Raw genomic sequence first — 57671 nt, 5'->3', positions numbered from 1 at the left:
CCAAAATGGCCCCCTATTCTAAACTTGATTTCGCGTGAAACCTAGCGACTATGCCGGTTGACCGCGCCGGGCACCGAATAGCCGTCTGCGGCCCAGATCCACGCCGCCAGCCCCTTGCTGCACCGGCAAGGAGAGCAGCATCTTGAGGGTGCTGCTCACCAGTGAGCGCCCCTCCCCGGCCCCAAGATGGGGATCGAGCGGCGACATCAGGGAGCAGGCCAGCAACTGACCACTTTCGGGCAATTCACCCACCATAAAGGTCATGTTGCCGCAGGGGAGCTGCAGGGCGAGTCGATCGCTGTTGCTGCGCACCGGCCAAAGCTGCTCCGGCCCCGGCAGCACCACCACGCTCAACATCCAGGGGGTGAGCACGCAGCCAAGCCACTGACCTTCAAACAACGTGCACTCCGCCACGATGGGCATGGTGGCGTGATAGAAGGGCAACGCCTGCATCTCTTCGCGAGCGATCCGCTCATACTGGGCTACCAGCAGAGGAGCGGGATTGGTGGCAAGACCGGCAAACTCCTGCGCCATCTCCGGTACTCTCTCCAGCACTCTCTCAACCTCGCTTAAATGGGACTGCACCATAGGCCCTCCCGTGCTTGTTCAGCTTTTTCTTGCTCAGAGAGCGGGATGGCGGGCGCGCCAACGGCGGCCAGCAGGGTCAAAATCCGATCCGTCGCCTCCCCCATGGCAGCCGCCACCACGGAGGTGAGGCCGATGCGGGGCTCGAGGGATTCGGGCTCGACCCCGATCAGGGTGAGCCGCTTGGGCGACTCCCCCGTCATGTGAAGCGCCGAGAGCACATCCGCCAGCCCCAGCTGATGGGGGGATATCTTGCGACCAAACAGGGTCGGGACCTCCTCATCCTTCAGGGTCACCACTGTGCCCGGCGGATTACCGCTGCGCACCGCATCCGCCAGAATGATGTGATCGCGACTGGCCATCGCTTCGAGCAGCTCCATACCAGCGGTACCGCCGTCGAGCAGCTCGATGCCGGGGGCGAAACGGTAGTTGCGTCCCAGCGCCTCGATGATGCGAACCCCCACCGCCTCATCGCTCAAGAGCAGGTTGCCGACGCCCAGGATCAGGATGTTCATCACAACACCTTCACCTGAGTCGTTTCGCCATTCTGGGTATCCACCACGTGCACCGCGCAGGACATGCAGGGGTCGAACGAGTGGACGGTGCGCACCACTTCCAGCGGCTTGGCGGGATCCGCTACCGGGGTGCCCACCAGCGCCTGCTCGTAGGGGCCAGGTTCGTCGTTGAAGTTGCGCGGGCCCGAGTTCCAGGTCGATGGCACCACCGCCTGATAGTTCTCGATCTTGCCGCCCTTGATGACGATCCAGTGGGAGAGCATGCCACGCGGCGCCTCTTCAAAGCCCACCCCGCGAAACTCTTTGTCCGCCGGGATCTCCGCCTTGATATAGGCGGTGGTATCCCCCTTGCCGATGTTGTCCACCAGCGCCTTCCACTGATGGGACAGGGTATCTTTGAGCACACAGCAGCGCACCGCGCGACCGATGATGCGGCCCATGGTGGAGTGCAGCTGTTCGGTCTTGATGGCGGAACCGGTCAGCGCCTTGTAGATGCCGTTCAGCTGCCCGAAATGCGCCACCGTCTCCGGGTGTTTGGCGGCCAGCTTCACCAGCAAGTCTGCGAGCGGCCCCACCTCCACCACCTTGCCGTAGAAGGTGGGGGATTTGACCCAGGAGTATTTGCCGTCATCCTGCCAGCCGGTGTAATCGGGCTCGGTCTTGCCCTCCCAGGGTTTGAGGGGCTCGTCATCCTTGTACCAGGCGTGCTTGTTGCTCTCGGCGATGCCGTCCATCAGCCAGCCATCCTGATGGCTCTCGATGGGGCGATAACCCGTCAGATTGCCATTCTCGATATAGCCGCCCGGCATCAGGAAGCTGCCGCCGTTGGCATCGGTGGGCAGTTCCGGCACGCTCAGGTAGTGTTTGGCCCCCTGCCCCAGACTCAGCCACTCGGGATAGTGGGCAGCGATGATGGCGGCATCTACCTTGTAGACCTGCTCGATAAACTCGCCGAGCCGGTCGATAAAGCTCTTCACATAGAGCAGCCGCTCGAGGTTGAGCACGCTTGGTGCATCCAGATTGATGGGGTTGGCCACGCCGCCCACCGCCAGATTCTGGATGTGCGGGCTCTTGCCACCGAGGATGGCGACAATGCGGTTGGCATCGCGCTGGCACTCCAGCGCCTGCAGGTAGTGGGCCACGGCGATGAGGTTTACCTCCGGGCTCAGCTTCATCTCCTTGTGACCCCAGTAACCGTTGGCAAAGATGCCGAGCTGGCCGCTCGCCACCAGCGCGCGGATCTTGTCCTGCACCTTGGTCAGTTCATCGGCACTGTTGAGGGACCAGGTTGATACCCCCTTGAGCATGTCCGCCGCTTTTTGCGGATTGGCCTCAAGGGCCGCGGTGATGTCCACCCAGTCCAGCGCGGAGAGCTGATAGAAGTGGACGATGTGATCGTGGATGTTGTGGGCCGCGATGATGAGGTTGCGGATGTACTGGGCGTTGACCGGCACCTTGGCGCCGATGGCGTTCTCCACCGCCCGCACCGAGGCGATGGCGTGGATGGAGGTACATACCCCGCAGATGCGCTGCACTATCATCCAGGCATCGCGCGGGTCGTTGCCCTTGACGATCTCCTCCATCCCGCGCCACATGGTGCCGGACGACCAGGCTTTGGTCACTTTACCGCCTTCGATTTCGCAGTCGATACGCAGGTGCCCCTCAATGCGGGTGATGGGGTCTATGGTGATACGTTGGCTCATACGTTGGCTTTCCCTCGGGCCTGATAATCTTGGTGAACACGTTCAAGTGATGGCAGTACCGGCAGCAGCCGGATCAACAGCAAATAGGCACACACCTCGATGGCAACGAAGCCCAGGGAGATCAGCACCTCCTCCGCAGAGGGGAAGTAGTGGTAGCCATTGCCGGGGTTGAAGGCGAGCAGGGAGTAATCCAGTCGCCAGAGAGCGGCGCCCAGCAGCATACTGAGGGCCCCCAGGAACAACATGCGCGAATCCCGGCGGCTCTTATCCCAGTGGAACACCAGCAGCGGGAAGATCATCAGCGCAATCTCGCTCCAGAACATGATGGAGAAGCGATTGAACTCGGAGAGATACTCCGACTTGTCGTGGATGACGATCTCGGCAAAGCGCAGCGCCACAAACAGGATCAGGAAGATATCGATCACCTGGGTCAGTTTGTAGAAGAGCGACTTCTCGTTGGGGCCCCGCCCCGCCAATCCCGCCTGCACCAGAGATCCCTCAAATACCACGATGGAGAAGCCCATGATAAATGCGGTCAGCAGCGAAAAGACCGGCAGCAACTCGTAGCTTTGCCAGAGCGGATGGATCTTCTCCCCCGCGACGATCATCAAGGATCCCATCGAGGATTGGTGCATGGTGGGCAACAGAGCCCCCAGCGCCAGCACGAAGAACATGATCTTGTTGAGGCGAATGAGCGACGCCTTCCAGCCGAACTTCTCCAGCAGCACGGGAGCGAACTCCAGCGCCATCACCCCGATATAGATGGTCATGCAGACCGCAGTTTCGAACAGCACCGAGGAGGTGTTGAAGTGACCGGGCAGGTAGAAGTATGGCAGGTTCCAGTAACGCCCCACGTCGATGGTGATGGAGAGGCCGCCCAGCGAGTAGCCAAACAGGCTCGCCAACAGGGCCGGTCGCACCAGCGGGTGATACTCGCCCCGGTTGAACACATAAACCGCCCAGGCCAGCGCCCAGCCGCCGCAGGCGAAACCGGTGCCGATCAGCAGATCGAACGAGATCCAGAGCCCCCAGGGGTAGCCGCCGTTCAAGTCGGTGACCGAGCCCAGCCCGAAGACGAGGCGTTTTAAAATCAACATGCCGCACAGCACGGCAAAGGGGGCCAGCACCAGCACAGGCCAGCTGACCAGCTTGCCGCCGAGGGGATACGCCTTGTGATTACTCATGATCCTTGCCTCCCTTTGTGGTGCCCTGATCCTTGATCTGCGTACTCCCCTGATCATGGCCATCATCATGATGGTGATCGTGACCATTCTTGGTGTTGCGGCGAATGAGCACCGAAAGGCCAGTCAGCACCACCATGGGCAGCACCATCCCCTTGTAGAGGGTGTGCTGGATATGCTCGGAGCGGGCACCGGAGGAGAGCTCCGGCAGATCGGGCATGTCGAGCTTGGTATAGGGCACCCCGGCCAGCACCAGCACCTGGGTGCCGCCCCCCTCCTTCTCGCCATAGACGTAAGGCTGGTAGTTGGGCACTTCGTGCAGGTAGGGGTCGTTGGCAGAGAGGGTCTGGCGCGGATAGGCATATTCGCTGCCCGGAGTCGCCAGCAGACGACGCTTGGCTTCAGCCATCAGCTCCTCGCGGGTGCCGAAGATCACGGCGCCGGTGGGGCACACCTCGACACACCCAGGCAACTTGCCCTGATCGATCCGCTCAAGCCCCTTCTGGTTGCAGAGCTCGCACTTGTGGATCGCCCCCAGCGGGTTGTCATAGTCATATTTGGGCACATCGAACGGGCAACCCACCATGCAGTAGCGACAGCCGGTGCAGACGCTCGGGTCGTAGTGAACGATGCCGGTCTTGGGATCTTTTTTAAGAGCCTGCACCGGACAGACAGAGACGCAGTTGGGATCGACACAGTGCATGCACTGCTTCTTGATGTAGGCGTAGCCATCCACCAGCTGATCCTTGTGCTCGCCAGTGCCGCTCTTCCACACCTGAATGATGTTGTTGGTGTAGGGGGTCAGCTTGTCGTTGTTGGACCAGGTTTGCGCCCCGGCTGGATTGGCCGGATTGCCGTTGAGGCGCTGACACTCCGCCACACAGGCCTGACAGCCGACGCAGAGGGTGGAGTCATACAACATGCCGAGCGCGCCGGGAATGGGCGGCTTGTTCTTGGCCGCCGCCAGTGCGGTGCCGGGTACGGTTGTGCCCGCCGCCAGCGCGCCGACGGAGGCAAATTTGAGGAAGTTGCGTCTGTTCACGGTTACTCCTCCCGTGATGGGGACTGCCCGGCTTCGTGGCGTTTCTGCTGGCGACCGAGTTCACGCACCGTCATCAGACTCACCCCTACCAGCACCCCGAGGGCGCCACCGATAAGGCCGGTCGCGGTGGGCGAGGTATAGCCCCCCTCCTGGATCTTCACATCCGGTTTATCCACCCTCGGAGTCGGGTTCTCTACCTTGGCAAGCTGGAAGATCCCCTTGCTAAAACCGACCCCCTGCTCGTTGCAGCCATAACAGGGGTGACCGATGCCGACCGGCCAGATGCCGCCGCCCACATCGCAGAACTCCAGAGTTGAACAGTTGCCATAGGTCTCCGGCCCTTTGCAGCCCAGATGGTAGAGACACCAACCCTGACGGTGACCCTCATCACCAAACTCCTTGGCAAAACGCCCTGCGTCAAAGTGCGGACGGCGCTCGCAGTTCTCGTGGATCAGCCGCTCATAGGCAAACAGCGGACGCTTCTTGCTATCCAGCGCCGGCAGCTTGCCGTAGGTGATGTAGTAGGCAACCGTGGTGAGGAAGTTGTGGGGATTGGGCGGGCATCCCGGGATATTGATGATCGGGGTGCCGATATTGCCGAGCGCCTCTTCCAGGCTGACCGCGCCGGTCGGGTTGCCGCCGCTGGCAGGCACACCGCCCCAGGCAGCACAGGAGCCGATGGCGATCACCGCAGCCGCGTCGGCGGCAGCACGGCGAATATGGTCGACGATAGGCTCACCGGCCACCATGCAGTAGACGCCACCATCTTTGAGCGGAATGGAGCCATCCACTACCAGCACATACTTGCCTTTATAGCGCTTGATGGCGTTGTGCTTGTTCTCTTCCGCCTGATGACCAAAGGCCGCCGAGAGTACCTCGTGGTACTCCAGCGAAATGGTGTTGAGGATCAGGTTCTCGATGGTGGGGTGGGTGGCGCGCAGCAGCGATTCGGTACAACCGGTGCACTCCTGCGCCCCAATCCAGATCACCGGCGGCCGTTCGGGGCTGGTGAGCGCAGTGGCCATCTTGGCGACGGCATGCTGACTTAATCCCAGGGTTGCGGCCATCCCGGCACACAATTTCATAAAATCACGGCGATTAATCCCATGAGCCGATAAAAAATTATCCTCGACCATTCTACTTATTCCCGTAGTGAGCACTTGTTTGATAAATGCTTAATAGCGGAAATGCTAAGGACTCACCCACCCTGCAGTATTGATCTCTATCAATTTCGACCGGCTTACCCCTATTTTCATAGCGAGCCACATCACAAATGAAATTAATTACCCCCTAAGAGATATTTAGCGATACCGTAAATTTTATGAACTTAATTGGATATTAAATAATTAATCACCGCATATCCTCTCTTTCACTGTGAGCCAAATTAACATGATTGAAATCTTGGCTATACCGCTCATTTCACAATACTGATGCCCACCAATAAATGATCCGTTGAATATATCTTTACTCATCTCATTGCATATTTCATGCAGTCATCCACGGGACAACCTCCTGACTTGCCTCCCCACACCAGAACTGTCTCACGGCCAGCTGCCACCGGTAGCAAGCACGGCCTGCACGGCACGATTTACCTGCATGTAGCTTGGTTTCAGTTTGCATTTTACCTGCGCTTCAGTGCGACACGTTCTACTGCGAGCCCACACAGCACAACCCCGCTTGGCCTCCCTGCCGTTTAACACCGCTTAATGAAAAGGTGCCGCAGAGGTATGCATATCAATACGCTCCCCCCCACTCTTTATTGTCTTGGATGCTGGTGAGTAAAATATCGCACTCACGGATATGTTTACGCATCATCGTGAATCTGCATTCAAATTAATGGAGAGAGAAAAGGCAAGGTGGAAGGCTGCCTGCAACATAGTGATCATATTTAACTCGCGATGCATTCGCTCATCCGGTTACAGATGTTACCGCACGTATTCACACTATTTACCTTCACGTCACCCTGCGTAATTAACCAGAGCGTAAATATCCATCTCTATCGATATAGATGATAATTGTTCTTGTTCAATGGCAACCCTAAAAAATGAGTTGGGATGACGATGAACATGATAAACGATAAGGGTGTTAACCATCACCCAAGCAGTGGTGCCAGCAACTGCAGCGCCTTATCGAACTCGAACTCGTTGACCGCCCGGCTCACCTCTTGAAATGCAGCACGCAGCGGCAATGCACTGCCAGCCAGATCAGCCTCAATCTGCTGACAAAGCGCCAACGCCTGGGCATCGCTCTGTGCCAGCAAGGCCCCCAACTGCTGGAGTTGCGCCGCCAGCATCCCAGCATCGATGCCTCGGCAAGCGCCCATCGTCACAGGGGACACTGCCAGCGTGGTTTCCAGGCCAGACAGCAGGGGCGTCAATTCTGCCATCAGAGATGGCAAGAGGGTTGCGCCCCTCACGTAATCCCCCTCTTCACAAGCTTGCTCGAGCAGCGCCGCCTGCTCCGCCACACCGGTCGCCCCTATGGTGCTGGCACTGCCTTTGAGGGTGTGAGCCAGACGCCGGGCCGTGACCTTGTCATCCGATGCGCACGCCGATTGGAAACTGGCTGCAAACCCCTGCTGCCCGCTACAGAAGCGCTGCAACATATTGCGGTAGAGCGCACTGTCGCCCCCCATCACGGCCATGCCCCGCAGCACGTCAAGGCCGGGCACGCCTTGCCAAAGGGTCGCATCGTCAGTCACCTGCAACTTGCTGGCGGCAGCCAGAGGTCTGGCGGGTGTGATCCAGTGCGAGAGGGTCGTCAGCAACAGCGGCATATTCAAGGGTTTGGCGATGTGGTCATTCATGCCTGCCGCCAGCGCCTTCTCTTTATCCCCGGCCATGGTGCTGGCGGTCATGGCGATAATGGGGATCCGGGCCAGCGCCGGATCGGCGCGGATCAACCGGGTCGCGGTGTACCCGTCCATCACCGGCATCTGGCAATCCATCAGGATACCGTCAAACCCGCGATCTTGCGCCAGCAGGGCGAGCGCCTGTGCCCCATCGCAAGCACAGACCAGGGAGATCTGCTCCTTGCCCAGCAGGGCCAGCGCCACCTCCCGGTTCATGTCGTTATCATCCACCAACAGCAGACGAGCCCCCGCCAGCCCATGAGCGGGCAGCGCAACCTGATGATGGGGGCTTGCATCCGATAACGCCTCTCGTCCCACGGCATCGCCCCCCTGCGCCTTACACAATGCCTGACACAGTGCCTGCGGGGTAAACGGATGTGCCAGCACATCACACGGCGCCAACCCCAGCGCAGCAACATGGCTGGCAAGCCGTGCGGGATCGCCCGAGGTGATCAGCGAGATCGCGGGCGGTGTTGCCAGTGTGGCAAGCTCCTGCAGCACCTCTGACAACCAGCCATCCCCCTCCTGCCAGCCCAGCAGCAATCGATCACAGGGTTTGCCCGCCGCGATGCCTTGATGCAGCAGTTCCAGCACCGCGGCGGGAGCATTCGCACAAACAAGCTCAACGGGCTGCGCCGCCAGCTGGTGGATAATGGCTACACGCGAAGCTGGGTGAGGTTCCAGCAACAGCAAACGCTGCGGCGCAAGCGGCATGGCCACACGTTGCTCTTTCTCATTACCCTGATCCGCCACGCTGGCGAGACAGATACGGAAGTGGAACTCGCTGCCCTGCCCCGGGTTACTCTCCACCCGGCTCTCCCCGTCCATCAGTTGCACCAGATTGTGCGTGATGGCCAAACCGAGACCGGTGCCACCATATTTACGGGTGGTCGAGCTGTCAGCCTGTTCAAAGGAGTGGAAGAGACGCTGGCACTGCTCGGCCGTCATGCCGATGCCGCTATCCTGCACACAACCCTGCAGCCAGATCTTGCCATCTCGCTCGTTACTGCGTGCCAGCCGGACTATCACCTCTCCCTGCTCGGTGAACTTGATGGCATTGCTGGTCAGGTTGAGCAGGATCTGGCCAAGCCGCAGGGGATCGCCGCACAAACGGTCAGGCAGATCAGCGGCCAGATCGAACAGCAGCGCCAGCCCCTTTTCCCGCGCCCGAAACGCCGTAAGATCCGCCAGCCACTCGAACACCTCGTTGAGCTGGAAATCCACCTTCTCCAGTTGCAGCTTGCCCGCCTCCATCTTGGAGAAGTCAAGGATGTCGTTGAGGATCCCGAGCAGGTTGTTCGCCGCTCTGTCTATCTTGCTCACATAGTTGTGCTGCTCGGGGGAGAGGTTGGTTTGCAGCGCCAGATGGGCCATGCCGATGATGGCATTCATTGGCGTGCGGATCTCATGGCTCATGTTGGCCAAAAATTCGCTCTTGGTTCGGGTGGCATCTTCGGCGATCTGCCTAGCTTCTAGCATGGCGGCCTCAGCCTGCTTGCGGTCGCTGAAATCGAAGATGATCCCGTCCAGATAGATGGCCTTACCCTCGGCATCATAGGTGGCGAGTCCGATGGAGTAGACCCAGCGGAGCTGACCCCAGCGATCGAAGATGCGGTACTCATTGATGTATTGCCGATGTTCGGCAATGGCATCGATGGTGTTGCGGTTGCTCAGTTCGAGGTCATCAGGATGGATCAAGTCACCAAAATCGCGGCTGTTATCGACAAAATCGCTGGCGGGATAGCCGGTTAATTTTTCCGCCTCGTCGCTGACGAACAACATGGTCCAGGGATGATGAGGCAAGCAGCGATAGACCATACCCGGTACGTTGCGCACCATGGACTGGATCCGCTGCTCGCTCTCGTGCAGCCGCTGACGATCTGCCGCTATCAGGTCATGGGCCTCCCGCATGGCCTGCTCGGCGGCACGGATCGGGGTGATGTCGACCAGGCTGCCGACCGCACCGCTTCGCTCGCTCTCGGCAAGCTCGATCCCCGAGAGAAAATAGAGCATGTCCAGAGGACGGCCATCCGGCGAAAACAGGCGCACCTCATGCTGCGTTCTGGCCTGGCTGCCAGCCACCCTCAACAAGGTGTTGTCCTCATCCGCCGAGTCCAACCCGGCAAGTTGGGGCAACTCCGCCAACCGCTTGCCCTCGAGCGGGTGGGCACCACCAAATGAGCTGGTAAAGGCGCGATTTACCCCCAGCAGGCGACCCTGATTATCGGTATAGAAGAGAGGATGTGGCAGGGTATCGATCAATGCCTGCTGGAAGGCAAACTGTTCGTTGCGCTCGCGGATACTGCGGCGACGCAACATCCGCCCCTGCCAGAGCAGGGCCGAGCTCAGACATATCAACAGGGCTGTGCCGAACAAGGCCACTCGCCGCCATCCTGACACGGCCTGTTCCACATTGCCCAACAGCAGCAGCGTCCACTGCCCTTTGGCATCGTGCCACTCGATTGGCATGCGGCTCACCAGATAGTTATCTTTCCCTATCCTGACCTCACTGCCATCGAGTGCAGGCAGGATCACCGGTTTGCGATCCGGGGCAAAGTAGTGTCCATAGAGTCGAGAAGCAAAGAGCTGCTGTTGCCTGACGGCAGAGTTCGGTCCCACCACCGCCATTTGCCAATCGCTCTTGTTGCTGGCCATCACCACCCCATCTGGCGAGACCAGCAAACCGATGGTATCGCCCCACCCGGCCAGAAAGGTATCGAGCAGCGCCATCTCGTAACGCGCCACCACCACCCCAGTAATGTCGCTTCCTTGCGCCCGATCGTGAGAGACTGGCGCCGCCACATAGATCATCCGCTTGCCGGTATTGAGGCTAACCCCGGCATCTACCGTTTCCAGCCCCAGGATCCCTTGTCTGAAGTAAGAGCGAAACGACACATCCTGCCCGACGACATGGCGACCAAGCGCATCCCAATCACGGACAATCACCCCGGCTTTATTGGTAACAAAGGCATGATTGGCCTTCACCCCCTGCGCCAACACCTGCAGAGCTTCGCTCGGGCTCAGCTCCCCCCGCTCGAGCAGTGACGATTGCTGGATCTCGCGGTTGAGGCGGCCAGCCAGTTGCACCGCCCCCATCCCCTTGCTTGAGAGGGTCAGTTGCTGCAGATTGTCGCCCTCGCGCTGAATGCGGGTATCCAGCGACTGGCGATACTCCTGCCGCTCCAGCTCCATATAGAAGGCATCGACCAACGTGGCCACTATCAGGGAGAGCAACAGCACGGCAGCAATGTGCCAGAGACGCGATTTCATGGTTGACAGCATACTCCATCGTTCTGCCTGACCATCATCAGCACCGCCTCACAGGAGAAGAAGGGCAATAAAGGCGCTCACCGAGCAGCGCATTCATCAACTTGTGGCAGCCACTCTTATCATCAACCAGCAGCACCATAGGATGAGCCGCGTTCGGGGCAAGATGTTCCATATTTCGTGATTCTCCCTGCCAAGATGGAGGATGGCGACCCCTGCCAACCTTTCTCACACCATAACGGATCCCCCGACAGGCAGCCATGACAACCCGGTTGAAATGTGCGCACAACCCGACAGGAGCCAGCAACTCACAAGGGATAAATCGGATACAAGAAAAAAGTGGATATGGGGTAATGGCGGTTGTACACCATCAGAAGATGGGTCAGCACCAACGGTATGATGATATCGGATTGCTCTCTTTATCACGTTGGGTGATGAGCCAGCTTGCAGATTTATATTTCCAGCGCAAGGTAGCAGAGGTATCGGTTGACCAGGGTCATGCACCCTATATTATCATGCTCAAAATGAGCTGGCAGGATACAGCGACAGATGGGCACATCAGATAGCCATATGGACATAGCAAAAATAATTTCCGGGCCCACGCTGGTACTGGAAAAAGATAATGTGCACAGCGATGCGCTATGCAATCAGTTACGAGCCATTGGCATAAGCCAGATTACGGTGGTGGAGAGTGTCGAGGCGCTGGAACGTTGCGTGGCTGATGGCCCTGCCGCCATGATCATCTGCAATATCGATCTCGATTCGGCAAACTTGCTCACGCTGCTGAAAAATATTCGCAGTAGGGCACCTCATCACACACTGCCATTTTTGACCCTGACCTCAGGGACAGATCGCCCATTGATCGAACAATTTGTCCAGGCGAAAGTCTCTGACATTATCTTGACCCCGCTCAAGCCCGATACCCTTAAAACCAGGATCACTCGGCTGCTGTTGGCAACCAGCCAGTCGCAGCCCCCACTTTCACAATTTGAATTCGGTCGTTTGCACCGTTTTTCCAACAGCGATCTGGTCGCCAGCAATCAGGATAGTCCAACCATTCTGGTGGTTGACGATGTTCCAGATAATTTGATGCTGATCACCTCGGTATTTCGCAAAGAGTTTCATCTCAAGTTGGTCAAGGATGGCGAAAAAGCGATCAGGATCTGCCAATCGGATAATCCACCCGATCTGGTGCTGCTCGATATCATGATGCCCAACCTGAACGGATTCGATGTCGCCAGAATTTTGCGTGAACATCCCCACTCAGAGCACATCCCCATCGTATTTATGACGGCACTGGATGATATCTATTCCCGTAAACGGGCGATGAAACTGGGGGCCGTCGATTTTATCACCAAGCCGATCGACATCGAGATGCTGCGTTTTCGCATTGCCAATCTGATGCGGCTGGTGCATGCCAGAAGAGATCTGCAAAAAGAGTTCGATCAGATGCTTGAGCTCAATGCGCTCAAAGAGAGCCTCGAGTTCAATATCCGCTATGAAATTCGGGAGCCCCTGCTCAACGCGCTACACCAGCTGGAAGAGCTGGCGGCCGACTCATCGCTCAACATGCTCCAAAAAACCCAGCTATCCATCACCAGAAAATCTGTAGGCGATGCACTGGCATTGACCCGGCTGGCCAGCGAGATTTACCAGATTGAAACCGGCACCTTTGTTTTGAAAGCGGGTAAAGTCCAGCTCTTTAATATTTTCAACCGGCTTTCGGTGCAATTCAAAAATCTCTATGCCGTGAAAAAGCTCGATATCAAGCTGACCAAACCCAAAAATCACCTCTATGACGAGCTATTCATCGCAGGTGACGAATTTCTCTGTTATTCCGCGTTTCAAATATTGACACGGCTCGCTTGTGAGCATGCGGCGCCCTCCTCCTGCGTGGATATTGTCTGTCTGAAATACCCCGACAGCATTATTTTAAATATTGATAGCTCGACCTTGCTGGATATCAACAATGTCCTCTCTCTGTTCGACAGATTCCCATCCTCTAATAACAACAAAGAAGCACACAGTCACAATGGCTATCATGGCAAAATCATGCTGGAAGCCCATGGCGCCACCGTTACTGTGTCGCTGGATGAAGAAACCAGGCTGCTGAATATCTCGGCGCACTTCCCGCAAAAAGAGGGTTTCAATCCATATCCAGAGTGAAAAGAATCACGATCCCAGAACTCTGCGGTAACATCGCCGTGGATCATTTTTGGCTACTGCGATGGGTGAATAAAAAAAAGGATTTATCACCCCTTTCCATTTATCGTCATCTGGTGGTTTACGCAACGGGGTCTCTTTAATGCAAGCAGCAAGGGCGAACACCATGAAGCCACCCATTATCCTGTTGGGTTATCTCATTTATACCCCACTCAACAAACCCATCCATTTAAGGAGATAACATGAGTCTCATTCGCCGCGTTATCCCCTTGTATGTTCATATTGCCCATCTGTTTCTGGGTTTATTGCTGGTGTTTGCCTTGATCACTCTTGGTCACCAATATCGGCAAACCAAAACCATGCTGATGAAAGAGGCAGAAGAGAGATTCAGCCTGATTGGCCAAATCACCACTCAGGCTTTAGAAGGACTGTTCAGCACCTCAGCTTTAAGCGTCAATCTGCTCGCCCAACAGCGCCTGACCGAAGCCAAGACCCTGTCAGAGCGAATGGCCAGCCTTCCCTACATGACAACCCTGCTCAAAGGACAACCTTCTGCCAACGCGGTGTATGCCGGTTACAACAACGGCGATCTATTCTGGCTCATGCGCTGGCCTGCCGACACCGAGGTACAACACCTAACGCCGCCCGCCAATACCCGCTGGATCGTTAAGAGCATCCGGCATCAAGAGGCAACCACTCTTACGGAGACCTTCGCGCTGGCCGACAATCTCACCATCATTGAACGGCAAGAGGAATCAGGGCAATTTTTTGATCCAATAGAGCATCCATGGTTTATTCAGGCCAAGCAGAGTGGACAGCTTGTGCAATCCCCTCTCTATATCTCGCACGATACTCAGGAGATGTACCTGAGTTTTGCCGAACCAATGCAAAATGGGGCTGGCGTCATAGGGATGAGCCTGAACCTCCGAGCTATCGAGCGCCTGCTCAAATCCGCCAAGATAACCCCCAATATGCGTCTAGCCATCGTCAATGAGCAGGGCGAGCTAATGACAAGTCATAAAGGTGGGATGGTGATTCATGAACATGGCGCTTATCGACTTGCAAGAGTGACCGAAGCCGACCTGCCTATGATCCAACACTTGATGAATGCCAGTCAGAATCAGAAGGCAGATAGTCTTTCCTTTAAATCAGAGGGCAATGATTGGCAAGGAATGCGTATCACTTTACCGGAAGCCGATGGGTCAAAATTAACCCTCTGGATTGCAGCACCTGTCGATGAGTTGCTGGCCACCGCCTTCACCATTCGCAATCAGACCTTCCTTCTGTCGGGCATCTTCCTGATCTTTGCCCTGTTCGCGGCCATCAAGCTGGCCAGAACCGCCGCCAGGCCCCTTGATGACCTGACTCAAGAAGCAGGAAAAATCGCCCACTTCGACTTCAACGACCCGGTCAGGGTCAACTCCTATATTGCTGAAATCATCGATCTCTCCCAGGCCATGGGCGACATGAAATCGACCATCCAGCGCTTTTTGCAGCTTTCCACCTCCCTCTCCAGCGAGACCAGTTTCCCCCGCTTGCTGGTGCGGCTGCTCACCGAAATGCAGCAACTGACCGGTGCAACAGGCTGCATGCTCTACCTCTCCGATAGCGGCAACAAGACACTGGATCTGGCAGGGTTATGCTGGAATGGCGAGGTGCAGGAGCAAACGCCGATCCACAGTATCGGAACCCTCAATCAGCCAAAACATCCACTGTTCCAGAGCTTGCAAGGGGTAGAACTGGAACCCGTTGCATTGGTCACCAGCGAATTGCAGATCCTGTTTCCCTACATCGAGGAGAGCGACACACCACTGACCTTCTGGCCGATTGCCCTGAAAAACCGTGATGGCCAACTGCTCGGCACCCTGGTGTTTCTGATCGATGAACGGAAGAAGTCACTGACCCCGCAGCGGATGGCATTTGTCAACGCGCTCTCTTCCACCGCCGCTGTGGCACTCACCACCCAGCGACTGCTGGAGGAGCAGCGCAATCTGCTGGAAGCCTTTATCCAGCTCATCGCAGGGGCCATCGATGCCAAGAGCCCCTATACCGGTGGCCACTGTCAACGAGTCCCCGAACTGACCAAGATGCTGGCAGAATCGGCATGTGAGGCCAAGGAGGGCCCCTTCCAACACTTCTCGCTCGATGAAAAACAGTGGGAAGCAATACATATCGCGGCTTGGCTGCACGACTGCGGCAAAGTCACCACTCCGGAGTTTGTGGTCGACAAGGCCACCAAGCTGGAAACCCTGTGCGATCGCATTCACGAGGTCAGGATGCGCTTTGAAGTGCTGAAACGGGATGCCGAGATTGCCTACTGGCAGGCACGTCTCCATGGGGGTGATGAGGACACGTTACAGGCCACGCTGCAACAGCAGTGGCAACAGCTGGATGAGGAGTTTGCCTTTATCGCCCGTTGCAACGAAGGGGGCGAATTTATGGCCACAGAGGATATTGCAAGGCTGCAGCAGATCGCGGGCCGCACCTGGCAGCGCACGCTCTCCGATCGGATTGGGATCTCTCAGGATGAACTGGCGCGCAAACAGCGGGCCGCGGAGTCACCGCTGCCGGTCACCGAACCCTTGTTGGCCGATCGCCCGGATCACCTCTTCACCCGCAGCAACCGCGACCGCCTTGCCCCTGACAACCCTTGGGGATTTCAGGTCAACACCCCTGAATACCTCTATAACCGCGGCGAGCTCTACAACCTCGCCATCCGCCGGGGCACCCTCACAGATGAGGAGCGCTACAAGATCAACGAGCACATGATCCAGACCATCATCATGCTCGAAAAACTCCCCTTCCCCGCCAACCTGAAACAGGTGCCGGAAATCGCAGGGGGACACCATGAGAAGATGGATGGCACCGGTTATCCCAAGCGGCTGAAACGGGACGAGATGAGCATCCCTGCCCGGATGATGGCCATCGCCGATATCTTCGAGGCGCTGACCGCCGGCGATCGCCCCTACAAGAAAGCCAAATCTCTTTCGGAGGCCATCCGCATCATGGGATTCATGCAACAGGATCACCATATCGACCCCGAGCTGTTTGCGCTCTTTCTCCGCTCTGGCGTCTACCTGCGCTATGCCAAGCGTTACATGAGCCCGGAGCTCATTGACGAGGTGGATATCAGCCCCTATCTCGCCAGCCATTGATCGCCGCGAGGCACTCTGGGTTACCTGATGCCTGCAGTCTGGGGATCTGCATGCAGACCCGCCGTCTTGTCACCGGTGGTCACCCCGATGCGTAATAGAGATGGGGAGGATATGCACCGGACAGCCATGCTAATCCTCTCCATGGCACCTTGTTCTGACTGACCTTACGGACACTTGCCAATAACGATAATCGAACAAAAAAACGATAAAAATCAAGATAGATAGCCAATTAAAATGACATAGTTGACTATAGTTCAATCGAACGTTTGAAAAACGTGACCACTTCACATGGGCCCAGCGCAATGACCACTGAACGGGAACAGTTGATCCGCTCACTGTTTGATGAGTACATCGAGATGTATTCATCACGGGATGATCGGCTCACCACGCGGTTTAGCGACAATTTCAGCGGTTTTGCCGGCAGCAGTGATGTTCTGGTTACCGATAAAGATGAGTGGATCCGGATAACCCGCCGCGATTTTGCCCAGATCCCGGGCAGGATCCGCCTGGAAATACTCGATGTGACCCTGCAAGATCTGGCCGCGGATGTGGTGGCTGTCACCGCCTTCTTTCATATCCATCTACCGAAATCAGAACCTATCCTCTCCCGCAGAACCGCCAGACTGGTATTGATTTTTCGACACGAAGCCATGGCGTGGAAAATTGCTCACAGCAGTATCTCCATCCCTTACAGTGCGGCTCGGGAAAGCGAAATTTACCCGATGACCAGTCTGGAGGAGCGCCAACATGAGCTGGAGCTCATTATCGAGCTCAGAACCAAGGAGCTGGCGGAAGCGAACCGGAAACTGGAAGCGCTCAGCAATACCGACGGGCTTACCAACATTGGTAACCGCCGTCTGTTCGACAACTCATTGGACCTGGCCTGGGAGCACTGTATTCAGACAGAGATGCCGATTGCGCTCATCATGCTCGACATCGATCATTTCAAGCAGTTCAACGACCTCTATGGCCACGTTGCCGGTGACGAGTGCCTCCGATTGCTGGCCCATACCCTGGCGCAATCCGGACGCCGCTCGGGGGAGTTGGTGGCCCGCTACGGCGGAGAGGAGTTTGTCATCCTGCTGCCACATGTCGAGCGTCAATCCGCCTATGAAATTGCCCAACATATCCAGCGGCTGATTTTTGCACTCGCGCAGCCACACGCACAAAATGCCACCGGTCTGGTGACCGTTAGCATGGGTGTTGCTTGCCTCAGACCATCGAGTCACTGGCAGCCATCTGAACTGGTCAAACTGGCTGATGCTGCGCTCTACACCGCCAAATCATCCGGCCGTAACTGCATCAGAGTGGCGGAGTCACGACATTGATAGTCCGGTAGTTATTTACCCTGTAATAAAAAGCCATCAAGGATATAACATTGATCGAATTTTCGCTCACTGATGGCACCATTGGTATGCCCCAAGATCGCCGCAACATACCGTAGCGGTACACCATGATCCTTGAACGCGGTTGGGCGTTGTTTCCCAAATCAACCATCAAGCCACACCTGCCCCAGCCCCAAGTGACCGCTACACTCGAGGCTTTCTGACAGGTAGGCCAAGGGTATTCCGTTTGTTTATGGCACTTACATATGCCATGACTTCTCCCACTTGGCCGTTGTAGTTACGCAGACTGATTTTCCCCGCCAGCAACTGCTTGAACCGATACATTGCCGTCTCTGCCAGCGAGCGACGGTGATACCCCGATATAACATCGACTTATCTTTTCTATGTGACTTGCTGTCTTAGGAAAGCTACTTTACCACACGAACAATTGGAAAAAGAAAAGACGCCCTAAGGCGTTAATGCCAGTCAGTCAAGCACCTTTATGATTAAATATTCAAGATGTTGAATATCAAAAGTAGCTCCATGATTAAAGAGTCAATTTGGCTCCAACCCTTGCCCTGACTGGCATGCAATAAAAAGAGGGAGGCATCATGCCTCCCTCACTCGTTAGCCCTTATACCCCGCGGGTTGGGACTCAAATTCTCTTAACTGACTTGCATTATCCTAAGGCGTCTTTCTTATTTCCAGGATTTGGAGCAAACCGGTTAGGAGATTTCCCCTCCCCGCCTTGCCCCGCAACGCAATCAGATCGGGGTGATGGAGGTGATATGGGCCGAGCCATCCAGAGACTGGAAGATCTGCACCACGGCTTCGCCATGGATCGGCTGGGCGAGCGGCACAGTGCTCTTGCACTTGAAGCGGTAGTTGGTACCAGCCACCACCTGGGTGGAGACTTCAAAGGGGGTGTACTGTACCCCGACAAATCCTTTCATCGCCTGGTTGAACACTGCCTGATCTTCGGCGGTCAGCTTGTGATATGCGGTCCATCCACCCACCAACACTGCTTGTTCTGACATATCAAACTCTCCGTGCTCTATGACCCCGACTCGTTTGGCCGTTCGGGCTGCGCCACGTTGATTCAAGTGGTTTCCGGTCTCCACCGGGGTGTCATCACTGCCGGTTGGCGCGATAACGATGGGCCCATTTGCGCAGCTATCTGCAACTGGATCAGCCCTCCCCCCAGCCACAAGCCGCTGTTGACAGCGGGCTCAATTGGCATGAGAGAGCCTAGTGCGGGATGGCAAAAATGCCCCTGTCACATATGACAGGGGCAAGGTGGCGAAAAAGCTGCTCGAAAAAAGAAGATATGTTGCGCAAACGATTGAGAAAAGAAAAGACGCCTCAAGGGCGTCTTTTTTGCATTTTTATGCTCGAAGGGCTGAAGGGCGCGAGCCGCTTATTCCCATTCGATGGTTGCGGGCGGCTTGCCGGAGACGTCGTACACCACGCGGGAGATACCGTTGATCTCGTTGATGATGCGATTCGATACGTGACCGAGGAAGTCGTACGGCAGGTGAGCCCAGTGGGCGGTCATAAAGTCGATGGTTTCGACGGCGCGCAGGGCAATGACCCAGTCATATTTGCGACCATCACCCATCACGCCAACGGAGCGCACCGGCAGGAACACGGCGAACGCCTGGCTGACCTGGTTGTAGAGGTCGGCTTTGCGCAGCTCTTCGATAAAGACCGCATCGGCGCGGCGCAAGATATCGCAGTACTCTTTCTTCACTTCACCAAGGACGCGCACGCCCAGACCCGGGCCCGGGAACGGGTGACGGTAGAGCATGTCGTAGGGCAGACCCAGCTCGAGGCCAACGCGGCGCACTTCGTCTTTGAACAGCTCGCGCAGCGGCTCGACCAGACCCATCTTCATCTCTTCCGGCAGGCCGCCGACGTTGTGGTGAGACTTGATGACGTGGGCCTTGCCGGTCTTGCTGGCAGCAGATTCGATAACATCCGGATAGATGGTGCCTTGCGCCAGCCACTTGGCGTTTTTCAGCTTTTTCGCTTCATCATCAAACACTTCGACGAAGACGCGGCCGATGATCTTGCGCTTGGCTTCCGGCTCGTCAACACCGGCCAGGGCAGAGAGGAAGCGCTCTTCCGCTTCAACCTTGATGATGTTCAGACCAAAGTGGTCACCAAACATCTCCATCACCTGCTCGCCTTCGTTCAGGCGCAGCAGACCGTTGTCCACGAAGACGCAGGTCAGGCGATCACCGATGGCGCGGTGCACCAGCATGGCGACCACGGAGGAGTCGACACCGCCGGAGAGGCCGAGGATCACTTCATCGTCACCCACCTGCTCGCGGATGCGGGCAACGGCGTCGTCGATGATGGTGGCCGGGGTCCAGAGGCATTCGCAGCCGCAGATGTCTTTGACGAAGTGCTCCAGCATGCGGGCACCCTGACGGGTGTGGGTCACTTCCGGGTGGAACTGCACGCCATAGAAGCGCTTGGCTTCGTTGGCCATGGCCGCGTGCGGGCAGGTCGGGGTCTGGGCGATGGTGGTGAAGTCGGCCGGAATGGTGGTGACCTTGTCACCGTGGCTCATCCAGACATCCAGCAGGGCATTGCCGTTGTCGGCGATGGCATCTTCGATATTGCGCAAGAGGGCGCTGCTCTTGCCAGCTTCGCCCAGCACTTCCACCTTGGCATAACCGAATTCACGCTCGGTGGAGGATTGCACCTTGCCACCCAGCTGCTCGGCCATGGTCTGCATGCCGTAGCAGATACCGAACACAGGGACACCGGCGTTGAACACATACTCGGGGGCGCGCGGGCTGCCCGCTTCGGTGACGGACTCGGGGCCGCCGGAGAGGATGATGCCGCTCGGATTGAATTCGCGGATCTGCTCTTCGGTTACGTCCCAGGCCCACAGTTCGCAGTAAACGCCGATTTCGCGCACGCGGCGGGCGATCAGTTGGGTGTACTGGGAACCGAAGTCGAGGATAAGGATACGGTGCTGGTGAATGTCTTTAGTCATTTTATTCCTGCATCAGGCTGATGTTGTCACAAAGGGCACGGGATAAAAAAAGGGTGGAAAAACGGGGCGCAGGGCCCCGTTTTATCAGCCCATCCGATAGTTGGGGGCTTCTTTGGTAATGGTCACATCGTGGACGTGGGACTCTTTCATCCCGGCGCCGGAGATGCGCACGAACTCTGCCTTGGTGCGCATGTCGTCGATGGTGGCGCTGCCGGTCAGGCCCATGGAGGAGCGCAGGCCGCCCATCTGCTGGTGGATGATCTCTTTGAGGCGCCCCTTGTACGGCACGCGACCTTCGATGCCTTCCGGCACCAGCTTGTCGGCGGCATTGTCGGTCTGGAAGTAGCGGTCGCTGGAGCCTTTGGACATGGCGCCCAGAGAACCCATACCACGGTAGGATTTGAAGGAGCGACCCTGATAGAGCTCGATCTCGCCCGGCGCTTCTTCAGTACCGGCGAACATGGAACCTACCATGACGCAGCTGGCGCCCGCGGCAATGGCCTTGGCGATGTCGCCGGAGAAGCGGATACCGCCGTCGGCAATCACCGGAATACCGGTGCCTTCCAGCGCGTCAACGGCGTCGGAGATGGCAGTGATCTGGGGCACGCCCACGCCGGTCACGATACGGGTAGTACAGATGGAGCCCGGGCCGATACCGACCTTGACGGCGTTGACACCGGCAGCAGCCAGCGCTTTGGCGCCCGCGGCGGTCGCCACATTGCCACCGATGATCTGCAGATCCGGATAGGCGTCGCGAGTAGCCTTGATGCGATCCAGCACGCCCTGGGAATGGCCGTGGGAGGAGTCGATCAGCAGCACGTCAACACCGGCTTCTACCAGCGCAGCGACGCGCTCTTCGTTGCCAGCACCGGCACCGACCGCAGCACCGACCCGTAGACGACCCTTGTCATCTTTACAGGCGTGGGGCTTGCGCTCGGCTTTCTGGAAATCTTTAACGGTGATCATGCCCTTGAGTTTGAAGTCGGCGTTCACCACCAGCACTTTTTCGATACGGTGCTTTTGCATCAGGGCAACCACCTCTTCGCGAGGGGCCCCTTCACGCACGGTGACCAGACGATCTTTCTGAGTCATGATCTGTTCAACGGTCTGGGAGAGGTCAATCACGAAGCGCACGTCACGGCCGGTGATGATACCGACCAGCTGATTGCCGTCAGTCACCACGGGGTAACCGGCGAAGCCGTTCTTGTGGCTCAGCTCCTTGATTTGGGCGATGGTCATGTCAGGGCGCACGGTGACGGGGTCAGTGACCACGCCGCTCTCGTACTTCTTGACCTTGCGCACTTCGGCAGCCTGCTGCTCGATGGACATGTTCTTGTGGATAAAGCCGATACCGCCTTCCTGGGCCAGTGCGATAGCCAGACGGGCTTCGGTCACTGTGTCCATGGCAGCGGAGATCATCGGGATGTTCAAGCTGATGGCGGAGGTCAGCTTGGTACGCAGATCGGCAGTATTGGGAAGAACTTCGGAGTGGGCGGGAACCAACAGTACATCGTCGAAGGTTAACGCTTCTTTGGCAATCCTGAGCATGGCAATATCTCACCGTTGAGGAAGTGGGGGTGTAAAATATTGCCGACGAAGTTTACTCACGCATTGGTCACTGGTAAAGAAGTTTTTTGAATTTTTTATGGCATAGCCCTCTTTTAGGCGGCCAAAACGCCAAAAAACCAAGATTATCAGTACGAAAAGCGCCATTTCGGGGCAAAAGAGTTGGCTAGCCGGTGATTTATGCAAAACCGGTAGGTGCTGACACAGCCCAACCCCCATGCAAAGAGATGATCGACAGGGGCTCAGGGGGCAAACGGCCTCTGACCACCCTCCCCTTGTTTTGTGTCCTTGTATTGTCTCTTGCCCTCGCGGTGACCACTCGCACCGGTATCATTCTCTTCTCAATGTCCTTTGCTCGGTCTGGATAATAAATTTCGCCCGCTGCCAAAATATATTTTCTGGCACAACAAGGGTTGTCTCTCTTTATTATTTTCTCCCCACCATCCGCAGCAAGGTATTATCTTTATCCAGCAGATGATGTTTCAACGCCCCGACAATGTGCACCAACAAAAATGCCAGCATGACATATGGCAAATATATATGAGCTGTGTGAGCAATATCCCGAACGGATTCACTGAATGGAATCACATTGGCCGGATCATGGATATCTGGATTCATCGGGATAATAGACCAGCCAAATATCGCGACACCTCGGCCAGCCGCTGCGGAATAACAGAGACCGGACACTGGAATAAGCAGCGTTGAAATCAGCAAACCCCAGTGGATCGCCCTGGCTGCCAATGCCTCGTAAACAGGATATTGACGCACAGGCTCAGGCCACCCTTTAACAAGGCGGAGAATGGCGCGGGGCAGGATCAAGATCAGTACAATCACACCCAGGGATTTATGCAGGGCATAGAGATCCCATATTTCAAATTTCACCATCAGATAACCTACAAGGGTCAGGCCAATCATCAGCAAGGCAACCGACCAGTGCAGCAAACGGGTCGTCAAACTTAAGTGGGTTGAGGGATTCATAAGCTACTCCAAACAGGGGGCGAGTGAACGCTGGTCAAGATGGTGGCGCCGTGAATATCAGCAGCACCTGAGATATCAACGGCATCGAGGCAAGCCGCGACTTGGCCAGATGCAGGCAAGCACGAGGGCTTTTATCGGGAGCCATACTGCCTGCCCGGATAAACGGCAGCGTTTCCAATCTTGCTTTTCTGCTGCTGACGCCTCCTGCTTAACGCCCTCCCCCTGTTTCGGGTTAAGATAGCGGCCATTGTTTTATCCCGGCACCGCCGGAGCAGACCACAGGTACGCCATTGAACCGATTTACCTCATCCAGTGCGGCGAACGGCCGCGAGCAGCAGGTCTTTACCGTCACCCGCCTCAACAGCGCCGTGCGCATGATCCTGGAGCAGGATCTGGGGCTGGTGTGGCTGACCGGCGAGCTCTCCAATCTGGCGATGCCAAGCTCCGGCCACTGGTACTTCTCCCTCAAGGACATGTCGGCGCAGGTACGCTGCGCCATGTTCAAGGGCAACAACCGGCGGGTGGCCTTCCGCCCGCAGGATGGCATGCAGGTGCTGGTGCAGGCACGGGTCTCCCTCTATGAGCCGCGCGGCGACTACCAGCTGATCATCGAGTCAATGCAGCCGGCGGGCGACGGCGTATTGGCCCTGCGTTTTGAAGAGCTCAAGCGCCGCCTCGGCGCCGAGGGGCTGTTTGACGAAAGCCGCAAGCGGCCGCTGCCCCGCGAACCACGGGCGGTGGGCCTTATCACCTCAGCCACCGGCGCCGCCCTGCACGATATGCTGACGGTGCTTAAACGGCGCGCGCCGGATCTGCCGGTCTTTATCTACCCGACTCAGGTACAGGGGAGCGCCGCCATCAGCCAGATCGTCGCGGCGATCGCCAAAGCGAACCAGCGCGCTGAGGTGGATGTGCTGATCGTCGGGCGGGGTGGCGGGTCGCTTGAAGATCTCTGGTGCTTCAACGAAGAGGCGGTGGCGCGCGCCATTGCCCACTCCGCCATACCTGTGGTGAGCGCGGTGGGCCACGAGGTGGATGTCACCATCAGCGACTTTGCCGCCGACTTGCGCGCCCCTACCCCGTCGGCCGCCGCCGAGCTTGTGGCGCCGGACAATCAGGCCCGCATCCAGCGCCTCGCCCACCTCAAGCAGCGACTGCTACAGGCGATGAGTCGCCAGCAGACCGCCGCCCGCCACGATTTCATCCTGCTGCAAAAGCGGCTCGACCATCAGGATCCGAAGCGGCGGCTGGAGCAACAATCCCAGCGCCTCGACGAGCTTTCCACCCGTTTGCAAAAGCTATTGCGCCAGCGGCTGCATCAGGGTGAGCGGCGCCTCACCAACCTTGAACTGCGCCTGCAAGGCAAGAGTCCGGAGCGCCTCTTGGCAGCTGGCAAGCGCCGCCACCAGCTGGCCGAGGAGCGGCTCTATGCCCTGATTGCCAAGCGGCAAGACCTTGCTAGTCACCGCCTCGCCATGCTCACCGCCCGCCTCGACGGGGTGAGCCCGCTCGCCACTCTGGGGCGCGGCTACTCCATCACCCGCACTGCGCGCGGAGAAGTGATAAGCCGCGCCGATCAGGTCAGCAACGGCGACCAGCTCGTCACCACCTTGGCACAAGGGAGCCTGCAGGTGCGGGTCGAGGGGATCGTCAAGGACTCTGCGCAGTAGGTCGGCTGCATCAAACCACCAGCCAATCTGCTATTCAGCCCGGCAATCAGCCAAAAACAAAGGCCACCACCGCAAACACGGTGGTGGCCTTTTTCATCTCGGGTGCTGTCGCCTGCTCACCCCTTGGCGCGGCGGGCGACCAGGGTGAACTTGTAATCATCGCTCTTGAAGAAGTTGCGACTGAACTCGAACACGGTGCCATCTTGCAAGAAGCCGCGGGAGACCTTCTCGATAATGGGTTTGGCGGGATCAATACCGAGCGCCTCCACCACCTGCGCCGAAGGGAGCACCGGAATGATCTCCTGCTCGCTGCGGTCGATCACCAGCTGCTTGACCTCTTCGATGTAGTGGTACTTCGAGCCCTGCATCACCGCATAGCTGAGATCGGGGAAGAGAGCGAGCGGCATCCAGGTCTCCTCCAGTGTTACCGCGATCTGGCGAATAAAGCGCACCCGCTTGACGTAATAGACCAGCGCCCCCTCCAGCAGATTGAGCCGCTCGGCCAGCTCGCGGCTCGCCTTGATCACCTCGAAGGCGAGAATGTCGCTGTGGGTCTCGGCCGCCGGATCGGTCACCTTCTCGTAGAGGCTGGTGAGCTGATAGATGTCGTAGTTCACCTTCTCCTGCCGCACGTAGCTGCCGCTGCCCTGAATGCTCTCGATGACGTTGAGTTCGGTCAGCTGCTTGAGGGCCTGGCGCACCGTCACCCGGCTCACCCCGAACTGCTCGCGCAGCTCGGCTTCGGTGGGCAGGGCATCGCCGGGGGCCAGCTCCCCTTGCGCAATCCACTGCTGGATGGTGTCGGCTATCTGGCGATACATGGGTTTTTTCGACACGAAAGGCCACCTCGTCGGCTCTGCGCCATGATACATGGAAGAGGCGTCATTCTACCCCAGTTACCCGGCAGACAAAACGGCTCAGCCTCATTTGACCTAACAAATCACCTTGACCAAACAATACAAAAACAATACAAATAATGAATTGTATGATACCACTCACAAAAATCAGTCGGCCGGTTTGTTAGCATCGCTGTCACTTTCACCATGACGGCTTGCTGGCAAGCCAACCTGACAGAGGATCATCATGAATCTGACCAGTCTTACCGGCCCCCATCTCATCACGCTGCAAACCCGGTTTGCCGATCGGGATGCGGCCATTCATGCCCTGGCTGATCGGCTCGATCAGGCCGGCAAGCTGCACGACAAGGCCGCCTTTCTGGCCGCGGTCATGGCCCGCGAGGCGCAAGGCCCCACCGCCCTTGGCGAAGGGCTGGCAGTGCCCCACGGCAAGTGCGATGCGGTGCGCGAAGCGGCCTTTGCCGTCGCTACCCTGAGCGAGGAGCTGGGCTGGGAGGGGATCGACGGTCCCGAGCCGGTCAACCTGATCTTCATGCTGGCGATCCCGACCGATCAGGCGGGCTCCACCCATATGCAGCTGCTCACCACCCTCACCACCGCCCTGGTGGATGACGATACCCGCGAGGCGGTGCTGGCAGCCCAAAGTGCCGAGCAACTGATGGCGCTGCTCGATGGTGAAGGGGATAGCGGCAAGCAACCAGAAAAAGAAGACAACTTAGATACAAATAAACCCACTGTGGTCTGTGTCACCGCCTGCCCGGCGGGGATCGCCCACACCTATATGGCTGCCGAGTATCTGGAAAAGGCGGGTCGCAAGCTGGGTATTCGGGTACTGGTCGAAAAGCAGGGTGCCAACGGCATCGAGGATCGCCTGCCGCAAGCAGCACTCGATGCTGCGGTGGCCTGCATCTTCGCCGCCGAGGTGGCCATCAAGGAGCAGGAGCGTTTCGCCGGTATCCCCCGGATCGAGACGCCGGTGGCCGAGCCCATCCGCCATGCCGAACGGATCCTCAATGACGCGCTGGAGGCGGCCAAGGCCGGTCGCACCGCCCCGACGCCCAACCCCAGCCAGAGCGATGCGCCGACCGGCAAGAAGGTGAGCCTCAAGACCGAGCTCAAGCAGGCGCTGCTGAGCGGCATCTCCTTTGCCGTGCCGCTGATCGTGGCGGGCGGTACCGTGCTCGCCGTCTCTGTGCTGCTGGCCCAGATCTTCGGCCTGCAACATCTGTTTGATACCGAGAACTCCTGGCTCTGGATGTACCGCAAGCTGGGCGGCGGCATGCTGGGCACCCTGATGGTGCCGGTGCTGGCGGCCTATACCGCTTATTCGCTGGCGGACAAACCGGCGCTGGGCCCGGGCTTTGCGGCAGGTCTTGCTGCTAACATGATTGGCTCCGGTTTTCTCGGCGGTGTGGTCGGTGGTCTTATCGCCGGTTACCTGATGCGCTGGGTCAAGCAGCATGTGCGCCTTAGCCCCAACTTCAACGGCTTTCTCACCTTTTACCTCTATCCGGTGATAGGCACTCTGGTGGCGGGCAGCCTGATGCTGTTTGTCATCGGCCAGCCGGTAGCCTGGCTCAACAACAGCCTCACCGAGTGGCTCAACGGTCTCTCCGGCACCAATGCGCTGGTACTGGGCGCCCTGCTCGGCTTTATGTGCTCGTTTGACCTGGGTGGCCCGGTCAACAAGGCGGCCTACGCCTTCTGCCTCGGCGCCATGGCCAACGGCGTCTACGGCCCCTACGCCATCTTCGGCGCGGTCAAGATGGTCTCGGCCTTTACCGTCACCTTCTCCACCCTGCTGGCGCCGCGCCTGTTCCAGACCTTCGAGATCGAGACCGGCAAGTCCACCTGGCTGCTGGGGCTGGCAGGGATCACCGAGGGCGCCATTCCGATGGCCATCGAAGATCCAATCCGGGTGATCGGCTCCTTCCTCGCAGGCTCGGTGGTCACCGGCGCCATGGTGGGTGCCATGGGGATTGGTCTCTCCACCCCGGGGGCCGGCATCTTCTCCCTGTTCCTACTCCACGATGGTGGCCACGGTGCCCTGACGGCTGCCGCCGTCTGGCTCGGTGCGGCGCTGGTGGGCACCTTGATCTCTACTGTGGTGCTGATCGGCTGGCGCCGTCACGCCATGCAGCGCGGCACCTATCAGGTGGTCGCAGCAGAGTAAGGCTCATCTTCACAACCGGTTTTTCAACAGACTATTTTTCCCCACGGCAGGCAAAGGCCGCCGTGCGTCAGCAAAGGATCATTGTCATGACAGTTTCACGAGTTCACATCACGCCGCACATGCACTGGGATCGGGAGTGGTACTTCACCACCGAGGAGTCCCGCATTCTGCTGGTCAACAACATGGCGGAGATCCTGGCGCGGCTTGAATCCGACCCCGACTACAAGTTCTATGTGCTCGACGGCCAGACCGCGGTGCTGGAGGATTACTGCGCCATCCAGCCCGAGAACAAGACCCGGGTGAAGGCGCTGGTGGAAGCGGGCAAGCTCATCATCGGCCCCTGGTACACCCAGACCGACACCATGCAGGTGAGCGGCGAGTCCATCCTGCGCAACCTGCTCTACGGGATGCGCGATTGCCTTAGCCTTGGCGAGCCGATGAAGATCGGTTACCTACCCGACTCGTTCGGCATGTCCTCCCAGCTGCCCCACATCTTCAATGGCTTCGGGATCGATCGGGCCATGTTCTGGCGCGGCTGCTCCGAGCGTCACGGCACCGACAAGACCGAGTTCCTCTGGCAGAGCAACGATGGCAGCGAGGTGACCGCCCAGGTGCTGCCGCTCGGCTACGCCATCGGCAAGTACCTGCCAGAAGATGAGGCAGGTCTGCGCAAGCGGCTCGAATCCTACTTCGAGGTGCTGGAGAAGGCCTCGGTCACCCAGGATATCCTGCTGCCCAACGGCCACGACCAGATGCCGCTGCAACAGAACATCTTCGCCATTATCGACAAGCTGCGGGAAATCTACCCCCAGCGTGAATTCCACATGAGCCGCTTCGAGCAGGTCTTCGAGCGCATCGAGGCGTGCCGCGACCAGCTGGCCACCCTCAAGGGGGAGTTCAACGACGGCAAATACATGCGGGTACACCGCACCATCTCCTCCACCCGGATGGACATCAAGCTGGCCCATGCCGCCATCGAGAACAAGATCGTCAACATCCTCGAGCCGCTGGCGAGCATCGCCTGGGCGCTCGGCTTTGAGTACCACCATGGGCTTTTAGAGAAGATGTGGAAGGAGATCATGAAGAACCACGCCCATGACAGCATCGGCTGCTGCTGCAGCGACAAGGTGCATCAGGAGGTGATGACCCGCTTCATTCTGGCCGACGACATGGCCGAGAACCTGATCCGCTTCTACATGCGCAAGATTGTCGACAACATGCCGGTGGAGCTCTGTGAAGACGGGGTACAGGTAGCTGACAAGCTCTGCCTGTTCAACCTGATGCCCTTCCCCCGTCAGGAGGTGATCAACACCAGCATCCGCATTCGCGCCCAATCCTTTGCCCTGCGCGATGAGGCGGGCCAGCCGGTCCCCTACTTTATCCGCGCCAGACGCGAGATTGACCCGGGACTGGTGGACAGACAGATCGTGCACTATGGCAACTACGACCCCTTTATGGAGTACGACATCCAACTCTGCCATCCCCTGCCGGCCATGGGTTACTGCACTCTCCATATCGAAGGCAACCAGCCGGGACTGGAGCAACCGGTGACGGCCAGCGGCGATCTGCTGGAGAACGATTTTTATCGCATCGCCCTCAATGACAACGGCACCCTGCAGATCCTGGACAAGCTGCGCGGCACCACCTTTGATCAGGTGCTCACGCTGGAAGAGGGCTCCGATGATGGCGACGAGTATGACTACTCGCCGTCGCGGGACGAGTGGTTGCGCTACTCCACCGAGTTTGCGGTGACCCGCGAGGTCACCCATCAGGCGTGGCAGAGCATCGCTACGCTCAAACTGCGTATGGCATTGCCTGCCAACCTCGCCGAGCGCACCAACCGCCAGTGCAGCGGCCATCTCGATGTCACCTGCCGCATCACGCTTGCGCACCAGAGCCCACGGATCGACATCGAGCTGGAGCTCGACAATCAGGCTGATGACCACCGGGTGCGGGTGCTGATCCCCACCCCGTTCCCGAGCGACACCGTGGTCTCTGACAACCAGTTTGGCTGCATCACTCGCCCCACCCGCGACAGCGCCATGGCCGACTGGGAAGCGGAGGGGTGGAAAGAGGCTCCCATTCCGGTCTGGCAGCTGATGAACTTCGTCGCCCTGCAAGATGGCAAGCAGGGGCTGGCGGTGCTGAGCGATGGTCTGCGCGAGTTTGAAGTGATTGGCGAGCAGTGTGACACCCTGGCACTCACCCTGCTGCGCGGGGTCGGCGTACTCGGTAAAGAGGAGCTGCTGCTGCGCCCGGGTCGCCCCTCCGGCATCAAGCTGCCCACCCCGGACTCCCAGGTGCGTGGCAAACTCAGCTGCCGTTTCAGCCTGCTGGCGTTTGCTGGCGATCACATCAGCGCCAACGTGATGCAGGCGGCGCGCAGCTACCTCACCCCGGTGCGCTGCTACAACAAGATCCCGTTCGATGCCATGAAGCTCAACAAGGCAAGCTTCACTACCCCGCTCCACTTCAGTCTGCTCTCCATGGATCCCTCTGGTCCGGTGCTGAGCGCCCTGAAAAAGGCAGAGGATGAAGAGGCGCTGGTGATCCGGGTCTACAACCCGAGCGAGCAGGCTGTGCTGAAGGGTGGCAAAGTGAGCTGCGAACACGCCCTGAACGACTGGCAAGCGGTGCGGATGGACGAACAGCCCCTGCCCCTTGCGTTAGCCGCTGGCGAGTTTGGTGAGCTGGCGCCGTGCCACTCTCGCAGCGTGCGCTTTCGGGTGGCTCGCGGCTAACCGCCGGTAACACCCACAGGTAGCAGCAGGCGGGGAAGAGTCATCCCCGCCTGTTTATCCCTTCAAGCTGGCCTGCCCCGCTTGATAAAGACATAAAAAAATCCCCGCCAATTGGCGGGGATTTTTATTGGGCTCTGCTTCATCCCGCGAGCGGGAGAGCACACTTAGCTGGGCTTGCGCAGAATCTGCTCAAGGTAGTCGGCGAAGCGGTGACCGTGATGCTCCAGCAGTTTCGGGAACATGGAGATGGAGGTCATGCCCGGGAAGGTGTTGATTTCATTCAGCAGGATCTCCCCCTCCTCGGTCAGGAAGAAGTCGATGCGGGAGAGGTGGGTCAGTTTCAGCTGACGGAACGCCTTGAGGGCATACTCGTGAATAGCTTCAGCCTGCGCCTGGGTCAGCCCCTCGGCACGCAGTGCGGTCTCGGTGTGGCTGGCGCTGCTGTACTTCTCTTCATAGGTGTAAAACTTATCCTGCGGCACGCAGATCTCGCCCGGATAAGTCGCCACCAGCTCGTCACCATACTGGTAAACCGCCACTTCCAGCTCGCGCGGCTTGACCGCCTTCTCAATCAGTACCTGTTCGGAGTAACCAAAGGCATCGGCAATGCCTTTTACCAGGTCCGCTTCGTTGCTGGCGGAGTAGCAGCCAACGGAAGAGCCCTGGGAGGCCGCCTTGATAAAGACCTTGCCCCACTTGGCCAGCGCGGCTTTGGCCTCGGCCAGCGCCGCCTCATTTTGCTCGGTCAGGAACAGGTACGGGGTGTTGGGAATGCCGATGGCGGAGAGCCACAGCTTGGTGCTGATCTTGTTGAAGCAGATCTTGCTCGCCTCGGCATCGCAACCGAGATAAGGCAATCCGGCCAGCTCGAGGAAGGATTGCAGATCGCCGGTCTCACCCGGGTAGCCGTGGATGCAGGGCACCACGTAATCCACCGGACGGGCCACGCTGTCAAACGAAAGCAGCTTGTCGAGCCCCAGCTTGCACTCGCGGCCATCGGCACTGAGCCAGCGATCGGCGAACATCTCGACGCGGGTCACTTCGACACCAGGCAGAAGGCCCAGTTGTTGCTCGAGGAAATTGGCGCTGCGCAGAGAAACTTCGTGCTCGGAGCCACCGCCGCCGCACAGCAGCAAGACATGCATGTTCTTCATTAGATGTGATCCCTTGGGAGAAGCGGCCTCGTCATGACCATTTGATAAGCCAACCACCATAAAAACCGGACGAAGCCAGATACGAACATAAGTGCGCGCCAGTGTAGCAAGGGAGATCAACCCTTGTCAGCTGATGGGAGACCCATGACCCCACTTCTTGCAGTGAAAAGTCTCCCCTGTGTCAAAATCGGGACACATTGCCACTCAGCGCGGGGGATCGACCCTTCCCATGCCGTTGCCATTGACCCGAAACCAGCCGGCAATACTGTAGCGCTCCTGATTGGCAGGCAGTACCTCGTGGGGAAACTCCTCGGAGAGAAACATGACCAGCCGCCCCCCCTTGGGGCTGACATCCATCAGAAACTGCTCCTTGTCGTCATACATGCGTAGCACTCCACCCGCTTCGGGCAGCCAGTCGTTGTTGAGGTAAAACACGGTGGTAAGACGGCGGTTGGAGCGACCGGCAAAGGCATCCCGATGGGTGGCGTAAAAATCCCCGCTGCGATAGCGGGCGAAGTGGGCCTCGTAGTCGAACAATCCCAGCATCAGCATCCGGTTGGCGGCAAGACGCAGGGACTCCATCCGGGCGAGGTAGTCAGCCACCGGCGCACCGAGGGAGGGCTCCAGCCAGTGGATCTGGTCACGGCGAATATCGGGATTGCCCTGGTGCAGGGCGTCACGGCCGATCCCGGCCGGTTGCCATTCGCCTGGCAAACAGGCTTTGAGGACATCCACCTCGGCGGCGGTCAAAAAATCATCCACTATCACCCATCCCCGGGTGTAAATGGCATCCATGGCAGCTTGATAGTCCAAGATTGGCTCACAATGAGTGGAAAGAGGGCGCTTTGTAGCGACTTACCGGCAAAGTCACAAACCGGTTTGCTTCTCTTGAGAAGTCCCAACATCAATACGCGAGTTGCTGCCCGCCTCCCCGCATTTTTGTCGCCAGTTGTGATCCCGCCCTGCCAAAGAGCGTATTGGCTGTCGAAACTGTGATGGCCCTTGCAATCGGGACGAGGAGGCGCCGCGGCCTCCTTGCGGTGCCAAGAGCCAGCCGATACCGTATCCGCATCGCCATGTTCTGTTCATCCGGCGCTTGTCTCTGTCACCGACCGAACTACTCACGGCACAACCCGCGCATCACCCACGAAAGGATCTTCTCATGCCTCTGCCCGATCTCACTTTGCAACGACTGGATGGTACCCCCTACCCGCTGACTCAACTGGCGGGCAAGGTGGTGCTGGTGGTCAATGTGGCCAGTCGCTGCGGCTTTACTCCCCAATATGAAGGGCTGGAAACGCTCTATCGGGAGCTCGGCCCCAAGGGGCTGGTGATTTTGGGCTTCCCTTGCAACCAGTTCGGCAATCAGGAGCCGGGGGATGCGGACGAGATCGCCCGCTTCTGCTCCCTCGACTATCCGGTCAGCTTCCCCATCATGGCCAAGTGCGATGTCAACGGTGAGCATGCCCACCCCTTCTACCAGTGGCTCAAGCAACAGAAACCGGGCTTTCTTGGGCTGGAAAACGTCAAATGGAACTTCACCAAGTTCCTGATCGACCGCGATGGCAACGTGGTGGAGCGCTTTGCCCCCCAGGCCAAACCGGAGAGTCTGGCCGAGCAGATCCGCGAGATGCTCTGATGCTCCCGCACCGTTTTACGCCACTGCGTTGAACGATTGTATGGCGGCCGGTGCGACAGCTACTGCGCAGCGGCCGCTCTTTTGCTATATTACGGCCCCACTATCTTTTCCATATCGTGGCTGGCCCCAACATGCTGGCTGCCCGTTGAGCCAAAGGCTCATCTCAGGAGTTTCTCTCGAACATGTCATTCAACGAACTGGGTCTGTCTCCGCATATTCTGCGGGCCGTCAAGGAGCTGGGTTACGAACAGCCAACCCCCATCCAGCAGCAAGCGATTCCGGCCATTCTGGCCGGTCAGGATGTGCTCGGCGGCGCTCAGACAGGCACAGGCAAAACGGCCGGTTTCACCCTGCCGATGTTGCAGCGTCTGCTGGCCAACCACGGTCGTGGCCGTCGTCAGGTGCGCGCACTGGTACTGACCCCGACCCGCGAACTGGCGGCACAGGTGGGCGAGAGCATCATCAAGTATGCCCACCACCTGCCGTTCAAGACTCTGATCGCCTATGGCGGTGTCAGCATCAAGCCCAATCTGGACGCCATCAAGCTGGGGGTAGACATTCTGGTCGCCACCCCGGGCCGTCTGCTGGATCTGCTGACCCAGGGCGCCCTGACCCTGAGCCAGCTGGAAGTGCTGGTGCTGGATGAAGCGGATCGCATGCTCGACATGGGCTTTATCGTCGACATCCGCCGTATCATGAAGGCGCTGCCTGCAGAGCGGCAGACATTGCTTTTCTCTGCCACCTTCTCAAGCGACATCAAGGCGCTGGCGGATGATCTGCTCAATGATCCCACCCTGATCGAGGTAGACCCCAGCAACACCGCCGCCGAACAGGTGACCCAACGCATCATTCAGGTGGATCGGGAACGCCGCCGCGAGCTGCTCTCCCACATGATTGGCCGTGGCAACTGGCAGCGGGTGCTGGTGTTTGTTCGCACCAAGCAGATCGCCGATCGCCTCGCCCAGCAGATGCAAAAAGATGGTCTCAATACCGTGGCGATCCACGGTGACAAGAGCCAGGGTGCCCGCAACCGGGCGCTGGCCGATTTTCGCAGTGGCGAGGTGCGGGTGCTGGTAGCGACCGATATCGCCGCCCGCGGTCTGGACATCGATCAACTGCCCTACGTGATCAACTTCGAACTGCCCCAGATGGCGGAAGATTACATCCACCGTATCGGCCGTACCGGCCGCGCCGGTCGTGGCGGCGAGGCCATCTCGCTGGTCAGCCAGGACGAGCTGGGTCAGCTCAAGGCGATCGAAGCCCTGATCGGCCAATCCCTGTCCGTAGAGATCCTGGAAGGGTATGAGCCAAGCGGCAAGCCGAGTCGCCAGACTCTGCCGGGCAGCAAGCCGGTGCAGAACCCGCCTCGGTCTCGCGGTCATGCCAACGCCAAGAGCAGCAATGCCAAGGGCAAGCCAGCCGCGGGCAAGGGCAAAGCCAAGGGTGATGCAGCCAAGAAACCCGCCCCGGCCCGCAAGCGGGAAGTGGTGGGCGAGGATATCGGCTTTGCGCCAATGCGCCGCTTGCCCAAAGCAATGCGCGACAGCTATCAGGAGAGCAGCGACGAGTAAGCTCGCGCGACGCTAACTGCCAAGCCAAAAGAGGGAGCCTGCAAGGCTCCCTCTTTCGTTATGGATCGCACGGAGTCGTGCAAATGCTCCACTCGGGCTCAAACCAGCGAATGGCGCACCGCGGCGGTACCATGGCTGGGCGGCGCTGAACCATCGAGCGGATTGTGCTGCAAGAACTCGAACAAGCCAGCCTGCATATTGACGTTCCAGAAGCGTCCGGCGAGGGTGAGTTGCAACCGTGCATTCTCGATCTCGGCCAGCCCGTGCTGCTGCCAGGCGGCAAAAAGCGGCATCAGATGGGTCAGCAAAGGCGCTGGCAGACGATCCAGCGCCAGCACGCCACTGTCGAGGGCGCCACGCAGCAGACCGTCCATCCTTGCATTGGGATTGCGCCCCATCACCATCCCGGGCGCCCGCTTGCCACTGGCCAGCGCATCGTGCCAGGGGGCCAGATCCCGTCCATACATCAAGCCATGGCCAAGAATGCTGCCCCCAGCACCGGCACCAAAGGGGAGGATCTCCGCACCGCGCTTGGCCATCTGGTTATAACGACTCTGCTCGGCCGGACTACGCCGCCAGTGGCTGCAAGAGAGACGCTCCCAGCCGTGAGCTTCCAGTTGCGCCCCGCCATAGGCATACATGGCCGCCCGCTGCTGGCCATCGGCGAGCCAATCCAGGGTGCCCTTCTCCTGCGCCCGCTCCAGATTGGTGCCCTGCATGGCGATGAGCTGGTAGAGATCGACCCCGTGTACGCCGCTCGCCATCACATCGCGGATATCCTGCTGCCATACGACATCATCCTGACCGGGCAGACCAAAGATGAGATCCGCCACGATCACAGCCGCATCATCCCGGGTCAGCTCACCCAGACGGGTCAGCAGCGTCTCCCTGTCATCGAAACGGGCCGCCTGCTGACGCACCCGGGTATCAAAGCTCTGCACCCCGAAGGAGAAGCGGTTGAAGCCCCCCGCCAACGCCACCTGCCATTTCTCATCATCAAAGCCGTTGAGGCGTCCCTCCAGCGTCACCTCGGCATCGGCCGCCAGCGGAAAACGGCGGATCACGGCGGCCAGCATGGCCAGCTCGTCGGCGCTCATGTCGGTCGGCGTACCGCCCCCCACATAGACGGCTGAAAACTGCATGCTCTGCGCCAGCGGGGTATCAGCCGCCTGCGCAAGGGAGGCGCACAAGGCGTTGACATAGCGGTTGATCCGCGCCGGGTTGGCGCCATTTTCAAAGAAATTGCAGAAGCTGCAGCGCTTGCGGCAAAACGGAATGTGGATGTAGAGGGCGCGCTCCTCAGCTTCACTCTCTCGCTGCCACCAGCTCTGCCAGCCAGCCTCATCCAACTGGAAGGGGCGCATCCCTCCCCGACTGGCGTGAGCCGAGGTCTTGGCGCTAAAAGCAAACTTGAGGGGATCCGGCGTGGCAATGCCGGTCATGGAAGGGGTCAGATTCATGATGGTCACTATTATCAGCAAATAATGACAATGATAACGATTATCGTTACTTGCAATTTGTTCTGGATCAACCCGAGGAGCAGCCCCCCTCCCGAAAGGCATTTTGGCAACCTGCATTACCGATCTGCTTAACAGATTATTTACTCAAGAGTGGTTATCGTGTGCCGATAGAGAACCATCTCCCGCCGTTTCTTCGTCTACGATCAAGATGATACGGGATCACATAACAACACCAAGCGCATGGAACTTGCCCAAAATGCATAACCTCTCCTTGAACTGGAAAATATTCCTCCCTCTTGCGCTGGTCATCAGCACCACCTTTGGCCTCTGCTTCGAACTCTCTGCCTGGCTGCAACGGGATCTCGCCATCCGGCTGGCTGAGGAGAAAGTTGAGAGCATGGCCAACACCTATATGGATCAGGTGAACGTGCTGATGATGACAGGTGGCATGGCCAACCGGCAGATAGTGCAGACCAAACTCAAGAGTGAAGCGGGCATCGTTGAAGCCCGTCTGGTACGCGCCCCCGCCGTCAGCAACCTGTTTGGCCCGGGTCACCCGGATCAGAAAGCGCAGGATCCCCTCGATGAGCGAGCCATCAATCAGGGCGAAGCCATTCTGGAGCAGCAGGGCAACCGGCTCACCCTGATCAAACCGTTCAAAGCCTACAAGGAGTATCGCGGTACCCAGTGCCTCACCTGTCATCAGGTCAATGAGGGGACCGTGATGGGGGCAGTGCGGATCAGTTATGACCTCAGCCACACTTTCGGCGAGATCCGCCACAACAACCTGATCCTGAGCGGCAGCCTGGCCGCCGTCTTCGGCCTCGGCTTCGGTTTGCTCTGGTGGGTATTGCAACACTACGTGAAACACCCACTGCGCCAGCTGCAGCTCACCATGATCCGGATGGCCAAAGAACGCGACCTCGCCCTCCCCCTGGTCAATGACAGCCGGGATGAACTGGGCCAGATGACCCGCGCCGTCAATGATATGGTGCAGGGATTCCGCCACAGCCTGCAGGAGGTGGAAGGGGCAACCCACCAGCTCTATCAGGAATCAAACCAGATCCGTCAGGTGGCGACCCAGACCGAAAACTCGGCCCGCCAGCAAGAGGGGATGACCACCCAGGTCGCCGCCGCCGTGAGCGAGCTGGCCGCCAGCTCTCATGAAGTGCGCGAACATGCCCGCCATAGCGCCGAGCTCTCGGCCCTCACCAATCAGGATGCCGCCGACACCAGCCGCCTCGCCCAGCACTCCATCACCGATATGGGCGAGATGTCGGCAGAGATCGATCGGGTGGATCAGGTGATCCAGCAACTCGACAGCCGCTGTCTTGCGGTTGACGGTGTGCTCGAGGTGATCAAGGGGATTGCCGATCAGACCAACCTGCTGGCCCTCAACGCTGCCATTGAAGCGGCGCGGGCAGGTGAGCAAGGCCGTGGCTTTGCGGTAGTAGCCGATGAAGTGCGGGCCCTCTCCAACCGCAGCCGCGCCGCCAGCGAAGAGATCTCCCAGATGATCGCCGCCCTGCAAAATGAGGCCCAGAGCGCAGTTACGGTGATCGGGGATGCAAAAAGCAAAGCCGATGAGAGCATCAGCAAGACCGAAGCGACCCTGGCAGCCATGCAGAACATCATCGAGCGCATCGCCCGTATCAACGACCTCAACGCCCAGATGGCCCAGTCGGCCGAAGAGCAGGACAGGGTCTGCCATGAGGTAGACAGTTCGGTAAGCGATATTCGCAACACCTCCAACGATACCCTGGGTCAGGCGCACGCCGCCAACCTCGCCAGCATTCAGTTGGTGGAGCAGTGTCAGAAACTGGAGGCGCTGCTGAAAACCTACCGTTGGTAATCCGCTTCACATATGAAAAAGCGCGACCCGAGGGTCGCGCTTTTGCTTTATGGATTCGATTTGGCCGAATGGCATCGTTGCTGTTCCAGCGGCGCGTTGACGATTAACAGCGCCGCCGGGATGACTTTAGCGGGCGTTGCGGGTTGCGACTGCATCCGCCAGGTTGCGCAGCAACACTTCGGTATCAGCCCAACCGATGCAGGCATCGGTGATGCTCTGGCCGACGGTGAGTTCACACCCTTCCACCAGATCCTGACGGCCTTCCACCAAATGGCTCTCCACCATTACCCCAAACACCGCCTTGCTACCGGCACGCAGTTGGCTGGCCACATCCTCAGCCACCACCATCTGGTTCTTGAACTGCTTGCTGCTGTTGGCATGACTAAAGTCGATCATCACCTTCTGTGGCAGACCGGCCTTCTCCAGCCCCTTCACCACCTCATCAACATGAGCCGCGCTGTAGTTCGGCTCACGACCACCACGCAGAATGATGTGACAGTCCGGGTTGCCGCGGGTCGCCACGATGGCGGAGTGACCGTATTTGGTGACCGACAGGAAGTGGTGCGGCGCACTGGCAGCGCCAATGGCATCGATGGCAACCTTGATGGTGCCGTCAGTACCGTTCTTGAAGCCCACCGGACAGGAGAGGCCGGAGGCCAGCTCGCGGTGTACCTGGGATTCGGTAGTACGGGCACCGATCGCGCCCCAGCTCATCAGATCCGCCACATATTGCGGGGTGATCATGTCGAGGAACTCGGAGGCAGTTGGCAGCCCCATGTCGTTGAGATCCAGCAACAGCTTGCGACCAATGCGCAGACCATCGTTGATCTTGCAGCTGTTGTCGAGGTACGGATCGTTGATCAGCCCCTTCCAGCCCACTGTGGTACGCGGTTTTTCGAAGTAGACCCGCATCACGATCTCCAGCTGACCTTTCAGCTCGTCGCGCAACGCCTTGAGGCGCTTGCCATACTCCAGCGCGGCAACCGGATCATGGATGGAGCAAGGACCAATCACCACCAGCAGACGATCATCTTCGCCGGCCAGGATATTGTGAATGGCCTGACGGGATTCAAAAACGGTGGACGAGGCCACCTCGGTAGCCGGAAACTTCTCAAGCACCGCAACCGGGGGTAATAACTCTTTGATTTCACTGATACGAACGTCGTCGGTTTGATGCTGCATGACAAGGCTTCCTGCTAGATGACTGCGATTAGGAAATCTCAACATAGCCCGCGACAGCCCATGTGTAAATAGGAAATTACAGCAATCACAAAACTATTTTGCGGAGCAATCTTGCAAGTTATTGAAATGATGCTAAGCGAAATGGAAGTGCGGATGAGGAGGGCAAAAAGGCCCGCTCAGCGCGGGCCCGAAGCGTCGGTGATGACGGGTTTGTCAGTGATCAGCCACGCTGGCTGATACTGGCCAGCTTGTCGAAGTAATCCGGGAAGGTCTTCGAGGTGCACTTGGGATCATTGATGGTGACCGGGGTATCCGACAGCGCCACCAGCGAGAAGCACATGGCGATACGGTGATCGTTGTAGGTATCGATCTCGGCATGCTTGAGCTGGGTCGGCGGGGTCACTGTGATAAAGTCATGCCCCTCCTCCACTTCGACGCCCAGCTTGCGCAGCTCGGTCGCCATGGCGTGCAGACGATCGGTCTCTTTCACCCGCCAGTTGTAGATATTGCGAATGGAGGTCGGCCCCTCGGCAAACAGCGCGGCAACCGCGATGGTCATGGCCGCATCGGGAATATGGTTCATGTCCATATCCACTCCGTGCAGCGGCGCCTGCTCCGCCTCGATGAAATCATCACCCCAGGTGATGCGCGCGCCCATCTTCTCCAGCACATCGGCGAAGTGAATATCACCCTGAATGCTGTGCTTGCCGATACCGGTGACCCGTACCTTGCCCTTGATGGCACCCGCCGCGAGGAAGTAGGAGGCGCTGGAGGCATCCCCTTCCACCAGAAAGTCACCCGGGCTGATGTAGGTCTGGTTGCCCTTGATGTAGAACAGCTTGTAGTTGTCGTGCTCGATGACCACCCCGAACTGCTTCATGATGTGCAGAGTGATGTCGATGTAAGGCTTGGAGACCAGCTCTCCCTTGATGTGGATCCGGGTATCACCGGCCGCCATCGGCGCCGCCATCAAAAATGCGGTCAGGAACTGGCTGGAAACAGAACCATCGACATGGACGTCGCCGCCCCACAGCCCCTTGGCGTCCACCACCAGCGGCGGATAACCATCGTGTTTGAGGTACTGGATATGGGCACCCGCTTCACGCAGGGCATCCACCAGATGGCCAATGGGACGCTCTTCCATGCGTGGCTCGCCGCCCAGGGTATATTCACCGGAGCCCAAGCAGAGCGCGGCGCACAGCGGTCGCATGGCAGTACCGGCGTTGCCAAGGAACAGATTGACCGGCTCTTTCACCGCAAAGCTGCGACCCAGACCCTGCACGGTGCACTCGGTCTTGTCGGCGGAGAGCTTGTACTTGACCCCGAGCTGGGTCAGCGCAGCCAGCATGTGACGAATGTCATCGCTGTCGAGCAGGTTGGTCAGACGGGTGGTGCCACGAGCCAGCGCCGCCAGCAGCAGCGCACGGTTAGAGACACTCTTGGAGCCGGGCAGATTGACCTCACCGGCCACACGAGAAATGGGTTCCAAACGCAACGAATTCATAGACTTCCTGTGCTATCTCAAAAATAAACGCCTGTCCGGACGTTAACAGCCTGCGTCCCGCTCGGCAAGGGCACTTTCAGGGGAAATCGCACAGCAAACGCCAGCGCGCTGGTTCTGTTGAAAAAAAGACGCCGGGGTATCCCCGGCGTCTTGAATCACTGCAATAGCTGGAAGCGGCTCACGAGTTGTCAAGAGAGGCCGCCAGCAAGCACGTATGTACTCTCTTCTCAGCCGTGGCGTTTGGCAAAGCCATCCATAAAGCTCACCAAGGCCTTCACTCCCTCCAGCGGCATGGCATTGTAGATGCTGGCGCGCATGCCACCGACAATGCGGTGTCCTTTGAGGGCCAGCAGGCCAGCGGCTTCCGATTCGGCCAGGAACTGCTTGTCCAGCTCGGCATTTTTCAGCTGGAACGGGATGTTCATCCGCGAACGGCAGCTGACATTCACCTGATTGCCGTAGAAGCTCGACTGATCGAGATAGTCATAGAGGAAGTCGGCCTTCTCCTTGTTGCGCGCTTCCATCGCCTCGAGGCCACCCTGTTCTTTCAGCCACTCGAACACCAGACCGGCCAGATACCAGGCGTAGGTGGGCGGCGTGTTGAACATGGAGTCGTTCTTGGCAGTCAGCTTGTAGTCGAAAATCGAGGGGACATCGGCTCTCGCCTGATCCAGCAAGTCATCGCGCACGATGGCGATGGCAAGCCCGGACGGCCCGATATTTTTCTGGGCACCAGCATAGATGATGCCAAAGCGGCTCACATCGAGAGGACGGGAGAGAATGGTGGAGGAGAGATCCGCCACCAGCGGCACCTCGCCGGTAGCCGGGATGTCAAACATCTCGATGCCGTCGATGGTTTCGTTCGGACAGTAGTGAACATAAGCCGCATCGGCGCGAAACGCCGGGGTCGGCAGCAGGTGGGAGATCCCCTGCTCGTTCTTGGCAACCCCCTGGAAGGTCTGGATATCGCCATACTTTTTGGCTTCATCCACCGCGCTCTGGGACCAGACACCGGTCAGCAGGAAGTCCGCCTTCTTGTTGGCCCCGCCCAGCAGGTTCATGGGCACGGCGGAGAACTGACCGCGGCCGCCACCGTGCATGAAGAGCACCTTGTAGTTGTCCGGCACCGCCAGCAGCTCGCGCAGATCAGCTTCGGCCTTCTCGGCAACCGCCATGTAGGGCTTGCCGCGATGGGAAAGCTCCATGACCGAGGCTCCCAGCCCCTGAAAATTACAAAATTCGCGCTGGGCGCGCTCCATGACTTCAACCGGCAGCATGGCGGGGCCGGCGCAGAAGTTGTAAATCTGTTTGCTCATGACGCTTTCCGTGAGTGGATGAGAGTAATCGATGACTTGTCAGGTTTTACACAAGAGCAGCCAGCGGATCAAAGGCTTTTTGGGAGCTGGCTCAACCTTTTACCGTCACTCTGCGACCCCCTTGCAGGAGAAAAAGCCCTGAACGGGTCAGGGCTTGCAGGGAACATGCACAGAAATGGCGGGCAGAGCGCATAAACGACCACAGCTCAGCCATTTCTGACAAATTTACAGTTTGGCGGTGAGCTCCGGCAGCAGAGTGAAGAGATCCCCCACCAGCCCGTAGTCAGCCACCTGAAAGATGGGGGCTTCACTGTCCTTGTTGATGGCCACGATCACCTTCGACTCCTTCATCCCCGCCAGATGCTGGATGGCGCCCGAAATGCCGACCGCGATATAGAGCTCGGGCGCCACCACCTTGCCGGTCTGCCCCACTTGCAGATCGTTAGCGACATATCCCGCATCAACGGCGGCTCGCGATGCGCCCACCGCCCCACCCAGCTTGTCGGCCAGCGCTTCTATCAAAGCAAACTGCGCCTTTGAGCCCAGCGCCCGGCCACCGGAGACAACCACCCGAGCGGCGGTCAGTTCGGGCCTGCTGGAGCGCACCGCGCGGCGCTCGACCAACCGGGTACGACCAGCGAATTCGGGCACGGCCAAGCGCTCGATGAGAGCCTGCCCGCCTGTCGCCGCCTTGGCAAACGCGGTGGCCCGCACCGTCATCACTTTGACGGGCGCCGAGCTTGCCACTCTGGCGATGGCATTGCCCGCATAGATAGGGCGCAGGAAGGTGTCGCTGCTCTCGATAGCCGTCACCTCGGAGAGCATCTCCACCCCGAGCCGGGCCGCCACCTGTGGCAGCAGCGCCTTGCCCATGGCACTCGCCGCCATCAGGCAGTGGCTGTAACCTTCACACCAGCTGGCCAGCAGCTTGTCCACCCCATCCAGCAGCCCGTCGGCCAAGCGGGGATGTTCGGCAAGCAACACCTTGTCGACACCGCCAAGGGCAGCCGCCTGTTCACCCGCCTCGGTCAGCCCCTGACCCAGCAACAGCAGGTCAACCTGACCGCCGATGGAGACGGCAGCGGTGACCAGTTGTGCCACGTTGTCGGCCAGATGGCCCTGATGATGTTCGGCAATGATCAGCACGCTCATGGCAGCACCTTCGCTTCGTGTTTGAGTTTGTCCACCAGCTCGTCCACCGAGCCCACCTTGATCCCGGCGCTGCGGGCTGGCGGTGCCATCACTCCTAGCAAGCGGGTCTGATTGGCCACCTCAACGGCGAGTGTCGAGAACGGGGCGCTATCAAGCGGCTTGCGCTTGGCCTTCATGATGTTGGGCAACGAAGCAAAGCGCGGTTCATTCAAACGCAGATCGGCGCTCACCACGGCAGGCAACGGCATGCCCAGGGTCTCGAGGCCACCGTCGATTTCGCGGGTCACCAGCAGTTCCCCCGCTTCCACCTTGAGGGCTGACGCGCAGGTCGCCAGCGGCCACTCATTGAGGGCAGCCAGCATCTGGGCCACCTGATTGTTGTCTGAATCGATGGATTGCTTGCCGAGCAGCACCAGATCCGGCAGCTCCTGCTCACACACCTTGTGCAAGGCGCGGGCGACAGTCAGCGGGGTGAGCGTCTCATCGGTGACACTCTCACAGGTTATATAGTGCAGCGCCCGATCCGCCCCCAGCGCCAGCCCATGGCGCAGTTGCTCGGCGGCAGCGTCAGGGCCAAAGGTCACCACCACCAGTTCGCTGGCAACCCCGGCTTCCCGCAGCCTGACCCCCTCCTCCACCGCAATTTCACAAAAGGGGTTGATCCCCATCTTCACATTGGCGAGCTCCACGTCGGAGCCGTCTCCCTTCACCCGGATCTTGACGTTGTAGTCGACTACCCGTTTGATCGCGACCAGCAGCTTCATGGGGTCATGCCTCATCTCTTTGGATTGAATTCATTAGTGTGCCTCTGCGTTTGTTGCAGTACGCTCTTCCCTGATTTTTTGCTTTTTCTTGCTCAGTTTTGCTTACAACTACTTTACGTTTACGTAAACTACCAGCATTACCCTAGGCCAACCAGAGCGCAGAGGCAAGATGGAACGGGAAGCAATGGAATTTGATGTCGTCATCGTCGGCGGCGGTCCGGCGGGGCTCAGTGCAGCCATCGCCCTGAAACAGCAGGATGCTACTCTCTCCGTCTGTCTGCTGGAGAAAGGGGCGGAAATTGGCGCCCATCTGCTCTCCGGCGCCCTGTTTGATCCCGTCGCCTTGCAAGAGCTGCTGCCGGATGGCTGGCAGCAAGCGCCGCTCGGCGTGCCGGTCAGCGACGATCAGGTGCATCTGCTGCAAAGCGAGCAACGCTCCCTGCAACTGCCCGCCTGGGCCGTGCCGCCCCGAATGCACAATGAGGGCTGTCACATCGTCAGTCTTGGCAATCTCTGCCGCTGGCTCGGCCAGCAGGCGGAAAAACTGGGAGTCGAAATATACCCGGGGTTTACCGCCAGCGAACTTATCATGGAAGCGGGCCGGGTCAAGGGGGTCATCACCGGCGATCTGGGGCTGGATCGCGCTGGCAACCCGAAAGCTGATCATGTGCCCGGCATGGCGCTGCTCGGCCGCTACACCCTCTTTGCCGAAGGGGCCCGCGGCCATCTCGGCAAACAGCTGATCGCCGACTTCAACCTGGCAAGCCCTGCCCAGCCCCAGCACTATGCCATCGGCTTCAAAGAGCTGTGGCAACTGCCTGCAGGTCGGGGCAAGGCGGGACAGGTGCTGCACGGCAGTGGCTGGCCCCTTGGCAAGCAAGGGGGCGGCAATAGCCACGGCGGTTTCTATCTCTATCAAATGGAGGGGGATCAGGTTGCGGTCGGGCTGATTGTCGATCTCAACTACCAGAATCCCTGGCTCAGCCCGTTCGACGAATTCCAGCGCCTCAAGCATCACCCGCTTATCGCCGGCGTGTTGCAAGGGGGGGAACGCATCAGCTATGGCGCCCGCGCCATCACCAAGGGGGGCTGGCACGCCCTGCCCCGCATGCACTTCCCGGGCGGACTGCTGATCGGCTGCGATGCCGGCACCCTCGACTTTTCCCGCATCAAGGGGATCCACACCGCCATGAAATCGGGAATGCTGGCGGCAAAAACCGTCGCGATGGCCCTGCGGGGGGGCGATGAGGGAGGCCGGGATCTGGCCCAGTATGGTGACGAGCTGCAACAGAGCTGGCTGGCCCGCGAGCTCAAGGCGGCGCGCAACTTCGGCGCGGCGCTTCACCGCTATGGTCCCTGGTTGGGCGGTGCCTTCAACTGGCTGGAGCAACGGCTGTTTGGCGCAAGCTCGCCCTTCAAGCTGCTCGATAAGGCTCACGACTACCGTCAGCTGCGCGTGGCCAGCCGCTGCGAGCCCATCCATTATCCCAAACCCGATGGCAAGCTGAGCTTTGACAAGCTCTCGTCTGTGTATCTGGCCAACACCAGCCACGACGAGGATCAGCCTTGTCACCTCAAGCTGCAGGACGAGCGCATTCCGGTCGAGGTCAATCTGCCCACCTGGGCAGAACCCGCTCAACGCTACTGCCCGGCAGGGGTGTTTGAAGTGCTGGAAATGGAAGGCGCGGCCAAACTGCAGATCAACGCCGCCAACTGTATCCACTGCAAAACCTGCGATATCAAGGACCCCAGTCAAAACATTATCTGGACGCCGCCACAGGGGGGCTCCGGGCCCAATTATCCGAATATGTGATGAAGCGGGGTAGCGGCAACAAGCAGCCCCAGCTAGCCCTCCCCCAGCCAAAGGCTGGGTTCTACCCCGCATAGCCACTCAGGTGATCCGACCTCGCTGTTTTTTTGAACAAACAAGCTGAATCCCTGATGAATAGCCCCTGACAAGCGCGGCCCGCCCCTGTATAGTTCGCCGCATTCAGGTTTTCCATCGGCCCGATCTGCTTATCCACGGGATCGCCTTCTGCAGCGATCTAAGGCCGCATGACCTGTGCAACCATCCCTGATTACCCATGACTTTTTAAGGGGGGACAGATGATCACCGCCTACATTCTCAACAACAAGGTGCTGGACATAGTCACGCTCGGGCCTGACGACATAGTACCTGACAACACGGTCTGGCTGGATGCCTACAAGCCGGACACGGCAGAGCGAGAATGGTTGACGGGCCTGTTCCTGGAAGAGGTCCCCGACAAGGAAGAGCTCGACGACATCGAAGCATCCGCCCGTTTTTACTGGGATACCGATGGTCTGCACATTCACTCCCTGTTTCCCCAGCGGATCGGTCGTGACACCAAGGGTGTCCACGTCTCCTTTACCCTGCGCAACAACCTGCTGATCAGCATTCGCGAAGATGACATCGGGCTGGTGCGCCTGCTGCGCCACTATATGCGCCAGGATCGGCTGGAGGTGGAGGATGCCCTCGATATCCTGCTGGAGGTGCAAAACCTCAAGGTGGAGTACCTCTCCGACCTTATCGAAGATGGTTACAAGACCTTGGAAAACACCGCCGATCAGATCTTCGAGCCGGATCAGATCAACCCCATGCTGAAAGAGTTGATGGCGCAGGAAGAAGCCAACGGCCAGATCCGTCTCTCTCTGCACGATACCCGCCGCGCCCTGCGTTTCCTCAAACGCAGCCTGCGCCAGCGCATGAGCCTTGAGCAGAACAAGTGGATCGACGAGATGCTGCACGACGTGGAGTCTCTCTTGCCCCACACACAATTCCTGTTTGACAAGATCAACTTCCAGCTGGAGGCCTCCATGGGGGTAACCAATCTGGAGCAGAACAAGGTGATCAAGATCTTCTCGGTAGCCGCCGTGATCTTCCTGCCGCCGACCCTGATCGCCAGTATCTACGGCATGAACTTCGGCCGCATGCCGGAGCTCGCCTGGGAGTATGGTTATCCCATGTCACTGGTGCTGATGGTGATGTCATCGCTCGGCACCGGCCTCTTCTTCAAGCGCAAAGGCTGGCTGTAACGCCGCCGACGCGCGCTGCGATATCTGAAGAAACAGATTGGGGGGCATGGCCCCCCGATTAATTTGCGCCACCCCCAATGCCTTGCAAAGGGCGCTTCGTCGCCCCATATCCCCTCCATCACTCAATTCAAGTGGATAACGGGCAACCATGACCCTCTACCCCGAACACCGATATGACGATCACGGCCAGTTGCGCCCGCCCCTCTGGTTCTGGCCCATCGCCCTGTTGCTGACCCGCTCGGTTTGGCTCTTTCTGATGGCAGGGGTCACCCGCGAGAGCGGCAGCGAGATCCTGACCCTCTTCTATCCGGACAAGATCACCCTCTACATCAGCCTGCTGACCGACGTGCCCGCCATGCTGGCGTTGCTCGCCTGCGGCGGCACCTATCAGCAGACCCAGAGCATTCGCGCCAGACTCCGGCGCCACAGCCCGCTGCTGCTGCTCTGCTCTGCCGTCAGCGGCCTGCTGATGCAGTTGCACAGCCTCAATCTGCAAAAGTGGTCGTTCAGCTGGCCCACCGCACTGGTGCTGGTCGCCAGCCTCTGGTCACTCTGGTATCTGCTGCGCAGTCGCCAACTACGGGAATATGCCGCAGACCAGCCCCACTGACGGGGCTGACACCTATTGGCGAGTGACCCGGACCTGCAGGGTCTGGCGCTCGCTCTGGCTGCCTCGCCCGCCCTGTAACTGGGTGCCGAGGCTACTCCCCTGATCCGCTGAGCTGGTCGAAAGCTCTCCCACCGTCAGCCACTGGCCTGGGGCCCCGCTCACCTCAGTGGCACTCTGCCCACGATTGATGGAGCCCTGCTCCAGCCTCGCCTGTTCGCTGCTCAGCGCAATCTGCACCCGATCGCCAATCAAGGTGGCCGTGGCATAGAGGCCGTTCACCAGCGGCATCATCCCCACCACGGCGCCCCCGTTCCACTGATAGAAGGTGACCGGCTGATAGGAGCCCATCTGCAGCAGCACGGGACGGCCCGACAGCCCGCGCACCTGCCAGCTGTCGTTCTGGCTGCGCTGGTACTGCCGGGCGTTGCCATCGAGCAGCCACTGCCGCTTGGCCTCGTCGCGACTGATTGAACCCCCCAGTTGCTGACCGCTGGCGGCACCATCGACCCGCCACTCGATAAGCAGGCTTTGCGGTGGCTGGTTGATCTGCGCCAGCGTGGCTTCGGCCTCCTGCAGCTGGGCTGGCGTCCCGCTCAGCACCAGCTGATTCCCCATGGCGCTGACCCCAAGCTGGGGATAGATCTCCTTGAGGGTCTGCACCGCGGCCTGCGCCTCAAAGACCGGGATCACCTTCACCTCGGCCCACAGCGACGGGCTCCAGAGTCCCATCATGCAGCCAAGCCACAGCAGCGCCCTGCGGCCAACCTTGCCCATCCGAACCATTACGCTCTCCTCGTTCTCTGTGCTCTTCTCGCTCTCTGTTCTCTCTCTGCTCAGGCGTAGACCTGCGCCCGCAGCCAACAGCTCAGCCCTATTCCGCTCACCCTTCGATGATGAACCCGGCGGTTGCCAAAAAACAGTCGGGAATGCAGCAACTCCGTGGTTTCCCACGGTATGAGGCTCTCATTCCACGCCCGTTATCGCGTAAGATAGCGCCATCATAGTTGCCCAAGCGGAATCCATCATGTTGAAACAGCTGTTGTTACTCCCCCTCGCCTTGCTGCTGGGGGCCTGCTCCCTGACCCAGTACAACGTCAGCGAGGCCGAAATCAACCAATACCTCAAAGATCAGGTCTCTTTTGAAAAACAGCTGGGGATCCCCGGCATCATGTCGAGCAAGATCCGTCTGGATGAGATGCAGAGCCGTATAGGCCGCAAACAAGCAGATCGCATCGAGCTGGACGCCACTGGCGACCTGCAGGTGAGCAGTCCACTTGGCAGCCAGCAGATGAAGATCCGCTTTGCCCTGAGCGCACGCCCGGACTATGTGGCCGATCAGGGCGCCATCTATCTGCGCGATCTTGAGCTGATCTCGGTCAAAACCGAGCCGGCCGATATCGGGGCCGCCCTCACCCCGCTGCTGCCCACCTTCAATCAGTCGCTCTCCCTGTTCCTGTCGCAGACGCCGGTCTACCGCCTCGACAGCAGCCGCAAGAACGAAGCCAGGATCAAGGAGAAGGTCGAAGCCCTCAAGGTAGAGCCGGGCCGTCTGGTCATCCCGTTCAAGCTGCTCTGATCGCCGCCGCACCGGCACGTTCAGCGCAATAAACAGATAACCGCCCTCTTCGACAGCACACGTCTGCTTTAACGTGCTACCGATCAGGGCGGTTTTTTACTTCTCAAGTCCCCCTCAACACAGCATAATGCAGACCATTCTCATTTAGATTCGTCATGAGAAGCGTCAATAATAAAACCAATGGTGAGAAGGGACATGAGAAAAACCGTACTGGTTCAGGCGATCGCCTGCGCACTGATCAGCGGCGCCGCACACGCTGCCGTCAAAGTCGAAGACAAGACATTCAATACCGCCGCCAACATGCTGGCCTATACCGAATTCGAGCTCTCCGGTGAGCCGCTTGCCGAAGCGCTGGGGCTGGATCTGGATGTGCTGGATGCCAACCGTGCTGATGAGCCGACCCCGTTCGACTTCGCTGCCGGCATCGAATCATACGAATACTCCGAAGAGGCGATGTACGCCCTCAACTACCAATCCGGCATGGGCCCGCATCTGGTGAACGGGCCGCAAAACCTGGCCCGTGGCGGCACCATGGCCTCTCTGGGGCAACGGGTGCTGGCCATGGCCGATGCCGTTGGCTTCCCGGCTGATGAAGTGCCGCAGGGCATGTATCCCCTCTCCCTGCCCTATGCCTCCGCCAATCCGGAGTTTGCCCAGGCCGTCAACGCCACCCCGGTCAATGGCGACCAGATCACCATCAAGACCGCCAAAGGGACCGAGAAAACCGTCAAGACCCAGGTGCCAGCCTACTTCCGCGACTACAGCACCCTGCGCTGGAGCGGCAGCGACAACCTGCTGGTGCCCGCAGCGGTGGGCGGTATCCTGCTCAAAGAGGTGATGTGGTCGCAAGACTTCCTCGGCGGCATGCACGTGGCCGAGACCGATGAAGAGGTAGAAGCCGCCTCCGCCACCATGGATCAGGATGGCAAACACAAGCTGGGCGTCTCTGCCGCCGATGGCTTCAATGGCATGATGCTGACCGAGCAATCCATCGACAAGCTGGCCATCATGCAGAACCAGCTTGGCTTCGATGGCAAGCAACTGGGCGCCAAGATCACCCCGCAGTACGATCCGGCCAAGGGCGTTGTCTACTTCCCCCATCAGGTGAAAGTGACCGAAACCAGCAACAACGATGCCGGTGCCATCGGCAAGCTGGAGGTGGTGGATGGCTCCGCCCAGCTGCGCGATGCCTGGATGATGCTGTGGCCGCTCTCCGAGTTCTATGCCTTCAGCGATCAGCGCAGCGCCAACACCAACCAGAACCCGGCCTTCCACGCCGTGTTTGACGGCGCGCCGTTTGCCGCCGCACCGGCTGCCAACAAGACCAATGACCTGGGCAAAGCGGTCGCAGGCAGCGATGCCTTCTCGCTGGCGATCAATCTCTCAAACCTCACCTTCAAGAACCTGGTAGCCCTGCACTTTGATACCAAGGCTGGCACCCTGGTCGACAGCTGGCAGGCTGGAAAACAGGGCAAGCACGTCACCACCTTTGACGCTGCTTACGCACTGGTCGCCCTGCAGATCTTCCAGCGCGCTCAGGACGCGCTGCCGGTCGGTTACGCCGCCGGTGACAATGGCGAGCTGAACCTCAAGACCAAGCAGGGTCAACAGGCGCTCGACTTGATCCGCAAACAGGCCGATTTCATCCTTGCCAACCTCAAGGGCAAAAATGGTCTGGTGCATGACGGCATCACCCTGGGTGGCAAGCTCGATGCCGGCCACTCCATCGATGCACAGTTCGCAGCCATCCGTGGTCTGACCGCTGCGTTCCTCGCTACCTCCGATGCCAAGTACCGCACTGCCGCACGCGAGCTGTTTATCGCTGCCGACAAGGCCTACTTCAATGCCAAAGCGGGCACCTGGCTGGCGGGTAAACAGGGTGAATACACTCCCTGGACCCAGGCCGCCATCTCCGGCGCCCTGCGCTCTGCCATGCTGAATCTACGCAACGAAGGGGCCGAGAAGGCGCCCGAGCTGGAGCTGGCCAAGCTGACCGGTCAGTACGTCAGCTGGTTCCGTGGCACCGTCAACGGTGGCATGCAGATGGCCGAGTGGATTGGTGACTCCGGCGAGAACATCATCGAAGGTGCCGGCAGCGACACCGACGAAGATGGCGTACCGCAAGTGACCGCCGCCGGTGGCAAGCACGGCACCGCCATGGTGATGGCCGCTAAAGCAGTGGTTAGCGAATAATCTTCGCCATTCACCAGCATGAAAAAGGGAGCCAGATTGGCTCCCTTTGCATTACAGCGTCTGACACAGTTTCAAGGACTTTCCTCAAACCAGCTTGTCCAGCATCTCCTTGGTCACCAGCACAATCCCCTGCTCGGAGCGGTAGAAGCGGCGGCTATCCTCATCGGCATTCTCGCCCACCACCAGCCCATCGGGCAGCACACATCCCTTGTCCACCACCACCCGGCGCAGACGGCAACCGGCGCCAATCTCGACCCCGGGGAAGATGATGGCCTGATCCAGGGTGCAGAAGGAGTGCACCCGCACATTGGTAAAGAGCACCGAGTTGAGCACGAACGACCCGCTGACGATGGTACCGCCCGAGAACATGGAGTTGATGGTCATGCCGTGCTGGCCATTTCTGTCCTGCACGAACTTGGCGGGCGGCGTCAGGGTCTGGCTGGTCCAGATGGGCCAGTTTTGATCGTAAATATCGAGCTCGGGCAACACGGAGGCGAGATCCATGTTCGCTTCCCAGAATGAATCCAGGGTACCTACATCACGCCAGTAGGGCTTTTGTCCCTCGCGCGCCCCGACACAGGACATGTTGAAGGGGTGAGCAAAGGCCAGCCCCTCCTCCACGATGCGGGGGATCACATCCATCCCGAAGTCGTGCTTGGAGTCCTGATTGTGAATATCCTCCTCCAGCAGTTGGTAGAGGTACTCCGCCTCGAAGATATAGATCCCCATGGAGGCCAGCGAGCGATCTTCGCAACCTGGCATGGCGGGCGGATTGGCCGGTTTTTCGACGAAGGCGCGGATCTTGCGCTGCTCGTCGATATCCATGATCCCGAAGGCGGATGCCTCGGCCCGCGGCACCTCGATACAGGCGACCGTCACCTTGGCACCAAGGCGCACATGGTCGAGCAGCATGGCGGCGTAATCCATCTTGTAGATGTGATCCCCCGCCAGCACCACCAAGTATTTGGGGCCGTAGTCACGGATGATATCGACGTTCTGATAGATGGCATCGGCGGTGCCGCGATACCAGTGCACCTCATCCACCCGTTGCTGGGCAGGGAGCAGGTCGATGAATTCGTTCATCTGGTAACGCAGGAAGGACCAGCCCGATTGCAGGTGACGCAGCAGGCTGTGAGATTTGTATTGGGTGACTACACCAACGCGGCGGATCCCCGAGTTGATACAGTTGGAGAGCACAAAATCAATGATCCGGAATTTGCCACCGAAATGGACGGCAGGCTTGGCGCGGTTGTCAGTCAACTGCTTCAGGCGACTACCACGTCCACCCGCCAGCACCAGTGCCATACTCTGGTTCAATAATTGTCGTGCTTTGGCACTATTTTCGGGCTCTAACAACATGATTTACCTCTGCCTTGTTTGATCTATTTTCAACTCATCTTCGCCTGTTTCGGCACCTGTGAAAGTGGTTTCACTCACATTTAACCGATCTCAATTGACCCTTTTCACCGAGTTGCGAGGAATAGCATGCTTTGCTCCGCCAGCTTGGTTAAAATTCCCCCACAAAGCAGCCACTTCAAGGATGACAAGATGGTTCACAAGCTCGGACGTACCCTCTTTCTGATCGCCACCATAGTGACCATACCCCTGCTGCTCCTGCAAGCAGTTTGGTTGGCCCTTCAGAGCACACCGCTCACATTGGCCATTATTCTGGCCACCACACTGCTTGGCATGATCCTGCTGTTGATGCTGGCCATCCGCACCATGGATGGCATGCTCCAGCATCAGGAGCTCACCTGGGTCAAGGCGATCAGGGGACGGGATCCCTCACAACTCGATGAGCCCGCCTCCCGGGAGGTGCTGCAACAGCTGCTGGAACAGTTCGAAAGCGCCGAGCAGAGCGCTCATCGCCAGCTGACCGAGCTCAGCAACCTGGCCACCACCGACGAGCTGACTCAGCTTCTCAACCGCCACGCATTTCGCCGCGACATGACCGAGTTGCTGCAGCGGGATCAGGACACCCAGACCGCGACCCTGGTGCTGATCCGTGCCACCGAGCTTGGCAAGATCAACGCCCAGCGCGGATTCCAGTCTGGTGATGCCTACATCAAGGACATGGCGGCCCTTATCAAGCGGGTGGTAAGCCGCTTCCCGGGCAATCAGGTCTACCGCATTTCGGGGGCTGATTTCGCCGTTCTGGTGCAACCGGTGGCCAATATTCCTCCCCATCTGCTGGGGCAGGATTTGAAGGTGGCCTTCGATCACTATCAGGATCAGCACGAGCTGGAGAGCACCGGTTACTCGGGGCTGACCAAGCTCAGCAGCGGCCAGAAAATTGAAGCCGTGCTGGCCAGAGCGGATCTGGCGCTGGCTCGCGCCCAGACCGAAACCATCAACGGCTGGGCCATCCAGCAGGATGACAGCGCCTCCGATCTGCAGGGGCAACACCACTGGCGCGACGTGCTGACCGAAGTGCTGGCGCAGGAGCGACTCAGCTTTACCTACCAGCCGATCCAGCCCCTGCACCGCAGCATGCTGGCTTACAACGAGATCTACACCCGCTTCAGCGGCAATGACGGCACCGCCCTGCCCACCGACACCCTGTTTGCCATGGCCCAGCGGCTGGATATGGTGATGCGGCTGGAGCAGCTGGTCATTACCCACATCATGCGTCAGTACCGGGCCTTTGGTGCCAACCAGAGTCGCTGGGGGATCAATCTCTCTCCCAACTTGCTGCAAAACAGCGCCTTCCTGATCTGGCTTGACCGCCAGCTGCTCAAAGATCCCAATACCAGCGCCAATCTGGTGTTCGAACTGGATGAAGAGCATCTGGAACGCAACCTGACCGGCGCCAAGCGAGTGTTTGAACTGCTGCGCCGCAACGGCAGCCGCTCGGCCATCGCCAATTTCGGCAAGGGGATCGGCTCCTTTACCCTGTTTCGCGAGCTCAAGCCCGACTACATCAAGCTCGATCCTGCCCTGATCACCGGGCTGGAGCAGGATCAGACCAACCAGCAGTTCGTGCGGATGATCGTCGATGTATCACATCGGATGGGGTGTCAGGTGATTGCAGAGGGGGTGGAACAGCTTGGCCAGAAACAGCTGCTGCAGGGGATGTATGTGGATGGCTTGCAGGGCTATCTGATCGCCCGGCCGCAACCGCTGCGACCGGATATCAGCCAGCTGGGGCTCTTTACTGAGGATGCTTCAGCTTCAAAAGGGTCAGAATGATGTCATTGAGCTGACGATAGCGCTCCAGCTCTTTTTGGTCGTAACGGGTCGCCAGCGTGGTGGGGTTGTGGCGGTTCTTGAGGTAACGGTTGATTTGCAGGCGATTGAACCCCGCCACCTGATAGACCTGGCCAAGCAGGGTATTGAGTTCATCGTGCTCCAGACCGGCTCTGGCCAGATAGTCCCCATCGGCGGGACTCTCGGTCTGGTGGCTCCACTTGCCAATGCGACCGCTCTCTTGCAGATAGCTGAGCCACTGCTCGATATAGAGGGGTTTGCACCCCGCCAACAGATTGAAAAAGCCCACCGCATCGCAACGACAACCGCTCAGGAGCACGACCGCCAGCTGATCATCATCGCACTGGAAGGTCACAGGTCCGGCTTGCGCCCAATCCAGCGCCTGCACCCGAATGCTGGCCTTCTCACCCGCAGCTCCCGTTACGTCAAATACAAACATGGCGCTCCTCCCTTGGCAAAAGGTTGATGATGGACCATCCCCCTGACAGGTGCAAAGGCAAATCGGCTTTTAACTCATCAATCTGGATATTCGACCATAAAAAAGACCGGTATTCTGAACGAATACCGGTCTTTATCTTGATGGCCTGTACGTTCAGGCCATCAATGGAGGCGCTTTCAGGCGTCCAGTTCAACCAGTGCCTTGGCCAGCTCGATGGGTTCGAGCTCCTGGCCTTCCAGATCGGCGTTCCAGTTCGGGCCGACCAGCACATCGTCTTCATCCAGATCGTTGATCCAGATATCGAGAAACTCTTCCAGATCGATCACTTCCGGCTCGTAATCGGCCCACTCGTCAACACAGTGCAGACGGGCGTCCTCTTCGGCAGACCAGAGCGGCATCACGTCGGCATCTTCAAATTCGGCGGAGCGGCAGACGACCCAGTCTTCCCCATAGCGCAGACCCCACACCTGACCCGACTCGCGGACTTGTTCGATAAACAGTTGGAAATTGGCGTCAAGGTTGTCGTTAAGCATGCTCATGGGGTTCTCTCTTTCTTTCGGGTGCTGCGGCATTGTCGGGCGACAATACGATGGCCAAATGGTGTCGTAAAAGTGACATGGACTCAAGCATATTGGGGTTATTCCGGGAAAAAAGCCGGGATAACTCCCATTTGCCTGCAAAAACGCCTCCCGATGGAGGCGTCTTGCAGATTCAGGAGATCAACGCTCCCAGTAAACCTCTTCCAGGCTGTCCTCTTTCTCCGGCAAACCGCGGGAGAGACGGGGGCTGCTCTGGGCCAACACCTCGTAGCTGACACGGTTGGCGTATTTGCACACCTGGGCCAGTGAGGAGTAGGTCAGGAACTCGGAGATGTGCTTGGCGGAGTTGGGCACATTCATCCGGTGATAGGAGTTGGCCACCATGTCGTGCAGCACGGCGGAAAGCGCACCATCCCCTGCCCCGTTGGTGTTCTTGATCTTCTCCGGCCCGCCCATGTAGGGAGAGATATGGGAGTAGATCCGTACCGGCTTGCGGCACTTGGCGCGGGCCATCGGGCGGCTGAACTCATACATGTTGAACTCGGGGATGACGCCCGGCAACAGGGTATGAGTGGTCTCGCGCTTGTAGTCCTCGTCGGTGTAGCTCGCCATGTAGAGGCCGATGGGGCCAGCAGTACAGAGCACCATGTCGGCCCAGTCGAGCGCCTTGTCGGCCGCACCGAGCGGATCAGCGATACCGGTCAGGGCTTCACCTTCGTCTTCGTTCATCGCCAGCACAGTCACGTTCTCGGCAATGAAGTCGCGCCACCACTGGGGGTTTTCGTCGATAACGAAACGGGTGCCCAGGGTCAGCACCACGGGAATACCGGCCTCACGGGCATAACGCACCGCGGTCATGGCCGCCTCTTTCATCGGATCACCATCGTCACCACGTACCAGATAGGCGGTGATCACCAGGGCAGACGCCCCTTTGATCACATCCTCCGGAATGTGCTGTACATCCAGCTGGTTCATCTTGCCGGCGTTGATACCGAAGCTGCGCTCGCCGCACTCGGTGATGAAGGTGAAGCAACGACCGATGGGGCCATCCACCGGCTGCAGATAGTCCAGATTGACGCGGGAAGAGGTGTTGCACAGATAACGGTAGGCGTAGCAACCGATGCGAATGTCCTGACTCATCACACCCAGCAGGATGGAGTGGGAATCGGCCAGTACCGAGTAGTTGTGTACAGTGTTGCCAATGGTGCCACCGGCAAACTCGCTCACCACCATGTTGTTGGCCTTGAGCTCGTCATAAATGCGTTCTGCCACGTCGTCGTTGATGACGACGGAGTGCCCCTTGCTCAGACCATAACGGGTCAGAAAGTCTTCATCCACATGGGCTTCGATATCAACCAGGGTCTGATCAATCCCGACGACGTAGGCTTTGCCCAGCTCGGTTAACAGGGGATTTTGCGGCACCAGGGGATCGCGTCTGTCGACAGGGAAGTAGTGTTTGGACTTGCGCTGACCGGGAAATTTCATGGCAATGTTCTGTGCTCTGGGGGAAAGAGGGGCGGGATTTTAACACAATCCGCCGCCCCGAAAAGTCGCCCTGTTTAAATTATGGAGTCAGTATAGACAAGGCCCGCAAGGAAAAACGTTTGCCTTTTCACCATAAAAAAAACCACCCCGCCCGAGGTGGTTCAATAGCATACAAAGCGCCTGTTTTCAGGCGGC

At 58.8% G+C, this 57671-nt stretch carries 40 protein-coding genes and 1 pseudogene; 15 read left to right on the top strand and 26 right to left on the bottom strand.

Going from position 1 to position 57671, the window contains the following annotated elements; genetic code table 11:
• Positions 1-48 precede the first annotated feature (48 nt).
• The 7 genes from hybE to AB5Y82_RS17035 all read right to left on the bottom strand — a co-directional run bounded on the left by hybE (position 49) and on the right by AB5Y82_RS17035 (position 11147).
• The gene (hybE, locus tag AB5Y82_RS17065) at positions 49-588 is read right to left on the bottom strand and encodes a hydrogenase-2 assembly chaperone (RefSeq protein ID WP_368174280.1); all 540 of its coding nucleotides are present in this window, start codon (positions 586-588) and stop codon (positions 49-51) included.
• On the bottom strand, positions 570-1100 hold the full coding sequence (locus AB5Y82_RS17060; protein ID WP_181224191.1) for a HyaD/HybD family hydrogenase maturation endopeptidase: 531 nt from the start codon (positions 1098-1100) through the stop codon (positions 570-572). Before AB5Y82_RS17060 ends, hybE begins: the two co-directional genes overlap by 19 nt.
• Complete coding sequence (gene hybC, locus AB5Y82_RS17055) at positions 1100-2803, bottom strand: hydrogenase 2 large subunit (protein WP_368174279.1); 1704 nt, start codon at positions 2801-2803, stop codon at positions 1100-1102. The genes AB5Y82_RS17060 and hybC overlap by 1 nt, the downstream gene beginning before the upstream one ends.
• Positions 2800-3987: a Ni/Fe-hydrogenase cytochrome b subunit gene (gene hybB / locus AB5Y82_RS17050; RefSeq protein WP_021230238.1), complete on the bottom strand. Its 1188-nt coding sequence runs from the start codon at positions 3985-3987 to the stop codon at positions 2800-2802. Before hybB ends, hybC begins: the two co-directional genes overlap by 4 nt.
• A complete protein-coding gene (gene hybA / locus AB5Y82_RS17045) occupies positions 3980-5026 on the bottom strand; it encodes a hydrogenase 2 operon protein HybA (RefSeq protein WP_111900005.1) in 1047 nt (348 codons plus the stop codon). Before hybA ends, hybB begins: the two co-directional genes overlap by 8 nt.
• 2 nt (positions 5027-5028) lie before the next feature.
• Positions 5029-6162 carry a hydrogenase 2 small subunit gene (hybO, locus tag AB5Y82_RS17040; RefSeq protein ID WP_005333367.1) on the bottom strand — a complete coding sequence of 378 codons (1134 nt, stop codon included), beginning with the start codon at positions 6160-6162 and terminating at the stop codon, positions 5029-5031.
• Positions 6163-7118: 956 nt separating this feature from the next.
• Complete coding sequence (locus AB5Y82_RS17035) at positions 7119-11147, bottom strand: ATP-binding protein (RefSeq protein WP_368174278.1); 4029 nt, start codon at positions 11145-11147, stop codon at positions 7119-7121.
• Positions 11148-11693: 546 nt separating this feature from the next.
• Between AB5Y82_RS17035 and AB5Y82_RS17030 the strand changes: the two genes are divergently transcribed.
• The 3 genes from AB5Y82_RS17030 to AB5Y82_RS17020 all read left to right on the top strand — a co-directional run bounded on the left by AB5Y82_RS17030 (position 11694) and on the right by AB5Y82_RS17020 (position 17790).
• Positions 11694-13310 carry a response regulator gene (locus tag AB5Y82_RS17030; RefSeq protein ID WP_111900007.1) on the top strand — a complete coding sequence of 539 codons (1617 nt, stop codon included), beginning with the start codon at positions 11694-11696 and terminating at the stop codon, positions 13308-13310.
• A gap of 239 nt (positions 13311-13549) precedes the next feature.
• A complete protein-coding gene (locus AB5Y82_RS17025) occupies positions 13550-16462 on the top strand; it encodes an HD domain-containing phosphohydrolase (protein ID WP_201902446.1) in 2913 nt (970 codons plus the stop codon).
• A gap of 302 nt (positions 16463-16764) precedes the next feature.
• Positions 16765-17790 (top strand): diguanylate cyclase, encoded by a 1026-nt coding sequence (locus tag AB5Y82_RS17020; RefSeq protein ID WP_111900009.1) that lies wholly within the window; start codon positions 16765-16767, stop codon positions 17788-17790.
• A 201-nt stretch (positions 17791-17991) separates the two neighbouring features.
• On the opposite strand, the pseudogene AB5Y82_RS17015 reads toward AB5Y82_RS17020, so the two are convergent.
• From AB5Y82_RS17015 to AB5Y82_RS16995, 5 genes and pseudogenes are all read right to left on the bottom strand, one after another.
• Positions 17992-18171, bottom strand: a pseudogene (locus tag AB5Y82_RS17015) (IS5/IS1182 family transposase); the annotation flags it as partial.
• Positions 18172-18551: 380 nt separating this feature from the next.
• A complete protein-coding gene (locus AB5Y82_RS17010) occupies positions 18552-18824 on the bottom strand; it encodes a hypothetical protein (protein ID WP_033115211.1) in 273 nt (90 codons plus the stop codon).
• Between the two features lie 380 nt (positions 18825-19204).
• Positions 19205-20794, bottom strand: a complete 1590-nt coding sequence (gene guaA / locus AB5Y82_RS17005) for a glutamine-hydrolyzing GMP synthase (protein WP_040066364.1) — start codon at positions 20792-20794, stop codon at positions 19205-19207.
• A gap of 84 nt (positions 20795-20878) precedes the next feature.
• Positions 20879-22342 (bottom strand): IMP dehydrogenase, encoded by a 1464-nt coding sequence (guaB, locus tag AB5Y82_RS17000; protein WP_005360033.1) that lies wholly within the window; start codon positions 22340-22342, stop codon positions 20879-20881.
• A gap of 444 nt (positions 22343-22786) precedes the next feature.
• Positions 22787-23338: a cytochrome b gene (locus AB5Y82_RS16995; RefSeq protein ID WP_111900010.1), complete on the bottom strand. Its 552-nt coding sequence runs from the start codon at positions 23336-23338 to the stop codon at positions 22787-22789.
• Positions 23339-23628: 290 nt separating this feature from the next.
• On the opposite strand from AB5Y82_RS16995, the gene xseA reads away from it, so the two are divergent.
• Positions 23629-25008, top strand: a complete 1380-nt coding sequence (gene xseA, locus AB5Y82_RS16990; RefSeq protein ID WP_111900011.1) for an exodeoxyribonuclease VII large subunit — start codon at positions 23629-23631, stop codon at positions 25006-25008.
• A 116-nt stretch (positions 25009-25124) separates the two neighbouring features.
• On the opposite strand, the gene AB5Y82_RS16985 is transcribed toward xseA, so the two are convergent.
• A complete protein-coding gene (locus AB5Y82_RS16985; protein ID WP_069553902.1) occupies positions 25125-25844 on the bottom strand; it encodes a GntR family transcriptional regulator in 720 nt (239 codons plus the stop codon).
• 247 nt (positions 25845-26091) lie between these two features.
• Between AB5Y82_RS16985 and mngA the strand changes: the two genes are divergently transcribed.
• Both mngA and mngB read left to right on the top strand, forming a co-directional pair.
• A complete protein-coding gene (gene mngA, locus AB5Y82_RS16980) occupies positions 26092-28038 on the top strand; it encodes a PTS 2-O-a-mannosyl-D-glycerate transporter subunit IIABC (protein WP_111900012.1) in 1947 nt (648 codons plus the stop codon).
• Positions 28039-28124: 86 nt separating this feature from the next.
• Positions 28125-30779 carry a mannosylglycerate hydrolase gene (gene mngB / locus AB5Y82_RS16975; protein WP_368174277.1) on the top strand — a complete coding sequence of 885 codons (2655 nt, stop codon included), beginning with the start codon at positions 28125-28127 and terminating at the stop codon, positions 30777-30779.
• Between the two features lie 164 nt (positions 30780-30943).
• On the opposite strand, the gene AB5Y82_RS16970 is transcribed toward mngB, so the two are convergent.
• The gene (locus tag AB5Y82_RS16970) at positions 30944-31933 is read right to left on the bottom strand and encodes a D-alanine--D-alanine ligase (RefSeq protein WP_368174276.1); all 990 of its coding nucleotides are present in this window, start codon (positions 31931-31933) and stop codon (positions 30944-30946) included.
• 204 nt (positions 31934-32137) lie between these two features.
• Positions 32138-32746 (bottom strand): 2OG-Fe(II) oxygenase, encoded by a 609-nt coding sequence (locus AB5Y82_RS16965; RefSeq protein WP_069553899.1) that lies wholly within the window; start codon positions 32744-32746, stop codon positions 32138-32140.
• 349 nt (positions 32747-33095) lie between these two features.
• Between AB5Y82_RS16965 and AB5Y82_RS16960 the strand changes: the two genes are divergently transcribed.
• Together AB5Y82_RS16960 and AB5Y82_RS16955 are read left to right on the top strand one after the other, a co-directional pair.
• The gene (locus AB5Y82_RS16960; protein ID WP_069527243.1) at positions 33096-33572 is read left to right on the top strand and encodes a glutathione peroxidase; all 477 of its coding nucleotides are present in this window, start codon (positions 33096-33098) and stop codon (positions 33570-33572) included.
• Between the two features lie 182 nt (positions 33573-33754).
• Entirely contained in the window at positions 33755-35143 is a 1389-nt protein-coding gene (locus AB5Y82_RS16955; protein ID WP_111900014.1) for a DEAD/DEAH box helicase, read from the top strand.
• 98 nt (positions 35144-35241) lie between these two features.
• Here the strand turns inward: AB5Y82_RS16955 and hutW are convergent, their stop codons facing one another.
• Positions 35242-36603, bottom strand: a complete 1362-nt coding sequence (gene hutW, locus AB5Y82_RS16950) for a heme anaerobic degradation radical SAM methyltransferase ChuW/HutW (RefSeq protein WP_111900015.1) — start codon at positions 36601-36603, stop codon at positions 35242-35244.
• A 256-nt stretch (positions 36604-36859) separates the two neighbouring features.
• On the opposite strand from hutW, the gene AB5Y82_RS16945 reads away from it, so the two are divergent.
• Positions 36860-38455 carry a methyl-accepting chemotaxis protein gene (locus AB5Y82_RS16945; protein ID WP_368174275.1) on the top strand — a complete coding sequence of 532 codons (1596 nt, stop codon included), beginning with the start codon at positions 36860-36862 and terminating at the stop codon, positions 38453-38455.
• A gap of 126 nt (positions 38456-38581) precedes the next feature.
• Here the strand turns inward: AB5Y82_RS16945 and aroG are convergent, their stop codons facing one another.
• The 5 genes from aroG to AB5Y82_RS16920 all read right to left on the bottom strand — a co-directional run bounded on the left by aroG (position 38582) and on the right by AB5Y82_RS16920 (position 44373).
• A complete protein-coding gene (gene aroG / locus AB5Y82_RS16940; protein WP_201950654.1) occupies positions 38582-39637 on the bottom strand; it encodes a 3-deoxy-7-phosphoheptulonate synthase AroG in 1056 nt (351 codons plus the stop codon).
• Positions 39638-39857: 220 nt separating this feature from the next.
• Complete coding sequence (aroA, locus tag AB5Y82_RS16935; protein ID WP_005351267.1) at positions 39858-41141, bottom strand: 3-phosphoshikimate 1-carboxyvinyltransferase; 1284 nt, start codon at positions 41139-41141, stop codon at positions 39858-39860.
• A 227-nt stretch (positions 41142-41368) separates the two neighbouring features.
• Entirely contained in the window at positions 41369-42457 is a 1089-nt protein-coding gene (serC, locus tag AB5Y82_RS16930; protein WP_323927779.1) for a 3-phosphoserine/phosphohydroxythreonine transaminase, read from the bottom strand.
• A 225-nt stretch (positions 42458-42682) separates the two neighbouring features.
• On the bottom strand, positions 42683-43609 hold the full coding sequence (locus AB5Y82_RS16925; RefSeq protein WP_368174274.1) for an electron transfer flavoprotein subunit alpha/FixB family protein: 927 nt from the start codon (positions 43607-43609) through the stop codon (positions 42683-42685).
• The gene (locus tag AB5Y82_RS16920; RefSeq protein WP_368174273.1) at positions 43606-44373 is read right to left on the bottom strand and encodes an electron transfer flavoprotein subunit beta/FixA family protein; all 768 of its coding nucleotides are present in this window, start codon (positions 44371-44373) and stop codon (positions 43606-43608) included. The genes AB5Y82_RS16925 and AB5Y82_RS16920 overlap by 4 nt, the downstream gene beginning before the upstream one ends.
• Before the next feature lie 169 nt (positions 44374-44542).
• Here AB5Y82_RS16920 and AB5Y82_RS16915 point away from each other — a divergent pair, with 169 nt between their 5' ends.
• The 3 genes from AB5Y82_RS16915 (at position 44543) to AB5Y82_RS16905 (ending at position 48037) form a co-directional block, all read left to right on the top strand.
• Positions 44543-46186, top strand: coding sequence for an electron transfer flavoprotein-ubiquinone oxidoreductase (locus tag AB5Y82_RS16915; protein ID WP_368174272.1), 1644 nt, complete (start codon positions 44543-44545; stop codon positions 46184-46186).
• Between the two features lie 293 nt (positions 46187-46479).
• A complete protein-coding gene (gene corA / locus AB5Y82_RS16910) occupies positions 46480-47427 on the top strand; it encodes a magnesium/cobalt transporter CorA (protein WP_005337059.1) in 948 nt (315 codons plus the stop codon).
• A gap of 148 nt (positions 47428-47575) precedes the next feature.
• Positions 47576-48037 (top strand): DUF2919 domain-containing protein, encoded by a 462-nt coding sequence (locus tag AB5Y82_RS16905; protein ID WP_042657897.1) that lies wholly within the window; start codon positions 47576-47578, stop codon positions 48035-48037.
• A 12-nt stretch (positions 48038-48049) separates the two neighbouring features.
• Here the strand turns inward: AB5Y82_RS16905 and AB5Y82_RS16900 are convergent, their stop codons facing one another.
• A complete protein-coding gene (locus AB5Y82_RS16900; protein WP_368174271.1) occupies positions 48050-48820 on the bottom strand; it encodes a hypothetical protein in 771 nt (256 codons plus the stop codon).
• A 241-nt stretch (positions 48821-49061) separates the two neighbouring features.
• Between AB5Y82_RS16900 and AB5Y82_RS16895 the strand changes: the two genes are divergently transcribed.
• Both AB5Y82_RS16895 and AB5Y82_RS16890 read left to right on the top strand, forming a co-directional pair.
• A complete protein-coding gene (locus tag AB5Y82_RS16895) occupies positions 49062-49613 on the top strand; it encodes a lipoprotein (protein WP_368174270.1) in 552 nt (183 codons plus the stop codon).
• A gap of 195 nt (positions 49614-49808) precedes the next feature.
• Positions 49809-51806 (top strand): hypothetical protein, encoded by a 1998-nt coding sequence (locus AB5Y82_RS16890; protein ID WP_204379903.1) that lies wholly within the window; start codon positions 49809-49811, stop codon positions 51804-51806.
• 84 nt (positions 51807-51890) lie between these two features.
• On the opposite strand, the gene glgC is transcribed toward AB5Y82_RS16890, so the two are convergent.
• Positions 51891-53165 (bottom strand): glucose-1-phosphate adenylyltransferase, encoded by a 1275-nt coding sequence (gene glgC, locus AB5Y82_RS16885; protein ID WP_139429679.1) that lies wholly within the window; start codon positions 53163-53165, stop codon positions 51891-51893.
• Between the two features lie 189 nt (positions 53166-53354).
• On the opposite strand from glgC, the gene AB5Y82_RS16880 reads away from it, so the two are divergent.
• Positions 53355-54995: an EAL domain-containing protein gene (locus AB5Y82_RS16880; protein WP_139401650.1), complete on the top strand. Its 1641-nt coding sequence runs from the start codon at positions 53355-53357 to the stop codon at positions 54993-54995.
• Here the strand turns inward: AB5Y82_RS16880 and AB5Y82_RS16875 are convergent.
• The 3 genes from AB5Y82_RS16875 to AB5Y82_RS16865 all read right to left on the bottom strand — a co-directional run bounded on the left by AB5Y82_RS16875 (position 54958) and on the right by AB5Y82_RS16865 (position 57476).
• Positions 54958-55452 carry a hypothetical protein gene (locus AB5Y82_RS16875; RefSeq protein WP_042055706.1) on the bottom strand — a complete coding sequence of 165 codons (495 nt, stop codon included), beginning with the start codon at positions 55450-55452 and terminating at the stop codon, positions 54958-54960. The two genes, AB5Y82_RS16880 and AB5Y82_RS16875, sit on opposite strands and share 38 nt — an antisense overlap.
• A gap of 176 nt (positions 55453-55628) precedes the next feature.
• Positions 55629-55991 carry a DUF2750 domain-containing protein gene (locus tag AB5Y82_RS16870; protein WP_005337077.1) on the bottom strand — a complete coding sequence of 121 codons (363 nt, stop codon included), beginning with the start codon at positions 55989-55991 and terminating at the stop codon, positions 55629-55631.
• Positions 55992-56171: 180 nt separating this feature from the next.
• Positions 56172-57476 (bottom strand): inosine/guanosine kinase, encoded by a 1305-nt coding sequence (locus tag AB5Y82_RS16865; protein ID WP_111900024.1) that lies wholly within the window; start codon positions 57474-57476, stop codon positions 56172-56174.
• Between the last annotated feature and the right edge of the window lie 195 nt (positions 57477-57671).

Source organism: Aeromonas sp. s13, from assembly GCF_040907905.1.
Classification (GTDB): Bacteria; Pseudomonadota; Gammaproteobacteria; order Enterobacterales; family Aeromonadaceae; genus Aeromonas; species Aeromonas veronii.
This window is presented reverse-complemented; position numbering and strand designations above follow the sequence as displayed.

Excerpts from the sequence above, each read along its gene's own strand:
- hybC (WP_368174279.1), bottom strand. The coding sequence starts at position 2,803 with ATGAGCCAACGTATCACCATAGACCCCATCACCCGCATTGAGGGGCAC.
- mngA (WP_111900012.1), top strand. The coding sequence starts at position 26,092 with ATGAATCTGACCAGTCTTACCGGCCCCCATCTCATCACGCTGCAAACC.
- AB5Y82_RS16995 (WP_111900010.1), bottom strand. The coding sequence starts at position 23,338 with ATGAATCCCTCAACCCACTTAAGTTTGACGACCCGTTTGCTGCACTGG.
- AB5Y82_RS16915 (WP_368174272.1), top strand. The coding sequence starts at position 44,543 with ATGGAACGGGAAGCAATGGAATTTGATGTCGTCATCGTCGGCGGCGGT.
- AB5Y82_RS16895 (WP_368174270.1), top strand. The coding sequence starts at position 49,062 with ATGTTGAAACAGCTGTTGTTACTCCCCCTCGCCTTGCTGCTGGGGGCC.
- AB5Y82_RS16870 (WP_005337077.1), bottom strand. The coding sequence starts at position 55,991 with ATGAGCATGCTTAACGACAACCTTGACGCCAATTTCCAACTGTTTATC.
- AB5Y82_RS16960 (WP_069527243.1), top strand. The coding sequence starts at position 33,096 with ATGCCTCTGCCCGATCTCACTTTGCAACGACTGGATGGTACCCCCTAC.
- aroG (WP_201950654.1), bottom strand. The coding sequence starts at position 39,637 with ATGCAGCATCAAACCGACGACGTTCGTATCAGTGAAATCAAAGAGTTA.
- AB5Y82_RS16955 (WP_111900014.1), top strand. The coding sequence starts at position 33,755 with ATGTCATTCAACGAACTGGGTCTGTCTCCGCATATTCTGCGGGCCGTC.
- AB5Y82_RS17020 (WP_111900009.1), top strand. The coding sequence starts at position 16,765 with ATGACCACTGAACGGGAACAGTTGATCCGCTCACTGTTTGATGAGTAC.
- hybE (WP_368174280.1), bottom strand. The coding sequence starts at position 588 with ATGGTGCAGTCCCATTTAAGCGAGGTTGAGAGAGTGCTGGAGAGAGTA.
- AB5Y82_RS17060 (WP_181224191.1), bottom strand. The coding sequence starts at position 1,100 with ATGAACATCCTGATCCTGGGCGTCGGCAACCTGCTCTTGAGCGATGAG.
- AB5Y82_RS16945 (WP_368174275.1), top strand. The coding sequence starts at position 36,860 with ATGCATAACCTCTCCTTGAACTGGAAAATATTCCTCCCTCTTGCGCTG.
- AB5Y82_RS16925 (WP_368174274.1), bottom strand. The coding sequence starts at position 43,609 with ATGAGCGTGCTGATCATTGCCGAACATCATCAGGGCCATCTGGCCGAC.
- AB5Y82_RS17035 (WP_368174278.1), bottom strand. The coding sequence starts at position 11,147 with ATGAAATCGCGTCTCTGGCACATTGCTGCCGTGCTGTTGCTCTCCCTG.
- hybB (WP_021230238.1), bottom strand. The coding sequence starts at position 3,987 with ATGAGTAATCACAAGGCGTATCCCCTCGGCGGCAAGCTGGTCAGCTGG.
- AB5Y82_RS16875 (WP_042055706.1), bottom strand. The coding sequence starts at position 55,452 with ATGTTTGTATTTGACGTAACGGGAGCTGCGGGTGAGAAGGCCAGCATT.
- corA (WP_005337059.1), top strand. The coding sequence starts at position 46,480 with ATGATCACCGCCTACATTCTCAACAACAAGGTGCTGGACATAGTCACG.
- hybO (WP_005333367.1), bottom strand. The coding sequence starts at position 6,162 with ATGGTCGAGGATAATTTTTTATCGGCTCATGGGATTAATCGCCGTGAT.
- guaB (WP_005360033.1), bottom strand. The coding sequence starts at position 22,342 with ATGCTCAGGATTGCCAAAGAAGCGTTAACCTTCGACGATGTACTGTTG.
- AB5Y82_RS16880 (WP_139401650.1), top strand. The coding sequence starts at position 53,355 with ATGGTTCACAAGCTCGGACGTACCCTCTTTCTGATCGCCACCATAGTG.
- AB5Y82_RS16905 (WP_042657897.1), top strand. The coding sequence starts at position 47,576 with ATGACCCTCTACCCCGAACACCGATATGACGATCACGGCCAGTTGCGC.
- AB5Y82_RS16865 (WP_111900024.1), bottom strand. The coding sequence starts at position 57,476 with ATGAAATTTCCCGGTCAGCGCAAGTCCAAACACTACTTCCCTGTCGAC.
- guaA (WP_040066364.1), bottom strand. The coding sequence starts at position 20,794 with ATGACTAAAGACATTCACCAGCACCGTATCCTTATCCTCGACTTCGGT.
- AB5Y82_RS17010 (WP_033115211.1), bottom strand. The coding sequence starts at position 18,824 with ATGTCAGAACAAGCAGTGTTGGTGGGTGGATGGACCGCATATCACAAG.
- glgC (WP_139429679.1), bottom strand. The coding sequence starts at position 53,165 with ATGTTGTTAGAGCCCGAAAATAGTGCCAAAGCACGACAATTATTGAAC.
- aroA (WP_005351267.1), bottom strand. The coding sequence starts at position 41,141 with ATGAATTCGTTGCGTTTGGAACCCATTTCTCGTGTGGCCGGTGAGGTC.
- AB5Y82_RS17025 (WP_201902446.1), top strand. The coding sequence starts at position 13,550 with ATGAGTCTCATTCGCCGCGTTATCCCCTTGTATGTTCATATTGCCCAT.
- mngB (WP_368174277.1), top strand. The coding sequence starts at position 28,125 with ATGACAGTTTCACGAGTTCACATCACGCCGCACATGCACTGGGATCGG.
- AB5Y82_RS16920 (WP_368174273.1), bottom strand. The coding sequence starts at position 44,373 with ATGAAGCTGCTGGTCGCGATCAAACGGGTAGTCGACTACAACGTCAAG.
- AB5Y82_RS17030 (WP_111900007.1), top strand. The coding sequence starts at position 11,694 with ATGGGCACATCAGATAGCCATATGGACATAGCAAAAATAATTTCCGGG.
- hutW (WP_111900015.1), bottom strand. The coding sequence starts at position 36,603 with ATGAATCTGACCCCTTCCATGACCGGCATTGCCACGCCGGATCCCCTC.
- AB5Y82_RS16970 (WP_368174276.1), bottom strand. The coding sequence starts at position 31,933 with ATGAAGAACATGCATGTCTTGCTGCTGTGCGGCGGCGGTGGCTCCGAG.
- serC (WP_323927779.1), bottom strand. The coding sequence starts at position 42,457 with ATGAGCAAACAGATTTACAACTTCTGCGCCGGCCCCGCCATGCTGCCG.
- AB5Y82_RS16890 (WP_204379903.1), top strand. The coding sequence starts at position 49,809 with ATGAGAAAAACCGTACTGGTTCAGGCGATCGCCTGCGCACTGATCAGC.
- AB5Y82_RS16900 (WP_368174271.1), bottom strand. The coding sequence starts at position 48,820 with ATGGTTCGGATGGGCAAGGTTGGCCGCAGGGCGCTGCTGTGGCTTGGC.